Annotated in this window: 62 protein-coding genes and 1 pseudogene (1 of these 63 running past the window's edge); 20 read left to right on the top strand and 43 right to left on the bottom strand. The window is 69.7% G+C overall.

Features of this window, described 5'->3' with window-relative positions; all coding sequences use genetic code 11:
- Together KBY47_RS20740 and KBY47_RS20735 are read left to right on the top strand one after the other, a co-directional pair.
- A protein-coding gene (locus KBY47_RS20740; protein WP_210922779.1) for a helix-turn-helix transcriptional regulator crosses the window boundary here: on the top strand, positions 1-178 show its 3' end. Its footprint begins 674 nt before the window's first position; the window shows 178 of its 852 coding nt (coding positions 675-852); its start codon lies off the left edge, out of view; its stop codon occupies positions 176-178.
- Positions 179-188: 10 nt separating this feature from the next.
- Positions 189-410, top strand: coding sequence for a DUF397 domain-containing protein (locus KBY47_RS20735; protein WP_210922778.1), 222 nt, complete (start codon positions 189-191; stop codon positions 408-410).
- Here the strand turns inward: KBY47_RS20735 and glmS are convergent.
- The 3 genes from glmS to KBY47_RS20720 all read right to left on the bottom strand — a co-directional run bounded on the left by glmS (position 371) and on the right by KBY47_RS20720 (position 4137).
- Positions 371-2218 carry a glutamine--fructose-6-phosphate transaminase (isomerizing) gene (glmS, locus tag KBY47_RS20730; RefSeq protein ID WP_210922777.1) on the bottom strand — a complete coding sequence of 616 codons (1848 nt, stop codon included), beginning with the start codon at positions 2216-2218 and terminating at the stop codon, positions 371-373. The two genes, KBY47_RS20735 and glmS, sit on opposite strands and share 40 nt — an antisense overlap.
- A 96-nt stretch (positions 2219-2314) precedes the next feature.
- Positions 2315-3130 carry an ABC transporter permease gene (locus tag KBY47_RS20725; protein ID WP_210922774.1) on the bottom strand — a complete coding sequence of 272 codons (816 nt, stop codon included), beginning with the start codon at positions 3128-3130 and terminating at the stop codon, positions 2315-2317.
- Positions 3127-4137: an ATP-binding cassette domain-containing protein gene (locus KBY47_RS20720; protein ID WP_210922772.1), complete on the bottom strand. Its 1011-nt coding sequence runs from the start codon at positions 4135-4137 to the stop codon at positions 3127-3129. The genes KBY47_RS20725 and KBY47_RS20720 overlap by 4 nt, the downstream gene beginning before the upstream one ends.
- Before the next feature lie 182 nt (positions 4138-4319).
- Between KBY47_RS20720 and coaA the strand changes: the two genes are divergently transcribed.
- Both coaA and KBY47_RS20710 read left to right on the top strand, forming a co-directional pair.
- Entirely contained in the window at positions 4320-5288 is a 969-nt protein-coding gene (coaA, locus tag KBY47_RS20715; protein WP_210922770.1) for a type I pantothenate kinase, read from the top strand.
- A 16-nt stretch (positions 5289-5304) separates the two neighbouring features.
- Positions 5305-6244 (top strand): annotated as a pseudogene (locus KBY47_RS20710) (DUF389 domain-containing protein).
- A gap of 106 nt (positions 6245-6350) precedes the next feature.
- On the opposite strand, the gene glmM reads toward KBY47_RS20710, so the two are convergent.
- From glmM to rplM, 3 genes are all read right to left on the bottom strand, one after another.
- On the bottom strand, positions 6351-7709 hold the full coding sequence (glmM, locus tag KBY47_RS20705) for a phosphoglucosamine mutase (RefSeq protein ID WP_210922768.1): 1359 nt from the start codon (positions 7707-7709) through the stop codon (positions 6351-6353).
- Positions 7710-7933: 224 nt separating this feature from the next.
- The gene (gene rpsI / locus KBY47_RS20700) at positions 7934-8446 is read right to left on the bottom strand and encodes a 30S ribosomal protein S9 (RefSeq protein ID WP_210922766.1); all 513 of its coding nucleotides are present in this window, start codon (positions 8444-8446) and stop codon (positions 7934-7936) included.
- A 42-nt stretch (positions 8447-8488) separates the two neighbouring features.
- On the bottom strand, positions 8489-8932 hold the full coding sequence (rplM, locus tag KBY47_RS20695) for a 50S ribosomal protein L13 (RefSeq protein WP_210922764.1): 444 nt from the start codon (positions 8930-8932) through the stop codon (positions 8489-8491).
- 534 nt (positions 8933-9466) lie between these two features.
- Between rplM and KBY47_RS20690 the strand changes: the two genes are divergently transcribed.
- The 6 genes from KBY47_RS20690 to KBY47_RS20665 all read left to right on the top strand — a co-directional run bounded on the left by KBY47_RS20690 (position 9467) and on the right by KBY47_RS20665 (position 17856).
- The gene (locus KBY47_RS20690) at positions 9467-10348 is read left to right on the top strand and encodes a hypothetical protein (RefSeq protein WP_210922757.1); all 882 of its coding nucleotides are present in this window, start codon (positions 9467-9469) and stop codon (positions 10346-10348) included.
- A gap of 6 nt (positions 10349-10354) precedes the next feature.
- Positions 10355-11707, top strand: coding sequence for a glycosyl hydrolase (locus KBY47_RS20685; RefSeq protein WP_210922755.1), 1353 nt, complete (start codon positions 10355-10357; stop codon positions 11705-11707).
- Between the two features lie 250 nt (positions 11708-11957).
- On the top strand, positions 11958-13409 hold the full coding sequence (locus KBY47_RS20680) for a glycosyltransferase family 2 protein (protein ID WP_247694980.1): 1452 nt from the start codon (positions 11958-11960) through the stop codon (positions 13407-13409).
- Positions 13410-13465: 56 nt separating this feature from the next.
- Positions 13466-14668, top strand: coding sequence for a hypothetical protein (locus tag KBY47_RS20675; protein ID WP_308405216.1), 1203 nt, complete (start codon positions 13466-13468; stop codon positions 14666-14668).
- A 15-nt stretch (positions 14669-14683) separates the two neighbouring features.
- Entirely contained in the window at positions 14684-15784 is a 1101-nt protein-coding gene (locus KBY47_RS20670; RefSeq protein ID WP_210922753.1) for an NDP-sugar synthase, read from the top strand.
- 50 nt (positions 15785-15834) lie between these two features.
- On the top strand, positions 15835-17856 hold the full coding sequence (locus tag KBY47_RS20665) for an acyltransferase family protein (RefSeq protein WP_210922751.1): 2022 nt from the start codon (positions 15835-15837) through the stop codon (positions 17854-17856).
- A 46-nt stretch (positions 17857-17902) separates the two neighbouring features.
- On the opposite strand, the gene truA is transcribed toward KBY47_RS20665, so the two are convergent.
- The 31 genes from truA to rpsJ all read right to left on the bottom strand — a co-directional run bounded on the left by truA (position 17903) and on the right by rpsJ (position 35329).
- Positions 17903-18742, bottom strand: coding sequence for a tRNA pseudouridine(38-40) synthase TruA (gene truA / locus KBY47_RS20660; protein ID WP_210922749.1), 840 nt, complete (start codon positions 18740-18742; stop codon positions 17903-17905).
- 83 nt (positions 18743-18825) lie between these two features.
- Entirely contained in the window at positions 18826-19314 is a 489-nt protein-coding gene (rplQ, locus tag KBY47_RS20655) for a 50S ribosomal protein L17 (protein ID WP_210922747.1), read from the bottom strand.
- Positions 19315-19487: 173 nt separating this feature from the next.
- Positions 19488-20510 carry a DNA-directed RNA polymerase subunit alpha gene (locus KBY47_RS20650; RefSeq protein WP_003966937.1) on the bottom strand — a complete coding sequence of 341 codons (1023 nt, stop codon included), beginning with the start codon at positions 20508-20510 and terminating at the stop codon, positions 19488-19490.
- Between the two features lie 111 nt (positions 20511-20621).
- Complete coding sequence (gene rpsK, locus KBY47_RS20645; RefSeq protein ID WP_003956432.1) at positions 20622-21026, bottom strand: 30S ribosomal protein S11; 405 nt, start codon at positions 21024-21026, stop codon at positions 20622-20624.
- A 66-nt stretch (positions 21027-21092) separates the two neighbouring features.
- Positions 21093-21473, bottom strand: coding sequence for a 30S ribosomal protein S13 (gene rpsM / locus KBY47_RS20640; protein WP_037858429.1), 381 nt, complete (start codon positions 21471-21473; stop codon positions 21093-21095).
- 191 nt (positions 21474-21664) lie between these two features.
- Entirely contained in the window at positions 21665-21778 is a 114-nt protein-coding gene (gene rpmJ / locus KBY47_RS20635) for a 50S ribosomal protein L36 (protein WP_003998809.1), read from the bottom strand.
- 60 nt (positions 21779-21838) lie between these two features.
- Positions 21839-22060, bottom strand: a complete 222-nt coding sequence (gene infA / locus KBY47_RS20630; RefSeq protein ID WP_003948620.1) for a translation initiation factor IF-1 — start codon at positions 22058-22060, stop codon at positions 21839-21841.
- Positions 22061-22404: 344 nt separating this feature from the next.
- The gene (map, locus tag KBY47_RS20625; RefSeq protein ID WP_210922791.1) at positions 22405-23241 is read right to left on the bottom strand and encodes a type I methionyl aminopeptidase; all 837 of its coding nucleotides are present in this window, start codon (positions 23239-23241) and stop codon (positions 22405-22407) included.
- Positions 23242-23343: 102 nt separating this feature from the next.
- Positions 23344-24006 carry an adenylate kinase gene (locus KBY47_RS20620; protein ID WP_210922745.1) on the bottom strand — a complete coding sequence of 221 codons (663 nt, stop codon included), beginning with the start codon at positions 24004-24006 and terminating at the stop codon, positions 23344-23346.
- On the bottom strand, positions 24006-25319 hold the full coding sequence (gene secY / locus KBY47_RS20615; protein ID WP_210922743.1) for a preprotein translocase subunit SecY: 1314 nt from the start codon (positions 25317-25319) through the stop codon (positions 24006-24008). Before secY ends, KBY47_RS20620 begins: the two co-directional genes overlap by 1 nt.
- A 244-nt stretch (positions 25320-25563) precedes the next feature.
- Positions 25564-26019 (bottom strand): 50S ribosomal protein L15, encoded by a 456-nt coding sequence (rplO, locus tag KBY47_RS20610; RefSeq protein WP_014674382.1) that lies wholly within the window; start codon positions 26017-26019, stop codon positions 25564-25566.
- 2 nt (positions 26020-26021) lie between these two features.
- Positions 26022-26204: a 50S ribosomal protein L30 gene (rpmD, locus tag KBY47_RS20605; RefSeq protein ID WP_003974250.1), complete on the bottom strand. Its 183-nt coding sequence runs from the start codon at positions 26202-26204 to the stop codon at positions 26022-26024.
- A gap of 2 nt (positions 26205-26206) precedes the next feature.
- Positions 26207-26812: a 30S ribosomal protein S5 gene (gene rpsE / locus KBY47_RS20600; protein WP_004984517.1), complete on the bottom strand. Its 606-nt coding sequence runs from the start codon at positions 26810-26812 to the stop codon at positions 26207-26209.
- 39 nt (positions 26813-26851) lie between these two features.
- Positions 26852-27232, bottom strand: a complete 381-nt coding sequence (gene rplR / locus KBY47_RS20595; RefSeq protein ID WP_019753098.1) for a 50S ribosomal protein L18 — start codon at positions 27230-27232, stop codon at positions 26852-26854.
- Positions 27233-27235: 3 nt separating this feature from the next.
- Complete coding sequence (gene rplF / locus KBY47_RS20590; RefSeq protein WP_210922741.1) at positions 27236-27775, bottom strand: 50S ribosomal protein L6; 540 nt, start codon at positions 27773-27775, stop codon at positions 27236-27238.
- A 24-nt stretch (positions 27776-27799) separates the two neighbouring features.
- A complete protein-coding gene (gene rpsH / locus KBY47_RS20585) occupies positions 27800-28198 on the bottom strand; it encodes a 30S ribosomal protein S8 (RefSeq protein WP_030046382.1) in 399 nt (132 codons plus the stop codon).
- A gap of 211 nt (positions 28199-28409) precedes the next feature.
- On the bottom strand, positions 28410-28595 hold the full coding sequence (locus tag KBY47_RS20580) for a type Z 30S ribosomal protein S14 (protein ID WP_003956452.1): 186 nt from the start codon (positions 28593-28595) through the stop codon (positions 28410-28412).
- A 5-nt stretch (positions 28596-28600) separates the two neighbouring features.
- Positions 28601-29158, bottom strand: coding sequence for a 50S ribosomal protein L5 (gene rplE, locus KBY47_RS20575; protein ID WP_015658460.1), 558 nt, complete (start codon positions 29156-29158; stop codon positions 28601-28603).
- A complete protein-coding gene (gene rplX / locus KBY47_RS20570; RefSeq protein ID WP_129799271.1) occupies positions 29158-29481 on the bottom strand; it encodes a 50S ribosomal protein L24 in 324 nt (107 codons plus the stop codon). Before rplX ends, rplE begins: the two co-directional genes overlap by 1 nt.
- Before the next feature lie 2 nt (positions 29482-29483).
- Positions 29484-29852 carry a 50S ribosomal protein L14 gene (gene rplN, locus KBY47_RS20565; protein WP_003998823.1) on the bottom strand — a complete coding sequence of 123 codons (369 nt, stop codon included), beginning with the start codon at positions 29850-29852 and terminating at the stop codon, positions 29484-29486.
- Positions 29853-29953: 101 nt separating this feature from the next.
- Positions 29954-30238 carry a 30S ribosomal protein S17 gene (gene rpsQ / locus KBY47_RS20560; RefSeq protein WP_210922739.1) on the bottom strand — a complete coding sequence of 95 codons (285 nt, stop codon included), beginning with the start codon at positions 30236-30238 and terminating at the stop codon, positions 29954-29956.
- Positions 30235-30459, bottom strand: a complete 225-nt coding sequence (gene rpmC, locus KBY47_RS20555) for a 50S ribosomal protein L29 (RefSeq protein WP_007494763.1) — start codon at positions 30457-30459, stop codon at positions 30235-30237. The genes rpsQ and rpmC overlap by 4 nt, the downstream gene beginning before the upstream one ends.
- On the bottom strand, positions 30459-30878 hold the full coding sequence (gene rplP, locus KBY47_RS20550) for a 50S ribosomal protein L16 (RefSeq protein ID WP_210922737.1): 420 nt from the start codon (positions 30876-30878) through the stop codon (positions 30459-30461). The genes rpmC and rplP overlap by 1 nt, the downstream gene beginning before the upstream one ends.
- Before the next feature lie 4 nt (positions 30879-30882).
- Positions 30883-31713: a 30S ribosomal protein S3 gene (gene rpsC / locus KBY47_RS20545; protein ID WP_210922735.1), complete on the bottom strand. Its 831-nt coding sequence runs from the start codon at positions 31711-31713 to the stop codon at positions 30883-30885.
- Positions 31713-32060 carry a 50S ribosomal protein L22 gene (gene rplV / locus KBY47_RS20540; RefSeq protein WP_019329637.1) on the bottom strand — a complete coding sequence of 116 codons (348 nt, stop codon included), beginning with the start codon at positions 32058-32060 and terminating at the stop codon, positions 31713-31715. Before rplV ends, rpsC begins: the two co-directional genes overlap by 1 nt.
- A gap of 43 nt (positions 32061-32103) precedes the next feature.
- Positions 32104-32385 carry a 30S ribosomal protein S19 gene (gene rpsS / locus KBY47_RS20535; protein WP_019753092.1) on the bottom strand — a complete coding sequence of 94 codons (282 nt, stop codon included), beginning with the start codon at positions 32383-32385 and terminating at the stop codon, positions 32104-32106.
- 12 nt (positions 32386-32397) lie between these two features.
- Positions 32398-33234, bottom strand: coding sequence for a 50S ribosomal protein L2 (gene rplB, locus KBY47_RS20530; protein WP_210922733.1), 837 nt, complete (start codon positions 33232-33234; stop codon positions 32398-32400).
- A gap of 38 nt (positions 33235-33272) precedes the next feature.
- Positions 33273-33692, bottom strand: a complete 420-nt coding sequence (gene rplW, locus KBY47_RS20525) for a 50S ribosomal protein L23 (RefSeq protein ID WP_210922731.1) — start codon at positions 33690-33692, stop codon at positions 33273-33275.
- Positions 33692-34351, bottom strand: coding sequence for a 50S ribosomal protein L4 (gene rplD / locus KBY47_RS20520; RefSeq protein ID WP_210922729.1), 660 nt, complete (start codon positions 34349-34351; stop codon positions 33692-33694). Before rplD ends, rplW begins: the two co-directional genes overlap by 1 nt.
- An 8-nt stretch (positions 34352-34359) precedes the next feature.
- Positions 34360-35004 (bottom strand): 50S ribosomal protein L3, encoded by a 645-nt coding sequence (rplC, locus tag KBY47_RS20515; RefSeq protein WP_210922727.1) that lies wholly within the window; start codon positions 35002-35004, stop codon positions 34360-34362.
- 16 nt (positions 35005-35020) lie between these two features.
- Positions 35021-35329 carry a 30S ribosomal protein S10 gene (gene rpsJ, locus KBY47_RS20510; RefSeq protein WP_003948644.1) on the bottom strand — a complete coding sequence of 103 codons (309 nt, stop codon included), beginning with the start codon at positions 35327-35329 and terminating at the stop codon, positions 35021-35023.
- A 475-nt stretch (positions 35330-35804) separates the two neighbouring features.
- Here rpsJ and KBY47_RS20505 point away from each other — a divergent pair, with 475 nt between their 5' ends.
- The 5 genes from KBY47_RS20505 (at position 35805) to KBY47_RS20485 (ending at position 42986) form a co-directional block, all read left to right on the top strand.
- Entirely contained in the window at positions 35805-37535 is a 1731-nt protein-coding gene (locus KBY47_RS20505; protein ID WP_210922725.1) for an NlpC/P60 family protein, read from the top strand.
- 349 nt (positions 37536-37884) lie between these two features.
- Positions 37885-40563, top strand: a complete 2679-nt coding sequence (locus KBY47_RS20500) for a BTAD domain-containing putative transcriptional regulator (RefSeq protein WP_210922723.1) — start codon at positions 37885-37887, stop codon at positions 40561-40563.
- A gap of 43 nt (positions 40564-40606) precedes the next feature.
- Positions 40607-41932 (top strand): hypothetical protein, encoded by a 1326-nt coding sequence (locus KBY47_RS37240; RefSeq protein WP_210922721.1) that lies wholly within the window; start codon positions 40607-40609, stop codon positions 41930-41932.
- 101 nt (positions 41933-42033) lie between these two features.
- Positions 42034-42357: a MiAMP1 family antimicrobial peptide gene (locus tag KBY47_RS20490; RefSeq protein WP_210922719.1), complete on the top strand. Its 324-nt coding sequence runs from the start codon at positions 42034-42036 to the stop codon at positions 42355-42357.
- Between the two features lie 101 nt (positions 42358-42458).
- Positions 42459-42986: a hypothetical protein gene (locus tag KBY47_RS20485; protein WP_210922717.1), complete on the top strand. Its 528-nt coding sequence runs from the start codon at positions 42459-42461 to the stop codon at positions 42984-42986.
- A gap of 7 nt (positions 42987-42993) precedes the next feature.
- On the opposite strand, the gene KBY47_RS20480 is transcribed toward KBY47_RS20485, so the two are convergent.
- Complete coding sequence (locus KBY47_RS20480; RefSeq protein ID WP_210922789.1) at positions 42994-44115, bottom strand: endo-1,4-beta-xylanase; 1122 nt, start codon at positions 44113-44115, stop codon at positions 42994-42996.
- 215 nt (positions 44116-44330) lie between these two features.
- Here KBY47_RS20480 and KBY47_RS20475 point away from each other — a divergent pair, with 215 nt between their 5' ends.
- The gene (locus KBY47_RS20475; RefSeq protein ID WP_210922715.1) at positions 44331-45707 is read left to right on the top strand and encodes an FG-GAP and VCBS repeat-containing protein; all 1377 of its coding nucleotides are present in this window, start codon (positions 44331-44333) and stop codon (positions 45705-45707) included.
- Here KBY47_RS20475 and KBY47_RS20470 read toward each other — a convergent pair.
- Both KBY47_RS20470 and KBY47_RS20465 read right to left on the bottom strand, forming a co-directional pair.
- Positions 45680-45880 carry a DUF397 domain-containing protein gene (locus KBY47_RS20470; RefSeq protein WP_210922713.1) on the bottom strand — a complete coding sequence of 67 codons (201 nt, stop codon included), beginning with the start codon at positions 45878-45880 and terminating at the stop codon, positions 45680-45682. The two genes, KBY47_RS20475 and KBY47_RS20470, sit on opposite strands and share 28 nt — an antisense overlap.
- Positions 45877-46725: a helix-turn-helix transcriptional regulator gene (locus KBY47_RS20465; RefSeq protein ID WP_210922710.1), complete on the bottom strand. Its 849-nt coding sequence runs from the start codon at positions 46723-46725 to the stop codon at positions 45877-45879. Before KBY47_RS20465 ends, KBY47_RS20470 begins: the two co-directional genes overlap by 4 nt.
- 125 nt (positions 46726-46850) lie before the next feature.
- Here KBY47_RS20465 and KBY47_RS20460 point away from each other — a divergent pair, with 125 nt between their 5' ends.
- Together KBY47_RS20460 and KBY47_RS20455 are read left to right on the top strand one after the other, a co-directional pair.
- Positions 46851-47276 carry an ATP-binding protein gene (locus KBY47_RS20460; RefSeq protein WP_210922708.1) on the top strand — a complete coding sequence of 142 codons (426 nt, stop codon included), beginning with the start codon at positions 46851-46853 and terminating at the stop codon, positions 47274-47276.
- Positions 47277-47293: 17 nt separating this feature from the next.
- A complete protein-coding gene (locus KBY47_RS20455) occupies positions 47294-48154 on the top strand; it encodes a hypothetical protein (protein ID WP_210922707.1) in 861 nt (286 codons plus the stop codon).
- Here KBY47_RS20455 and KBY47_RS20450 read toward each other — a convergent pair.
- On the bottom strand, positions 48151-49323 hold the full coding sequence (locus KBY47_RS20450) for an acyltransferase (protein WP_308405215.1): 1173 nt from the start codon (positions 49321-49323) through the stop codon (positions 48151-48153). The genes KBY47_RS20455 and KBY47_RS20450 overlap by 4 nt on opposite strands.
- Positions 49324-49481: 158 nt before the next feature.
- Here KBY47_RS20450 and KBY47_RS20445 point away from each other — a divergent pair, with 158 nt between their 5' ends.
- A complete protein-coding gene (locus KBY47_RS20445; RefSeq protein ID WP_210922705.1) occupies positions 49482-50405 on the top strand; it encodes a LysR family transcriptional regulator in 924 nt (307 codons plus the stop codon).
- A 123-nt stretch (positions 50406-50528) separates the two neighbouring features.
- On the top strand, positions 50529-51884 hold the full coding sequence (locus KBY47_RS20440; protein WP_210922704.1) for an alpha-lytic protease prodomain-containing protein: 1356 nt from the start codon (positions 50529-50531) through the stop codon (positions 51882-51884).
- Positions 51885-51943: 59 nt separating this feature from the next.
- On the opposite strand, the gene KBY47_RS20435 is transcribed toward KBY47_RS20440, so the two are convergent.
- Both KBY47_RS20435 and tuf read right to left on the bottom strand, forming a co-directional pair.
- Positions 51944-53278, bottom strand: coding sequence for a hypothetical protein (locus tag KBY47_RS20435; protein WP_210922703.1), 1335 nt, complete (start codon positions 53276-53278; stop codon positions 51944-51946).
- Between the two features lie 133 nt (positions 53279-53411).
- Positions 53412-54605, bottom strand: coding sequence for an elongation factor Tu (gene tuf / locus KBY47_RS20430; RefSeq protein ID WP_210922702.1), 1194 nt, complete (start codon positions 54603-54605; stop codon positions 53412-53414).
- Positions 54606-54622: the final 17 nt, after the last annotated feature.

Genomic DNA, 54622 nt, shown 5'->3' with positions numbered 1-54622 from the left:
GGGAGGAACCGTGCCACGGCTCGACACCGCCCTCGGCGACGCACCTCACGGAACGGACTTCATCGACTCCGAAGCTCAACTCAACGTCCTTCGAACGCTCTTCCGTAGAGTTGAGGCGGTGTCACTCGACCCCGACCGATCCCGTGACTTCATCCACAACGTGGCCAAGGAATTGTGAGGAACTCTTCATGACCACACCCACCAATTGGCGGAAGTCGTCTTATTCCGGCGGCGGAGACGGCAACAACTGCGTCGAGATCGCCACCTCTTCCACCCGCATACGCATCCGCGACTCAAAGGCCCCAGCCAACGCCATACTCACCTTCCGGCCCGAAGCCTTCGCCACCTTCCTCAACACGGTGAAGCGGCGTCACTCCACCGTCACCGACTTCGCCAGATTCCGAGGCTGATCCACCTCGTTCCCCCGAGCCGTCGCCAGCTCGCAGGCGAAGACCTGCAACGGCACCGTCGCCACCAGCGGCTGGAGCAAGGTCGGCGTCACGGGCACCCGCACCAGGTGATCCGCGTAGGGCACGACCGCCTCGTCGCCCTCCTCCGCGATGACGATCGTCCGCGCACCCCGGGCCCGGATCTCCTGGATGTTGGAGACGATCTTGTCGTGGAGGACGGACCGCCCCCGGGGCGACGGCACGACCACGACGACGGGCAGGTCCTCCTCGATCAGGGCGATCGGCCCGTGCTTCAGCTCGCCCGCCGCGAACCCCTCGGCGTGCATGTAGGCAAGCTCCTTGAGCTTCAGCGCGCCTTCGAGGGCAACGGGATAGCCGACGTGCCGCCCCAGGAACAGCACGGTCCCCTTCGAGGCCAGCGACCGCGCAAGCTCCCGCACCGGCTCCATGGTGCCGAGCACCCGCTCGACGGCCCCCGGCATCTCCGACAGGTCGCAGACGACGTCGCGGATCTCGTCCCCGTACTTGGTCCCGCGCACCTGCCCTAGGTACAGCGCGACGAGATAGCAGGCCACCAGCTGCGTCAGGAACGCCTTGGTGGAGGCGACCGCCACCTCGGGCCCCGCATGGGTGTAGAGCACCGCGTCCGATTCCCGCGGGATGGTCGACCCGTTGGTGTTGCAGATGGCGAGGACCTTCGCGCCCTGCTCCCGGGCATGCCGCAAGGCCATCAGCGTGTCCATGGTCTCCCCGGACTGGGAGATGGCGATGACGAGGGTCTGCTGGTCGAGGATCGGATCCCGGTACCGGAACTCCGACGCCAGTTCCACCTCGCACGGAATCCGCGTCCAGTGCTCGATGGCGTACTTGGCGATGAGACCTGCGTGGAAGGCCGTACCGCACGCCACGATCACGACCTTGTCGACCTCGCGCAGCACACTCGCGGGAATCCGCACTTCGTCCAGCCGCAGCGACCCGGACCCGTCGATACGCCCCAGCAACGTGTCGGCGACCGCCTTCGGCTGCTCGGCGATCTCCTTGAGCATGAAGTAGTCGTAGCCGCCCTTCTCGGCGGCGGAGGCATCCCAGTCGACGTGGTACGAACGTACGTCCGCCGGACGCCCGTCGAACCCGGTGACGGTCACCCCGCCCCGCCGCAGCTCGACGACCTGATCCTGCCCCAGCTCGATGGCGTCCCGCGTATGGGCGATGAACGCGGCGACATCGGAGGCGAGGAAGTACTCGCCCTCCCCGACCCCCACCACCAGCGGCGAGTTCCGCCGCGCCCCGACGACCACGTCCGGCTGGTCGGCGTGTACGGCGACCAGCGTGAACGCGCCCTCCAGCCTGCGGCACACCAGCCGCATCGACTCCGCGAGGTCGGCGCAGGACGAGAACTCCTCGGCGAGCAGATGCGACACGACCTCGGTGTCGGTCTCGGAGGCCAGCTGATGGCCCCGCTCCTCCAGCTCGGCCCGCAGCGCGGCGAAGTTCTCGATGATCCCGTTGTGCACGACGGCGACGCGCCCGGCGTTGTCGAGGTGCGGATGGGCATTGGCATCGGTCGGCGCACCGTGGGTGGCCCACCGGGTGTGCCCGAGCCCTGTCGGCCCCGTCGGCAGGGGCCGCTCGGTCAGCTCCTTCTCCAAGGCGACGAGCTTCCCGGCCCGCTTGGCGGTGGCGAGCCCGCCGTCGGCGAGGACGGCGACGCCCGCCGAGTCGTACCCCCGGTACTCCAGCCGCTTCAGCCCGGCCATCACGACCTCAAGAGCCGACTGCGGCCCCACGTATCCCACGATTCCGCACATGTGCGGCACCCTACGTGCGAATGACCGTCCGAACCGGCCCCTGCCTGCCCGAATTCGGAAATTCCCACCACCGTACGAACGCCCCCAACACCCCGCTCACGTCTTCGCCCGATAGGCCCGCATAGCCAGCGGATAGAAGACGACGGCGATCCCAGCCGCCCACACCAGCGACCACAGCACCGGCTCCGCCACCGGCCCGCCCAGCAGCAGCCCGCGGAAGGCGTCGGACAGGTGGGTGACGGGATTGACGTCGCTCCATGCCTGGAGCCACCCCGGCATGGTGTCGACGCGGACGAACGCGCTGCTGGTGAAGGTGATGGGGAAGATCAAGGTGAAGGCGAACGCCTGCACCTTCTCCGCGTCCCCCGCGAGCATCCCGATGAGCACCGCACACCACGAGACCGCCGCCGCGAAGACCACGACCAGCACCAGCCCCAGCAGGAACCCGTCGAACCCGCCGGTGACCCGGAAGCCCAGCAGGAGCCCCAGCCCGAGCATCAGCAGCATCGCCCATATGTGCTTGGCGAGGTCGGCGGTGATGCGGCCGACGAGGGGGGCGGAGCGGGCGATCGGGAGGCTGCGCAGCCGGTCGAAGACGCCCTTGGTGAGGTCGGTGTTGAGTGCCATGGCCGTGTACATGGTCATGAACAGGGTGTTCTGGACGATGATCCCCGGCAGCGCGTACTTCAGGTACGCCTCGGGCGACCCGGCCATCTGCCCGCCCAGCACGTACGTGAACAGGAACACGAACATGATGGGCGTGATGCTGTAGTCCACCAGTTCCAGCGGGTTGTGCTTGACGGCGACGAGGCTCCGCCACGCCATGGTGAAGGTCTGCTGAAGCCCGGCGAGGGGCCGGACCCGTCCGGACTGGGTGATCGGGGCGTCGACGGCACCGGTGGCGGCGGTCATGGCCGCATCACCGCCTTCTGGAGTTCGTTGTCGTCCTCGTGCACGGCGGCCCCGCCATTGCCCTCGGCGTCGCCCGGCTCGGCGCGGTGCCCGGTCAGCGCGAGGAAGACCTCGTCCAGCGAGGACCGCCGCAGCGCCAGCTCGCCGACCGCGATCCCCTCGCGGTCGAGCGTGCGCACCACGGCGGGCATCAGCTGGGGGTCCTTCACCGGCGCGGTGACCAGCTCCCCCTCGATCTGGGTCTGCCGCCCGGCCTCACGCGTGACCAGCGCGTGCACCCTCTCCAGATCCCGGCCGAGCAGCGGCCGCAGTTGCAGCACCTGCCCGCCCACCTGCGACTTCAACTCATCCGGCGTGCCCTCGGCGATCACCCGGCCCTTGTCGATCACCACGATGTCGTCGGCGAGCACATCGGCCTCGTTCAGGTACTGCGTGGTCAGCAGGGCCGTCGCCCCGTCCGCCACCAGCCCCCGCAGCATGTCCCACAGCTCACCCCGGCTGTGCGGATCGAGCCCGGTGGTGGGCTCGTCGAGGAAGAGGATGCTGGGGCGGCCGACGAGGGAGGCGGCGAGGTCGAGCCGTCGCCGCATCCCACCGGAGAAGGTCTTCACAGCGCGCCCGGCGGCATCCGTCAGCTGGAACCGCTCCAGCAACTCCCCCGCCCGCGCCTTGGACTCCCGTCGGCTCATGCCGAGGAGCCGCCCGATGAGCAGCAGGTTCTCCGTGCCGGTCAGGTTCTCGTCGACCGCCGCGTACTGCCCGGTCAGCCCGACCAGGGCACGGACCACCCCGGCGTCCCGCACCACGTCATGGCCCGCCACCTGCGCCCGCCCGCCGTCCGGCTGGAGCAGCGTGGCGAAGATCCGCACAGCCGTCGTCTTGCCTGCCCCGTTAGGCCCCAGCAGCCCGAGAACCGTCCCTTTGTGTGCCCCCAGGTCCACCCCGGCCAGCGCCTCGGTCTCCTTGAACCGCTTGACCAGGCCTTCCGCCTCGATCGCGTACGTCATGGTCACCCCTCGGGGTCCGTGGACCCCGGCCTGGGCCCACCCTTCCCACAACTGTGACGCACGCCACTGACATTCCCCCGCTTGTCCCGGTTCGCCCGTGAATAAGACGCGCGTGATGTATGCCACCCCGCCGTCCCTTCGTACGCCCGTAACAATGGACTGTGATCTCTCCGGTCCCCGCGATGCCCCGGAGCGCCCACCGGCCCAGGCCGGAGGCGACTCCCTACGTCGATCTCACCCGAGCCGAGTGGAGCGCGCTGCGCGACAAGACGCCGTTGCCGCTCTCCGCCGAGGAGGTCGAGAAGCTGCGCGGCCTCGGCGACGTCATCGACCTCGACGAGGTGCGGGACATCTACCTCCCGCTGTCCCGGCTGCTGAATCTGTACGTCGGTGCCACGGACGGGCTCAGGGGCGCGCTGAACACCTTCCTCGGTGAGCAGGGGTCGCAGTCGGGCACGCCGTTCGTGATAGGCGTCGCGGGGTCGGTCGCGGTCGGCAAGTCCACCGTCGCCCGGCTGCTCCAGGCGCTGCTCTCCCGGTGGCCCGAGCATCCGCGGGTGGAGCTGGTGACGACGGACGGGTTCCTGTTGCCGACCCGGGAGCTCGAGGCCCGCGGGCTGATGTCGCGGAAAGGTTTCCCCGAGTCCTACGACCGCCGGGCGCTGACCCGCTTCGTCGCGGACATCAAGGCGGGGAAGTCCGAGGTCACCGCGCCCGTCTACTCGCACCTCATCTACGACATCGTGCCCGGAGAGAAGCTCGTGGTCCGGCGGCCGGACATCCTCATCGTCGAAGGGCTGAACGTCCTCCAGCCCGCCCTGCCCGGCAAGGACGGCCGCACCCGGGTCGGCCTCGCCGACTACTTCGACTTCAGCGTCTACGTCGACGCCCGCACCGAGGACATCGAGCGCTGGTACCTCAACCGGTTCCGCAAACTGCGCGCCACCGCCTTCCAGAACCCGTCCTCCTACTTCCGCAAGTACACCCAGGTGTCGGAGGAGGAGGCCCTCGACTACGCCCGTACGACCTGGCGGACGATCAACAAGCCGAACCTCGTCGAGAACGTCGCCCCGACCCGCGGCCGGGCCACCCTGGTCCTGCGCAAGGGGCCCGACCACAAGGTCCAACGCCTCAGCCTGCGCAAGCTGTGACGGCTACGCTGCCCGCATGCTGCATCTGCGTCTGATCGTCCCTCAGGAGAAGACCGACGACGTGGTGCGGCTGATCGACGACACCGTCGGCACCACCCATGTCGTCGTGGTGCCCGGTGTGGCCCGGGAGCCCGCCGGGGATGTCGTGAGCTGCGATGTCGCCCGGGAGGCCGGTGACGAACTCCTCAACGGTCTCCAGCGGCTCGGCATCGAGGAGTGCGGTTCCATCGCCGTGGAGAACATCGACCTGTCGCTGTCCAAGCGGGCGGTCCGGGCCGAGAAGGAGGCCCCGGGCGAGCCCGCGGACGCGGTGCTGTGGGAGCACCTGGTCGAGGAGACCCACGAGGAGTCGACGCTGTCGGTCACCTACCTCGCGTTCATGACGCTCGCCACGATGATCGCGGCCTGTGGTGTCGTCCTCGACAACGCGATCCTGATCGTGGGCGCGATGGCGGTCGGCCCGGAGTTCGGCCCGCTGACCGGCATCTCCACCTCGGTGGTGCAGCGCCAGCCACGCCTAGCGCTGCGCTCGCTGAACGCGCTGCTGGCGGGTTTCGCCCTGGCGATGGCGGTGACGGTGGTCTTCAGCCTGCTCATGGACGCCGGGGGCCTCTTCACCGAGGCGGGGCTCGAGGGCGACCGGCCGCAGACCGGGTTCGTGTACGCCCCCGACGCCTTCTCCTTCGTGGTGGCGCTGCTGGCCGGTGTCGCGGGCACGCTCTCCCTGACGTCCGCCAAGTCCGGCGCGCTGGTCGGCGTGGCCATCTCGGTGACCACGATCCCGGCCGCCGCCAACGCGGCCGTCGCCCTCAGCTACGGCGACATGGCCCAGACGGCGGGTTCCAGCAAGCAGCTGCTGCTCAACCTGGGCGCCATCACCCGGAACCGCCACGATGCTGCTCCAGAAGTGGCTGTGGGGCAGGCAGCGGGGCCGCCTGCACGCGCCGCGCGTTTGACGCCCCCGGAAGAGGCCAAGGGGTGCGGGGAACTGCGCGACCGGCCACAACGAACCCGCGGCCCGCGACGCACAGCAACCCAACCCCCACCGGCCGAGCCGCAGAACTACCCCAGCGCCGACTTCACCGCATCCGCCAGCCGCCCCGCCACCGACCGCGCCTGGTCGATGTCGGCCGCCTCGACCATCACCCGGACCAGCGGCTCGGTGCCGGAGGGCCGCAGCAGGACGCGCCCCGTGGAGCCCAGTTCCCGCTCCGCCTCGGTGATCGCGGCCGCGAGGTCGGCGGAGGTCCCGACCCGCCCCTTGTCCACGTCGGGCACGTTGACCAGCACCTGCGGCAGGCGTTCCATCACGGACGCCAGCTCCCGCAGCGAGCGGCCGGTCTCGGCGACGCGGGCGGCGAGGAGGAGGCCGGTGAGGGTGCCGTCGCCGGTGGTGGCGTGCTCGAGGACGATGACGTGGCCGGACTGCTCGCCGCCGAGGGCGTGGCCCTTGTCCTTCATCTCCTCCAGCACGTACCGGTCGCCAACGGCGGTCTGGACGAGCTGGATGCCCTCGCGTTCCATGGCGAGCTTGAAGCCCAGGTTGGACATCACGGTGGCCACGACGGTGCCGGAGCCCAGCGCGGCACGCTCCCGCATGGCCAGCGCGAGCACCGCGAGGATCTGGTCGCCGTCGACCTCGTCGCCGGTGTGGTCCACGGCGAGGCAGCGGTCGGCGTCGCCGTCGTGCGCGATGCCGAGGTCGGCGCCGTTGGCGAGGACGGCGGCCTTGAGCTGGTCGAGGTGGGTGGAGCCACAGCCGTCGTTGATGTTGAGGCCGTCGGGTTCGGCGCCGATGGTGATGACCTCGGCCCCGGCGCGCGCGAAGGCGTCCGGCGAGACCCGGGCGGCGGCGCCGTGCGCCTCGTCGAGGACGATCTTCAGGCCGTCGAGACGGTTGGGCAGGACGCCGAGGAGGTGCTGGACGTACTGGTCGGCGCCCGCCTCGTGGTCGCGCACCCGGCCGACCCCGGCACCGGTGGGCCGCTCCCAGGGCTCGCCGCGCCGGTGCTCCTCGTACACCCGCTCGATACGGTCCTCCAGCTCGTCGGCGAGCTTGTGACCGCCCCGGGCGAAGAACTTGATGCCGTTGTCCGGCATGGCGTTGTGGCTGGCGGAGAGCATCACACCGAGGTCGGCGCCGAGCGCGGCGGTCAGGTGCGCCACGGCCGGGGTCGGCAGCACGCCGACGCGGAGCACGTCCACGCCCGCACTGGCCAGGCCCGCCACCACGGCGGCTTCCAGGAACTCCCCGGACGCGCGCGGGTCCCGCCCGACCACCGCCGTCGGCCGGTGGCCCGCGAAGGTGCCCGCCTCGGCAAGTACGTGCGCCGCCGCGACGGAGAGACCGAGGGCCATCTCGGCCGTCAGATCCGCGTTGGCGACACCACGCACGCCGTCCGTGCCGAAGAGTCGTCCCACTTGTCCTCCTGAGGATGCATCAGTACCGGCAACCGCCGCCTGCTGCGGCCCGCACATGCGACTGCCGTGGCCGGGGCCACAAGGGTCCGGCCATCTCATCACACCAGCCCATCACACAAGCCTTTGAGCGTCTTGTGCCGTTATACGCCTGATGGCTGTGATACACGAACGCCCCGGCAGCACGATGGCGTGCCGCCGGGGCGTTCGGAGTACGCAGCCGCAGATTAGCGCTTGCTGTACTGCGGAGCCTTGCGGGCCTTCTTCAGACCGGCCTTCTTGCGCTCGACCGCACGGTCGTCGCGGCGCAGGAAGCCCGCCTTCTTCAGCGGACCGCGGTTGTTGTCGACGTCGGCCTCGTTCAGCGCGCGGGCCAGGCCGAGGCGGAGGGCACCCGCCTGACCGGAGACACCGCCACCGGCGATACGGGCGACGACGTCGTAGCGACCGTCCAGCTCGAGCACCTTGAGGGGCTCGTTGACTTCCTGCTGGTGCACCTTGTTGGGGAAGTAGTCCTCAAGGGTGCGGCCGTTGATCTTCCACTTGCCGGTGCCCGGGACGATCCGGACGCGGGCGATGGCGTTCTTGCGGCGGCCCAGGCCCGCGGCGGGCTGGGGCTCGCCGAAGCGGGAGGCCATGGACTCCGAGGTGTACTCGCCCTCGACGGGGACCTCGGACTCGGTGGTGTAGCTGTCGATGTCAAGCTCTTCGAGCGGCTGCTCGGCAGTGGTCTCGGCCACGATTCTCCTCAGATTCTCTTCAGTCTTAGGGGGTGGCCGGACTTACTGCGCGACCTGGGTGATCTCGTACGGCTGCGGCTGCTGCGCGCCGTGCGGGTGCTGGTCACCCTTGTAGACCTTCAGCTTCGAGAGCATCTGACGGCCCAGGGAGTTCTTGGGGAGCATGCCCTTGACGGCCTTCTCGATGGCCTTCTCGGGGTTCTTCTCCAGCAGTTCGTCGTAGCGGACGGAGCGCAGACCACCCGGGTAGCCGGAGTGGCGGTACGCCATCTTCTGGGTCCGCTTGTTGCCGGACAGGTGCACCTTGTCGGCGTTGATGATGATGACGAAGTCACCGGTGTCGACGTGGGGCGCGTAGATCGGCTTGTGCTTGCCCCGCAGAAGGGACGCGGCGGTGGAGGCGAGACGGCCCAGGACGATGTCCTGAGCGTCGATGACGTGCCACTGGCGCGTCACATCGCCGGGCTTGGGGCTGTACGTACGCACGGTTCGTAGCCTTCGCTTCGAGTGAATGGTCCTGACAAGGTCACCGAAACGATCACGACAGCCTGGGCCCACGGCGGCGACGCATACCGCGTGCGTGGGGTCGCTGGTCATCGGCCCGGTGGACCGGTGTAAGGGCCCGTCCCGTGAGAATGAGCAAGCCAATACACAACGAACCAGCAGGATACCGGGGCGGCGCGGAGGGGTCAAAACGCGCGATCGGAGAGGCCTCGGGACCGCGGCCAGAAGGCCGGGGCGCGCGAGCGAGAGAGCCCGGTATCGCGCGCCCCGAGAGGCCGGCACCCGCGCCCCGAGAAGCCAGGACCCCTGACCAGCAAAGCCAGGACCCGCGACCAGCAAAGCCAGGACCTACGCCCGGCAAAGCCAGCCCCCACATCCGAACGACCACCGACCGCTACCACCCCCACCCCCTCGACCACGGAGCGTGACAAGCCGGCCCCGCCGCCAGAACCCCGCCACCCCCAGGGCCCGTTGAGGCGGAACGGCCCGCCCCGCGCCCCGTCTAAGATGCGGCCCATGAGCTTTGGGCAGGGGGGACCTCCGTCGCAGTGGGATCCCTGGAAACCGCACTCGCAGCAGGAGCCGTGGAACAGCGGCGGCGGCAGCCAGACCCCGGACTGGGCGGCACTGGCCGAGGCGTCCGAGGCGCGCAACCGACGGCGCCGACTGCTGATGATCGGCGGGGGCGCGCTGGCCACCGTCGCGATCGGCGCCGCCGTCGCGGTGGCCGTCGTGTCGGCGGACGGCGGCGATCCGGCCGCCAAGCAGCCCTCGTCCCAGCTGCCCGCCACCGCCGGCCTGCCGAGCAGCCCGGCCGCGCCGTCGTTCGAGCCGACCTCGGCGCCGCCGCCGCTGGACCCGAAGGACTTCATCGCCAGCAAGAAGAAGGACAAGGCCCCGCTCAGCCCGCAGACGCTCTTCCCGGGCACCCAGCTGACCATGGGTGACACGGTGTACAAGAAGGGTCCGACGGCCGACACGACGAACTGCGCCTCGGCGGCGGAGCGCACCCTGCCGAAGATCCTCACCGACAACGACTGCACCCGGCTGATACGTGTCACGTACACCAAGGACGGCGTCGCGGTCACGGTCGGCGTGGCGGTCTTCGACACCGAGGCGCAGGCGACCAGGGCCAAGGAGCAGGCCGACCAGAAGAGCATCGTCCGGGCGCTGTCCGGCGGCGGTGTGAAGGCGTTCTGCTCCGGAGCCGTCTGCCGCTCCACCACCAACGCCTACGGCCGGTACGCCTACTTCACCCTCGCCGGTTTCACCAACGGCAAGGACGTGACCACGAAGGACACGGCCGTCTTCGCCACCGGCGACGACCTGGCCGAGTTCACCTTCCGGCAGATCCGCCGCCGCGGCGAGGCCCAGGCGTCGGCAGCGGCGAACGAGTAGCGCCGGGTGCGCAGCCGCGGCCGGCTCGGCCTGCTCGGCGCCGCCGCGGGCGCCGCGCTGCTGACCCCGCTGGGGGTCTGGAGCCGGCTGAAGACGGGCGGGGAGGATGCGCCGGGCCCGACCCTGGTCCCCACCGACCTCCGCGCCCGCGACCCCCGGGCCACCCCCGCCGCGCGCCGGGCGTACGCGCTGCTGGCGGGCCTGGAGAACGACGCCCGCCGGGGTCGTCCGAGCCGCACGCTGATCGGGCAGCACGTGGAGCTGCACAACGAGCGGTACAACGCGGTCTACGGCGACTACCGGGGCACCAAGCCGCCGGGCTACTACTACCGCAAGGCGCGGGACATCACCGGTCGGCTGCCCGCCTTCGTGGAGCTGGACCTGGGCCCCGGCTACGGACAGCCGGGCTGGGCGGTGGGCGAGGCGCGGTCCTACTCACGGGCCTGGCCGAGCTGCCGCCCGATGTGGGGGTACACCGACGACGCCGTGGACCTCGCGGTCGGCGTGTGGGCCGGGCTGCCCCGGGCGGCCGACGGCTCGTACCGTCCGTCCGGCGGGCACACCGACTGCTCCTCCGGCACCGAGGCGCGGCTGCCGGAGAACGGGGGCGAGCCCGGGGGCCTGGTCGGTTTCTCCTTCCACCAGCCGTATCCGGGCAGCCCGGTCAAGGGCTTCGCGCAGACCAAGCACCGGGCGTCGCCCGGGGCGCGGGACGACGGCTGGTTCGCCCGGGTGATCACCCCGGGCAGCTCCGAGAACCAGGCCCTGTTGTACGACCTGGCGTTCCTCGCGGACCATCTGGCCTACCTCGCCGACTGCGGCGTACCGGTGCTGCTGCGGCCGTACCACGAGATGAACACGGCACCGGGGAAGGGCTTCTGGTGGGCGGGCCAGGACCCGGCGGCGTTCCGCGCGCTGTGGCGGCTGACGTACGACTACCTGGTGCACCGGCGCGGCCTGCACAACCTGATCCTCGTGTGGTCGCCGAACTCATGGGACGGCGGCTACGGACACGACCCCAGCCCCTACTACCCGGGCGGCCGGTACGTCGATGTCGTGGGTGTCGACGACTACAGCGGTTCCCCGGCCGACCCGTTCGGCGGCGGAGCCTGGACGGAGCCGTGGTACCGCGGACTGGAGAGGTACCGCAGGCCCCGGATCGTCGCCGAGTCCTTCCATGTGCCGCTCAACGCGGCCCGGCCGGAGACCTTGTCCAGGACGCCGTGGGTGCTGTGGACCGTATGGGGTCAGGCGCTGACGTACGACAACGTCTCCACTCCACGCCAAAAGAACACCCCAGACGATGTCAAAAGGACGTATTACTCCCCTCACGTTGCCACAGGGCAACCTTTCACTTGATTAACTTTTGACCACATCTCCCTCACAGCCGTTCCCGCATTCACACCCGTGTGCGAGCATTGTGGATCTGTTCGGCCAACGGTTTGTCGCCCGGGGGGGCTTCTGACTGGCGCGTGGCCGACGTGACGCCAATGGAGGCGTCGGGGGGCAACACCAGGAGCACCGTGCCGTGAGCGCCATACCGCGCGCCCGGTCGGATTCTGCCGTGCCCCGACGCACCACCGATCTCATGGGGAGTGCCGCAGTCGTCATGGCTACGACAATGGTCGACGGGGGTATGCCGCATTCGCGGCACAATGCGAAGCTCGCGAAACGCACCGCGTCATGGAAGCCGGGCATCCTCCCCTTCCTGGTGCCGTTCGTCGCGCTGGTCGCTTTCGGGCTGTGGTCCTACAAGCCCAGTTCGTCACCGCTGAGCTGGATCCTGACCGTCGTCTGGTCACTGCCCGTGGTGGGCGTGCTGGTCGGCCTCCAGGGTGCGCTGCTGATCCGCCGCCGGGTCCGCCAGAGTGACCGGATGACCGCTCCGGCCCCGGCGCACGAGGACTTCCTGATCGTCCTGTGCCCGACCATCGGCCGCCACGACACCTACCCGGCCCTGGAACGCTCCGTCCTGTCCTACGTCGAGCACCTGCCGGAGTGGTTCCCGTACATGCGGGTCGACATCCTCACCGAGGAGGGCTGCGAGGCCGCGGCCGACATCGACCGGCTCGCCGCCTCGCACCCGCTGATGCGGGTGATCACCGTGCCCAAGGACTACGTCCCGGAGAACGGCACCCGCTTCAAGGCCCGCGCCAACCACTACGCCCACGAACTGCGCATCGCGGAGGGCGAGGCCCTCGACTACGTGTGGGTCCTGCACATGGACGACGACACCGGCGTGGGGCCCGACACCGCGTCCTCGCTCGCCCAGTTCATCAACCGGCAGCGCCGCGCCCATCCCGACGAGGCCAAGCACATGGCCCAGGGCATCCTCACGTACCCCCGTGAGAACGCGGTCAACATGTTCACCTGGCTCGCGGACGCCGTGCGCCCCGCCGACGACATCGCCCGCTTCCGCGCGCTGACCGGCATGGGCACCCCGGCCGCCGGTGTGCACGGCGAGCTGCTGGTGCTGCGCGCCTCCGTCGAGGCGGAGATCGGCTGGGACTTCGGCCCCAAGGAGATCGTCGAGGACGCCCGGCTCGCCCTCACCTTCTGCCGTATGTACCCGGGCCGCAGCGACTGGTTCAACGGCCGCTGCTACGGCGCCTCCCCGGCCAGCGCCGAGGACTTCGTCAAGCAGCGCGACCGCTGGGCGTGGGGCCTGGTGGCGCTGTGCTGCAACAAGGCGGTGCCCTGGCGCTACCGCTGGTTCCTGTCGATCTGCGTGGCCACCTGGATCCTCGGCCCGCTCCAGCACATCGCCGCCGTCCTGCTCATCGGCTGGCTGATGAACGACATGAACACCTCCCCGGCGACCCAGTCCGTGGTCATCCTGTGGGCCCTCAACTTCGCCTATGTCATCTGGACCTACTGGGAAGGGCTGCGGCTGAACGCGCTCGCGTCGCTCAGCGGCCGGCGCAAGTGGTGGGAACCGATCGTGGTGGTCGCGCTCATCCCCGTGTTCTCCGTGCTGGAGGGCCTCGGCGGCTTCAAGGGCTTCCTGAGGTTCGTCCGCCGCGAGGAGAACAAGTTCGTCGTGATCGCCAAGCCCGCCTGACCGCCCGGAAGACAACTGACATGCGTTCACGACTGCCTCTGCTTGCCATTTTTCCGGTGACCTTCCTCACCGTCGTCCTGGGCACCCCGTTCGTCATCGGCGACCACCCGGTGCGCTGGGAGTCGGGTTCGGCCCTGCCCAGGTTCGTGATGGGCGAGGCCGAGGAATCCGCCACGTCCTCCGACGACACCACCGACGACGGTGACCCGGGCACCCCCGCCCCGCCGTCCTCCGCCTCCTCCGGCGCCCTCCGGGTCGCCGAGCCGTGGAAGGAGGGCAGGGCGCAGTGGGGCGTACAGCTCTACTGGGAAGAGGAAGAGCAGAAACGTTCCGACTCCTTCATCGAGAAGCAGGCCGCCAAGCACGCCGAGTACCTGATCGGCCTCGGCGCCAACTCGGTCTCCCTCTCGTTCCCCTACTTCACCGAGGGCGTCACCTCCAACACCCTCTCCGCGGAGGCCAAGACCCCCTCCCCGGAGCGCGTGCAGCGCGTGCTGAAGGTGTTCAAGGAGGCGGGCTTCCGCACCACGCTCCGCCCGATCATGGACGAGGCCGCCCTGGACCCGCCGGAGGGCTGGCGCGGCAACATCGAACCCGCCTCCCGCTCCGCCTGGTTCACCTCCTACGGGGAGTTCCTCACCCCGTACCTCGAAGCCGCCGAGAGGACGAAGACCAACACCTTCGTCATCGGCACCGAGCTGAACTCCATGGAGGGCGACCCCGGCTGGACCGCCCTGGTCGGCTCCGCCGAGCAGACCTTCTCCGGTGAGGTCGCCTACGACGCCAACTGGGACAACTACGTCTCCGGCCGCATCAACATGCCGGTCAGCCACCTCGGCGTCGACGCCTACTTCCCCGTCCAGGTCGACGACGACGCCTCCGTCGACGCCCTCGTCGACGGCTGGCAGGGCTGGCTGGACAAGAAGGCCACCGGCCCGCTGCCGAACATCACCATCTCCGAGACCGGCATCGGCGCCATGGACGGCGCCTACCACGCACCCGGCGACTTCTACACCAAGAACGCCGTCAACCCCGAGGTGCAGGCCAACTGGTACGAGGCCGCCTGCCAGGTCGTCCAGGAACGGCGGATGCAGGGCGTCTACTGGTGGTCGATCTGGTTCGACGACGACCCCAACGACGCCCCGGACGACAAGGTCGCCTCCCGGCTCGACTTCGCCGGACGCCCCCTCACCGAGAAGGCCGTCAAGTCCTGCTTCACCTCTGACTACGCGGGTCCCGGCACCGACAACGCGAGCTGACCGAGCGAGGCCATCATGCAAGAAGCCATCATCCTGGTGGGCGGCAAGGGAACTCGCCTGCGCCCGCTGACCAACCACACCCCGAAGCCGCTGCTCGACGTCGCGGGGTCGTCCTTCATCCGGCACCAGATCGCCAAACTGATGGACGCCGGCGTCGAACACGTCGTCTTCGCCACCTCCTACCTGGCCAGCCTCTTCGAGGAGGAGTTCCAGGACTTCACCCAGGACCTGACGATCTCCTACGCCGTCGAGGAGGTGCCGCTGGGCACCGGCGGCGCCATCCGCAACGCCGCGCACCTGCTGCGCGGCACCTCGGCGGACGCGCCCGTCCTCATCCTCAACGGCGACATCCTCTCCGGCCTCGACCTGCGCGCCGTCCTGCGGCAGCACCGGGACCGGGACGCCGACGTCACCCTGCACCTCACCCGCGTCGCCGACCCGCGCGCCTTCGGCCTGGTGCCGACCGACGCGGACGACCGGGTGCTCTCCTTCCTGGAGAAGCCCAAGACGGCCGAGGAATGCGTCACCGACCAGATCAACGCGGGCTGCTACGTCTTCCGCCGCTCGGTCCTGGACTCCATCCCCACCGGCCGTGAGGTCTCCGTCGAACAGGAGACCTTCCCCCAACTCGTCGCCGCCGGACGACGCGTCTTCGGCCACACCACCGACGACTACTGGCGCGACCTCGGCACCCCGCTGGCGTTCGTCCACGGCTCCGCCGACCTGGTCACCGGCAAGGCCACCTCCCCGCTCGTGCCGGGTCCGGCCGAGGCGCTGATCCACCCCACGGCCACCGTCGACCCCACCGCCCACGTCACCGGCGGCTCCACGATCGGGCCGCACGCCGTCATCGGCGCCCGGACCGTCGTCGACCGCTCCATCGTCGGCGCGGGCGTCACGGTCGCGGAGGGCGCGCGGATCCACGACTCCGTGGTGGACCACGACTCCTCCATCGGCAGCGCCTCCGTCCTGCGGGAGGCGGTCGTGGGCTGTCACGCCCACGTCGGCGCGGAGAACGAACTCCCCGCCCAGCTGCGGCTGTCCTGCGGCATCCGCATCCCCGCCCAGGGAGTACGCATCAGCGGCACGGCCGCCGCCTGCGCGACGGTCCACTGACGTCGCCCACCCGCCCCACGGTCTGACCGACAGTCAGTTACTGGAGAAACATGTCCCGCCATCGCACAGGGGCCGAGACCGAGCGTCTTCGGAAGTACCGGCCCGACATCCAGGGCATGCGTGCCGTCGCCATCATGATGGTCGTCAGCATGCACTGCGGCATCCTCGACATCCACGGTGGCGTGGACGTGAGCTTCGTGCTGAGCGGCTTCCTCATCGGCGGCCAGCTCTTCGCGGAGATCGAGAAGACCGGCAAGGTGTCCCTGACCAAGTTCTGGGCTCGCCGCTTCCGTCGGCTGACGCCGCCCATGGCCGTCGTCATCGTCGGCACCGCCGCCCTCGCCTGGGTGTACGGCAGCCCCCTGAAGTTCCGCGACTTCATGGCCGACGGGCTCGCCGCCTCCCTCAGCTTCATGAACTGGCGCCTGGTCGAGACCGGCACCGACTACTTCGCCAACGACGGCTCCCAGTCCCCGTACCAGCACTTCTGGTCGCTGGCCATCGAGGAGCAGTTCTACGTCGTCGCCCCGCTGGTGCTGGTGGCGATGGTCTGGATCAGCCGGAAGATCTTCCGCAACCGCGCCCTGGTGGCCCTGTTCCTCATGGCCGTCATCGGCGGATCGTCCTACCTCGGCTGGGCCCAGACTGCCGAGAACCAGCCGCTGGCCTACTTCAGCACCCACACCCGGATCTGGGAGATCACCTGCGGCGTCCTGCTCGCCCTCGCCGCCCCCCTCGCCGCCCGGATGAACCGCGGGGTGGCCGCGGTCGTCTCCTGGCTCGGTCTCGGCACCGTGCTCGTCACCGCCATGCTCATCACCGAGCACACCCCGCTGCCGGGCTACGCGGTCGCCGGTCCGGTCATCGGCGCCGTCATGGTCATCGCCGGTGGCTGCGCCAACCCCCGCTTCGGCGCCGAGCGGCTCCTCGACAACCCCGTCCTCGACTTCGTCGGCAACGTCAGCTACGGCTGGTACCTGACCCACTGGCCGCTGCTGGTGCTCTGGCCGTCCATCACCGACCGGGAGTTCAGCTTCCAGGACCGGCTGCGGGTCGCCGTCCTGTCGTTCCTGGTGGCGGTCCTTCTGCACTATGTCGTCGAGCGCCGGTTCAAGAAGAACGTGCAGTGGGTGGCCCGCCCCTGGAAGGGCGTCTTCACCGGCGGGTTCACCACCGCGGGCACCGCCGGGGCGATGGTCCTGGCCACGATCATCCCGCTCAACCTGGCGACCTCCTCCGGCAGCACGCTCGGCGTCGGCTTCACCAGCCAGGCCTCGGTCGAGGAGGCCGTCCAGCGCACGAAGCTCTCCGCGACCGTGCAGGGCGCCCTCCAGGACGCCCCGAAGAGCCACTCGACGCACGGCTGCATCGACGACTTCGAGGTCACCACCTTCACCATGCGGGACGGCTGTGTCGCCGGTGACCCGGACGGCGCCAAGACCCTCGTCCTGATGGGCGACTCGCACGCCTGGCAGTGGAACGACGTCTACCACGAGATCGGCGAGGAACTCGGCGTACGGGTGGTGACCATCACCAAGGGCGGCTGCTCACCGCAGGTCTACCGGATCGTCAACCCCAACGTGAACCGCGCCTACACCGAGTGCGACACCTGGCGCGAGTCCGCCTTCGCCGAGCTGAAGAAGATCAAGCCGGATGTCCTCGTCATCGCCGACCGGGCCCGCCAGGAGGCCAACCGCACGGGCGCCAAGGCCGCGTTCGAGGTGTTCAAGGACACCGGCGCCCAGCTCGTCTACATGACGGACACCCCGCAGCCCGGCCGCAACGTCCCCGACTGCCTCGCCACGCACATGGACAACACCGCCCTGTGCAACCGCAAGCAGTGGCAGGCGCTCGAGTACACGGAGTTCCGCGCCATGGAGCGGGAGGTGGCCGAGGAGTACGGCGCCGAGATCATCGACACCACGCCCGCGTTCTGCGCGGTGGACGTCTGCCCGGCGGTCATCGGCGACCAGATCGTCTACTTCGACAACAGTCACATCACGTCGTCGTACTCCAAGACGCTGAAGCCGTTCCTCCAGCCCGCCCTGGAAGAGGTCCTGAACAAGGCATGACCGCGGCCGGGTCCGCCCCCTCGTCGGGAGGCGGACCCGGCCACGCTCACTGTCCCCGCACCCGCCGGGCCACCCGCTGCCGCTCCGCCAGCAGCTCGTCGGCCGGATACCCGACCTCCTCCAGACACAGCCCGTGCGGCCGGACCACGTGTACGGCGCTGTCCCGCACCCCCGCGTCCAGCACCTGCCGCGGCCACTCCACGCCCCGGTGCCCGTCGCCGACGAACAGCAGCGCGCCGACCATGGCACGCACCTGGTTGTGGCAGAAGGCGTCGGCACGCACCTCGATCTCGATGACACCGTCCGCGCCCCGGCGCACCCCGAAGTCGAGGATCTCCCGGATCGTGGTCGCGCCCTCCCGCTTCTTCGCGTACGCCGCGAAGTCGTGCTCCCCGATCAGGGACTTGGCCGCGGCGTCCATCACGGCGACGTCGAGCGGCCAGTCGTGCCACAGCACATGCCCCCGCAGCAGCGGATCGACGCCGCCCGGGTTGTCGGTGACCCGGTAGACATAGCGCCGCCAGACCGCCGCGAACCGCGCGTCGAAACCGCTCGGCGCCTCCCGCAGCGCCCACACGCGGACGTCCCTCGGCAGCCGCCCGGCGAGCCGCTTCAGCAGCTTCGCGCCCTGCTCCGCCCACACCTCGCGCGGCAGATCGACATGCGCCACCTGCCCCCGGGCGTGCACCCCGGCGTCCGTACGCCCGGCGACCGTCAGCTCGTACGTCGTCCCCCCGGACCGGGTCACGGTCCGCAACGCGTCCTCGACCTCCCCCTGCACGGTCCGCCGCCCCCCGGCCTGTTTGGCCCAGCCGGAGAAGTCGGTCCCGTCATAGGACAGGTCAAGACGGATACGAACATGATCGGCCTGTACTTCGTCACTCACAGGGGGAATCCTCTCAGGAACACGAGAGCGGGCCCGCTCCTCGAAAGGAACGGGCCCGCGAACGGCCTGGGCCGTCAGGACGCTCAGGCGTCCTTCGACTCCTCGGGAGTCTCGTCGGCCTTGGCCATGTCGACCTGGGCCTCGGAGGCCTCGGCGTCCTTGGCGGCACGCTTGGTGGCGGCCTCGGCCTCACCCGTGGCCTGCTGCGCGACCGTCAGCGCCTCGACCAGCTCGATGACGGCCATGGGCGCGTTGTCGCCACGGCGGTTACCGATCTTGGTGATACGGGTGTAGCCACCGGGGCGGTTCTCGTAGCGCGGGCCGATCTCGGTGAAGAGCGTGTGCACGATGCCCTTGTCCGTGATGACCTGGAGCACCTGGCGGCGGTTGTGAAGGTCACCCTTCTTCGCCTTGGTGATCAGACGCTCCGCGTACGGGCGCAGGCGGCGGGCCTTCGCCTCGGTGGTGGTGATCTTGCCGTGCTCGAAGAGCGACTTCGCGAGGTTCGCGAGCATCAGCTTCTCGTGCGCGGCGCTGCCGCCCAGACGGGCACCCTTGGTGGGCTTCGGCATGGTGTTTCTCCTAGGTGTCTGCCCCGGCCGTATCAGGTACCGGGGTCAGTATCTGAGCAGACGGTTGTCTGTCAGAGATCCGGGGTTTCTTCGAACCCCGGAAGGGACCGCGCCCCCAAAGGGGCGCGGAGAACTGCGCGACCAGCCACACGGGACCGGCACCCGAAAACCGATCAGTACTGCTCGGTCTCCACGAACCCGGCGTCCGCGTCGTCGTCCGCACCGAACGCGTCCGCCGCGGCGGTCGGGTCGAACCCGGGAGGCGAGTCCTTCAGCGCGAGGCCCATACCCGCGAGCTTCGCCTTGACCTCGTCGATGGACTTCGCACCGAAGTTGCGGATGTCCAGCAGGTCCGCCTCGGACCGCGCGACCAGCTCACCCACGGAGTGGATGCCCTCACGCTTGAGGCAGTTGTAGGAGCGGACGGTCAGCTCCAGCTCCTCGATCGGCAGCGCCAGGTCCGCGGCCAGGGCGGCGTCCGTCGGGGACGGACCCATGTCGATGCCCTCGGCGTCGATGTTCAGCTCACGGGCCAGACCGAACAGCTCGACCAGGGTCTTGCCGGCCGACGCCATGGCGTCACGGGGACGCATGGCCTGCTTGGTCTCGACGTCGACGATCAGCTTGTCGAAGTCGGTGCGCTGCTCGACACGCGTGGCCTCGACCTTGTACGTGACCTTGAGCACCGGCGAGTAGATCGAGTCGACCGGGATACGACCGATCTCCTGGCCGACCTGCTTGTTCTGCACGGCGGAGACATAGCCGCGACCGCGCTCGACGGTCAGCTCCATCTCCAGCTTGCCCTTGCCGTTGAGCGTGGCGAGGACGAGGTCGGGGTTGTGCACCTCGACACCGGCCGGGGGCGCGATGTCGGCGGCGGTGACCAGACCCGGGCCCTGCTTGCGCAGGTACATCACGACGGGCTCGTCGTGCTCCGAGGAGACGACCAGCTGCTTGATGTTGAGGATCAGGTCGGTGACGTCCTCCTTGACGCCCGGCACGGTGGTGAACTCGTGCAGGACGCCGTCGATGCGGATGCTGGTGACAGCAGCGCCGGGGATCGACGACAGGAGGGTACGGCGGAGGGAGTTGCCGAGGGTGTAGCCGAAGCCCGGCTCCAGCGGCTCGATCACGAACCGGGACCGGAACTCGTCGACGACCTCTTCGGTCAACGAGGGACGCTGAGCGATCAGCATGGTGCGTTCCTTCTGTCAGGGGCGCCCGCTATTTGACGCCCTGATGTGACAAGGGTACGGGCGGTACGCCCCGGAAGGCCGTACCGCCCGAATCCTCAAGACAACCGAGCCTCAGACGCGACGGCGCTTGGGCGGACGGCAGCCGTTGTGCGGGGTCGGGGTGACGTCCTGGATCGAGCCGACCTCGAGGCCGGTCGCCTGGAGCGAACGGATCGCGGTCTCACGACCGGAACCCGGACCCTTCACGAACACGTCGACCTTGCGCATGCCGTGCTCCTGGGCGCGGCGGGCAGCCGACTCGGCGGCCATCTGCGCGGCGAACGGCGTGGACTTCCGGGAGCCCTTGAAGCCGACGTGGCCGGCGGAGGCCCAGGAGATCACGTTGCCGGACGGGTCCGTGATGGAGACGATCGTGTTGTTGAACGTGCTCTTGATGTGCGCGTGGCCGTGAGCGACGTTCTTCTTTTCCTTGCGGCGCACCTTCTTGGCAGCGCCCTGACGACCCTTGGGGGGCATCTGTAACTCCTACGGGAGGTGGTCGGTCCTACAGCGAAGACCGCTGGACGGCGAAGTCGCTGTGGACTACTTCTTGCCCGGCTTCTTCTTACCGGCGATGGCGCGACGCGGGCCCTTGCGGGTGCGGGCGTTGGTGCTGGTGCGCTGACCGCGGACGGGCAGCCCGCGGCGGTGGCGGAGACCCTGGTAGCAGCCGATCTCGACCTTGCGGCGGATGTCGGCCTGGATCTCGCGACGGAGGTCACCCTCGGTCTTGATGTTGTTGTCGACGTACTCGCGGATCGCGACGAGCTGCTCCTCGGAGAGGTCGCGGACGCGGGTGTTCGGGTCGACGCCGGTGGCGGCCAGCGTCTGCTGCGAAAGGGTCCGGCCGATGCCGAACACATAGGTGAGGGCGACCTCCACGCGCTTTTCGCGCGGAATGTCAACACCGGAAACGCGTGCCATTCAATGGCTCCAGTTTTGTCTTTCGGAGGTCTTCCACAGAACCGTCTCCCGGCCCGCCGTACCAGGTACGAACCGGGTCCCCAGCCTCCGAACCGGGGGTGTCGAGCCAGTCGGCTCGGGTCCTGCGTATGAACATGTAACTCAGCTCGCGTCGCGCGAAACTCTGCGAAAGCAGAGGGAAGGTCCTGCGGTCAGCCCTGGCGCTGCTTGTGGCGCGGGTTCTCGCAGATGACCATGACCCGGCCGTGACGGCGGATCACCCTGCACTTGTCGCAGATCTTCTTGACGCTCGGCTTGACCTTCATGGGGTGAGGTTCTCCGGGTCAGTGCCATCACCCCGCTCTCAAGCGGGGCGCGGGCAAGATCTACTTGTACCGGTAGACGATCCGGCCACGCGTCAGGTCGTACGGAGACAGCTCCACCACGACCCGGTCGTCAGGGAGGATGCGGATGTAGTGCATACGCATCTTGCCGCTGATGTGTGCCAGGACCTGGTGGCCGTTCTGGAGCTCGACCTTGAACATGGCGTTCGGCAGAGACTCGACGACAGTGCCCTCGATCTCGATGGCACCTTGCTTCTTGGCCACGCTTCGCCCTTCGAATCGACTACCTTGATCGACTCTCTTCATCACCCCGAGAGGGGCGAGTGCGAGCGCATGCGGACATGCGGGTGCACAAGAGCCGACGAGTCAGTCTACGTCAGCGCACCCGGAAACACGAATCGAGCAATCCTGCCCCACGAGCGAGATCATCATGCAAGCGGGTCCGGCGCGGCCGTGATCCCGTACTCCGCGAGCTTCGCCTTGCCGCCGACCGATTCCCGACGCCGCTCTCGCGGGCGCTCGGCGCCGGGGGCGCCTCCCTGGCTTCGACCGGCTGCGCCGGCCTCCGACCGGCGGTCCTCCGTCCGGCGGTCACGCCTGCGCTGCCGTCAGGCCAACGGGTCCGGCGCCGCCGTGATCCCGTACTCCGCGAGCTTCGCCCTGCCGCCGTCGGGTGCCGTCAGCACCAGCGGTCCCTCCGGGGTCAGCGCGACGGAGTGCTCCCAGTGCGAGGACCATGTGCCGTCGGTGGTGATGACCGTCCAGTCGTCCGACAGGACCTCCGTCTTCGGGGTGCCCAGGGAGACCATCGGCTCGATGGCGAGGCAGATGCCGGGGACCAGCTTGGGGCCCTTGCCGCGCTTGCGCTCGACGTAGTTCAGCAGGTGCGGGTCCATGTGCATCTCGGAGCCGATGCCGTGGCCGCCGTAGTCCTCGACGATGCCGTACCGGCCGCCGCCGGGCTTCGGCTGACGGCGGATGTACGTCTCGATGGCGCGGGAGATGTCCACGAGCCGGTTGCCCTGCTTCATGGCCGCGATCCCGGCCCACATGGACTCCTCGGTCACCCGGGACAGCTCGATCAGCTCCGGGGAGTGACCGGAGCCGACGAAGGCGGTGTACGCCGCGTCCCCGTGCCAGCCGTCGATGATCGCCCCGGCGTCGACGGAGATCATGTCGCCGTCCTTGAGGACGACATCCTCGGAGGGGATGCCATGGACGACGACCTCGTTGACCGAGGTGCAGATCGTCGCCGGGAAGCCGCCGTAGCCGAGGAAGTTCGACTTGGCGCCGTGCTCGGCGAGGACCTTGCGGGCCACCTCGTCCAGGTCCTTCGTCGTGGCGCCGGGCACCGCCGCCTCACGGGTGGCCGCGTGGACGGCCGCGACGACCAGCCCCGCCGCACGCATCCTGGCGATCTGCTCGGGGGTCTTGATCTGCACCATGCGGGCCCTGCGCTCTCCGTCACTCACGTCAACCGGTTACGTACACAACAGTACGGCCGTGACGCCCCTCGGGGTGCCACGGCCGCTACCGCCTGACGACGGCTACTTGCCGTCGCCCTCACGCTTCAGAGCCTCCAGCGCCCGTCCCGTGACCTCGTCCACGGCTCCCACCGCGGAGATGGTGACGACCAGGCCCTGCGCCTTGTAGTAGTCGATGATCGGCTCGGTCTGCGTGTGGTAGACCTCCAGCCGCCTGCGGACCGTGTCCTCGGAGTCGTCGTCGCGCTGGTACAGCTCGCCGCCACAGGTGTCGCAGACGCCCTCCTGCTTCGGCGGGCTGTAGGTGACGTGGAAGACGTGGCTGGAGTCCTTGCGGCAGATCCGCCGCCCGGCGATCCGCTTGACGACCTCGCCCTCGGGGGCCTCCAGGTCCAGGACCGCGTCCAACTCCATGCCCTCGGCCGTCAGCAGTTCGTCCAGCGCCTCCGCCTGCGAGACGTTGCGCGGGAAACCGTCGAGCAGGAAGCCGTTCTCCGCGTCGGGCTGCTCCATCCGGTCCTTGGCCATCGCGATCGTGACCTCGTCCGGCACGAGGTTGCCCGCGTCCATGTAGGACTTGGCGAGCTTCCCCAGCTCCGTCTGCTGGCTGATGTTGGCGCGGAACAGGTCGCCCGTGGAGATGTGCGGGATCGACAGCTTCTCGGCAAGGCGTGTGGCTTGCGTACCCTTGCCCGCGCCCGGCGGCCCGACGAGGACGATTCGCATCAGCGGAGGAACCCTTCGTAATTGCGCTGCTGGAGCTGGCTCTCGATCTGCTTCACCGTCTCCAGACCCACACCCACGATGATCAGGATGCTGGTACCACCGAACGGGAAGTTCTGGTTTGCCCCGAAACCGACCAACGCCATTGTTGGAACGAGAGCGATCAGACCCAAGTACAGCGAACCCGGCCAGGTGATCCGGTTGAGTACGTAGCTCAGATACTCAGCGGTCGGTCGGCCAGCCCGGATGCCCGGGATGAAGCCACCATACTTCTTCATGTTGTCGGCGACTTCTTCGGGGTTGAAGGAGATCGCCACGTAGAAGAACGCGAAGAACACGATGAGCAAGAAGTACATACTGATGTAAATCGGGTGGTCCCCGGAGACCAGGTGTGACTCGATCCACGACTTCCAGCCCGAGTCACTGCTGGAGAACTGGGCGATCAGCGCCGGGATGTAGAGCAGCGACGAGGCGAAGATGACGGGAATCACACCCGCCTGGTTCACCTTGAGGGGGATGTACGTCGACGTACCGCCGTAGGAGCGACGGCCGATCATGCGCTTCGCGTACTGCACCGGGATGCGGCGCTGGGCCTGCTCGACGAAGACCACCAGGGCGACCATGACCAGGCCGACCGCGATGACGGTGCCGAACTCGATCCAGCCGTCGGCCAGCGAGCCCTGCTGCTTGATGGCCCACAGCGCGGACGGGAACGTCGCGGCGATCGAGATGAACATCAGGATCGACATGCCGTTGCCGATGCCGCGGTCGGTGATCAGCTCACCGAGCCACATGACGACGGCCGTACCGGCGGTCATCGTGATGACCATGGTGATGGTCACGAAGATCGAACGGTCCGGGACGATCTCCGACGCGACCGGGCACCCGCTGAACAGCGCACCGCTCCGCGCGGTGGCCACCAGGCCGGTGCCCTGGAGCACGGCGAGCGCCACCGTCAGGTAACGGGTGTACTGGGTGATCTTCGCCGTACCGGCCTGGCCCTCCTTCTTCAGGGCCTCGAGGCGCGGGATCACCACCGTCAGCAGCTGAAGGATGATGCTCGCGGTGATGTACGGCATGATGCCGAGCGCGAAGATCGTGATCTGGAGAAGCGCACCGCCGCTGAACATGTTGACCAGGCCGAAGAGACCCTGGTTGCCCTCGGCGACGTCGATACAGGTCTGGACGCTCCGGTAGTCGACACCAGGGATCGGGATATGCGTACCGATCCGGTACACGCCGATGATGCCGAGCGTGAAGAGCAGCTTCTTGCGCAGGTCGGGCGTCTTGAACGCCCGGGCGAACGCGGTGAGCACGGTGCCTCCTGCGACCCCCGCGCGTCTGCGTCAAGGGTGACGGTTTTGAAGGTCCAATGAAACAACGACTTAGGTAACGGCCAACCGCCGCCCAGAGTGCCCTTGTGAGGTACCCCGGTGAAAGTTGGCAGTGCAGGCCACCTTACCGGCGAGACTGCCACCCTTGGAACGACCAACCGGGGATACCCCATTTGTGGGGTATCCCCGGTCGGGATCGCTCAAGTCATCGAGACGCCCGTGGTGTTCAGACGAGCTCGGTGACGGTACCGCCGGCGGCGGTGATCTTCTCCTTGGCGGACCCGGAGACGGCGTCGACCGTCACCTGGAGCGCCACGGAGATCTCGCCCTGGCCGAGGACCTTGACGAGGCTGTTCTTGCGAACGGCACCCTTGGCCACCAGACCCTCGACGGTGACCTCGCCACCCTCGGGGTAGAGCGCGGCCAGCTTGTCGAGGTTCACGACCTGGTACTCGGTCTTGAACGGGTTCTTGAAGCCCTTCAGCTTCGGGAGGCGCATGTGGAGGGGCATCTGCCCACCCTCGAAGCGCTCCGGAACCTGGTAGCGGGCCTTGGTGCCCTTGGTACCACGACCGGCCGTCTTACCCTTCGACGCCTCACCACGACCGACACGGGTCTTGGCGGTCTTGGCGCCGGGGGCGGGACGGAGGTTGTGGATCTTCAGCGGGTTCTGCTCCGCCATGATCAGTCGACCTCCTCGACCGTCACGAGGTGGCGGACGGTGTGCACCATGCCGCGGAACTCGGGGCGGTCCTCCTTGACGACCTGCGTGTTGATGCCCTTGAGACCAAGGGAGCGCAGGGTGTCACGGTGGTTCTGCTTGCTGCCGATGTAGGACTTCACCTGCGTGATCTTGAGCTGCGCCATGATCACACACCCGCCCCGGCACGAGCACGGAGCAGAGCCGCGGGGGCCACGTCCTCCAGGGGCAGACCGCGGCGGGCCGCGATCTCCTCGGGACGCTGGAGGCCCTTCAGGGCCTCCACGGTCGCGTGCACGATGTTGATGGCGTTGTCGGAGCCGAGCGACTTCGACAGCACGTCGTGGATACCGGCGCACTCCAGCACGGCGCGCACCGGACCACCGGCGATAACGCCGGTACCGGGCGAGGCGGGCTTGAGCAGCACGACGCCGGCAGCCTTCTCACCCTGGATGGGGTGGGGGATGGTGCCCTGGATCCGGGGGACCTTGAAGAAGTGCTTCTTGGCCTCCTCAACGCCCTTGGCGATGGCGGCCGGCACCTCCTTGGCCTTGCCGTAACCGACACCCACGGTGCCGTCACCGTCGCCCACCACGACCAGCGCGGTGAAGCTGAAGCGACGACCACCCTTCACAACCTTGGCGACGCGGTTGATCGCGACGACGCGCTCAACGTACGCGGTCTTCTCGGCGGCAGCAGCGCCGCCGTCACGGCCCTTCCGGTCCCGCCGCTCGCCGCCACCGGCACCGCCACCGCGGCGCTGGGGTCCAGCCATTGGAATTACCTCTCTTCGTTTCCGCTAGCTACGGCAGGCTCAGAACTTGAGCCCGGCTTCGCGGGCGGCGTCCGCCAGGGCGGCGATGCGCCCGGCGTACTGGTTGCCACCACGGTCGAACACGACGGCCTCGACACCGGCGGCCTTGGCACGCTCGGCGACCAGGGCGCCGACCTTCTTGGCCTGCGAGGACTTGTCCTCGGCACCGCGGATCGACGCGTCCAGGGACGACGCCGACGCCAGGGTGTGACCCTTCAGGTCGTCGATCACCTGCGCCACGATGTGACGGTTGGAGCGGGTCACGACCAGACGGGGGCGCTCCGCCGTACCGTTGATCCGCTTGCGGATCCGGATGTGACGGCGCTTGATCGCGGCGCGCTTGTAGGCGTCGCCCTTGAGGATCTTCTGCCCGTATGCCATGGCTTACTTACCCGCCTTTCCGACCTTGCGGCGGATGACTTCGCCCTCGTACTTGACGCCCTTGGCCTTGTACGGGTCGGGCTTGCGCAGCTTGCGGATGTTGGCCGCGACCTCGCCGACCTTCTGCTTGTCGATGCCCTCGACCGAGAAACGGGTGGGGGCCTCGACCTTGAAGGTGATGCCCTCGGGGGCCTCGACCACGATCGGGTGGCTGTAGCCGAGGGAGAACTCCAGGTTCGAGCCCTTGGCGACAACGCGGTAACCGACACCGCTGATTTCGAGCTTCTTCACGTAACCCTGGGTCACGCCGGTGATCATGTTCGCCACCAGCGTGCGGGACAGGCCGTGCAGGGCCTTGTTCTGACGCTCGTCGTTGGGGCGGGTGACGTTCAGAACGCCGTCCTCACCCTTGGCGATCTCGATCGGCGCCGCGACGGTGTGGGTCAGCTGGCCCTTGGGGCCCTTGACCGAAACCGTCTGGCCGTCGATGGTGACGTCCACGCCGGCGGGAACCGCGATGGGGAGCTTGCCGATGCGCGACATAGCTGTTTCCTCCGTTCCCTTCCGCTACCAGACGTAGGCGAGGACTTCCCCACCCACGCCCTTCTTGCCGGCCTGCTTGTCGGTGAGGAGCCCGTGCGACGTGGAGATGATCGCCACGCCCAGGCCGCCGAGCACCTTCGGCAGGTTGGTGGACTTCGCGTACACCCGGAGACCGGGCTTGGAGATCCGCTTGATGCCCGCGATGGAGCGCTCACGGTTGGGGCCGAACTTCAGCTCCAGGACGAGGTTCTTGCCGACCTCCGCGTCCTCGACGCGCCAGCCCGTGATGAAGCCCTCCTGCTGCAGGATCTCCGCGATGTGAGACTTGATCTTGGACGCCGGCATCGTCACGGAGTCGTGGTACGCCGAGTTCGCGTTCCGCAGACGCGTCAGCATGTCTGCGATCGGATCAGTCATGGTCATGAATTGGCCTTCGGCCTCTCTCGCCGGGGTTTCCTGGTGCGCCATCCCTCTCCCCGATCCGAGACGGGACGGGTGCGGCGCGGTGGACCTACGGCGTAGTAAGTCGTACGGGCGGCGACAGACGCCCAACCCCACAAGCCTAAGGCATGCGAGGCGGGCGTCTGACCGCCCAGTTGCTTACCGAGAGCCTTGGGAATCCCGAACTACGGGACTACCAGGAGCTCTTGGTCACGCCCGGCAGCTCGCCACGGTGAGCCATCTCACGAAGGCACACGCGGCAAAGGCCGAACTTGCGGTACACGGAGTGCGGACGGCCGCAGCGCTGGCAGCGGGTGTACGCGCGCACACCGAACTTGGGCTTGCGAGCAGCCTTGGCAATCAGAGCCTTCTTCGCCATCTCGCTCACGCCTCCTTGAACGGGAAGCCGAGGTGACGAAGGAGCGCGCGGCCCTCAGCGTCGTTGGTCGCCGTGGTGACCACGGTGATGTCCATACCCCGGGTACGGTCGATCTTGTCCTGGTCGATCTCGTGGAACATGACCTGCTCGGTGAGACCGAAGGTGTAGTTGCCACGGCCGTCGAACTGCTTGGGGGACAGACCGCGGAAGTCGCGGATGCGCGGCAGCGCGAGCGACAGGGTGCGGTCCAGGAACTCCCACATGCGGTCGCCACGGAGCGTGACGTGGGCACCGATCGGCTGACCCTCACGCAGCTTGAACTGCGCGATGGACTTGCGGGCCTTGGTGACGGCCGGCTTCTGACCGGTGATCGTGGTGAGGTCGCGGATGGCGCCCTCGATCAGCTTGGAGTCGCGGGCGGCGTCGCCCACACCCATGTTGACCACGATCTTGACGAGGCCGGGAACCTGCATGACGTTCTCGTACTTGAACTCGTCACGCAGCTTGCCCGCGATCTCCTCGCGGTACTTCGTCTTCAGACGCGGAGTGGTGGTGGTAGCCATCAGATGTCCTCACCCGTCCGCTTGGCAACGCGGATCTTGTTGCCCTCTTCGTCGAAGCGGTAGCCGACACGCGTGACGACCTTCTTGCCGTCCTTCTCAACGACCAGCTGGACGTTGGAGACGTGGATCGGCGCCTCGGTCGTGACGATGCCGCCGGCCTGGGAACCGCGAGCGGTCGGACCGGCCTTGGTGTGCTTCTTGACCCGGTTGACACCCTCGACCAGGACGCGCTCGTCGCGCGGGTAAGCGGCAATGACCTTGCCCTGCTTGCCCTTGTCCTTGCCGGTGATGACCTGGACCAGGTCGCCCTTCTTGATCTTCATGCTTACAGCACCTCCGGCGCGAGCGAGATGATCTTCATGAACTTCTTCTCGCGCAGCTCACGGCCGACCGGGCCGAAGATACGGGTGCCGCGAGGGTCGCCGTCGTTCTTCAGAATGACGGCGGCGTTCTCGTCGAAGCGGATGTACGAGCCGTCCGGACGACGGCGCTCCTTGACGGTGCGAACGATGACCGCCTTGACGACGTCACCCTTCTTCACGTTGCCACCGGGGATCGCGTCCTTGACGGTGGCGACGATGACGTCACCGATGCCCGCGTAGCGGCGACCGGAGCCACCGAGCACACGGATGCAAAGGATCTCCTTCGCACCAGTGTTGTCGGCGACACGCAGTCGCGACTCCTGCTGGATCACGTCTATCTCCTGTTTGTCTGCCGGTTCCCCGGGCGGGTGTCACACGTGCGCACCCGCCCGGAGCCTGGCGGAACTGACCTGCGGGGTTTGCCCCGCAGGAATTACTTGGCCTTCTCGAGGATCTCGACGACGCGCCAGTGCTTGGAAGCGGACAGCTTGCGGGTCTCCATCAGGAGGACCCGGTCGCCGACGCCGGCAGCGTTCTGCTCGTCGTGCGCCTTGAGCTTGTTCGTACGGCGCAGGACCTTGCCGTACAGCGCGTGCTTCACGCGGTCCTCGACAGCGACGACGACGGTCTTGTCCATCTTGTCGCTGACGACGTAACCCTCACGGGTCTTGCGGGCGTTGCGCTCGGTCTTCGACTCAGTCACGTTGTTCTCGCTCATGCGTTCTCCACCGTTTCGATGCCCAGCTCGCGCTCGCGCATCAGGGTGTAGATCCGCGCGATGTCCTTACGGACGGCCTTCAGCCGGCCGTGGTTTTCGAGCTGACCCGTGGCCGCCTGGAAGCGGAGGTTGAACAGCTCTTCCTTGGCCTCGCGGAGCTTCGCCAGAAGCTCCTCGTTGCCCAGCTCGCGCAGCTCGGACGCCTTGGTACCGGCCGACATCACGCTTCACCTGCCTCGCGCTTGACGATCCGGCACTTCATCGGCAGCTTGTGGGCCGCACGCGTGAGCGCCTCACGGGCGATCTTCTCGTTGGGGTACGACAGCTCGAACATCACGCGTCCGGGCTTGACGTTGGCCACCCACCACTCCGGGGAACCCTTACCGGAACCCATGCGGGTCTCGGCGGGCTTCTTGGTGAGGGGGCGGTCCGGGTAGATGTTGATCCAGACCTTGCCGCCACGCTTGATGTGACGGGTCATGGCGATACGAGCCGCCTCGATCTGGCGGTTCGTGACGTACGCCGGGGTCAGCGCCTGGATGCCGTACTCGCCGAACGCAACCTGCGTACCACCCTTGGCAGCGCCGCTGCGCTTGGGGTGGTGCTGCTTGCGGTGCTTGACCCTACGGGGGATCAGCATGGGGTCAGCTCTCCTTTCCGGCAGCGCTCGGCTCGGCCGCGGCGGCGGCCGGGGCCTCCGCCTTGTTGGCCTCGGCAGCCGTGGCGGACTGCTGCGGCTTACGACCGCGCCGCTCGCCACCGCGGCCACCACGGGCCGGGCGGTCGGAGCCACCGCGGGCCGGGCGGTTACCCGCACGGGCAGCGGCGTTCTCGGCGCGGACCTCGGCGATGTTCTTGACGTCGCCCTTGTAGATCCAGACCTTCACACCGATGCGGCCGAAGGTCGTCTTGGCCTCGAAGAAGCCGTAGTCCACGTTCGCGCGGAGGGTGTGCAGGGGCACACGGCCCTCGCGGTAGAACTCCGAGCGGGACATCTCGGCGCCGCCGAGACGGCCACCGCACTGGATCTTGATGCCCTTGGCGCCCGCCTTCATCGCCGACTGCATGCTCTTGCGCATGGCGCGGCGGAAGGAGACGCGGGAGGACAGCTGCTCGGCGACGGCCTGGGCCACCAGCTGAGCGTCCGTCTCCGGGTTCTTGACCTCGAGGATGTTCAGCTGGACCTGCTTGCCGGTCAGCTTCTCCAGGTCACCGCGGATGCGGTCGGCCTCGGCGCCGCGGCGGCCGATGACGATGCCGGGACGCGCGGTGTGGATGTCGACGCGGACGCGGTCACGGGTGCGCTCGATCTCAACCTTCGAGATACCGGCGCGCTCCATGCCGGACGTCATCATCCGACGGATGGCGACGTCTTCCTTGACGTAGTCCTTGTACAGCTTGTCGGCGTACCAACGCGACTTGAAGTCGGTCGTGACACCGAGCCGGAACCCGTGCGGGTTTACCTTCTGGCCCATTACCGGGTTCCTTCCTTGCTGCTGACGACCACGGTGATGTGGCTGGTCCGCTTGCGGATCCGGTAGGCACGGCCCTGGGCGCGCGGCCGGAACCGCTTCAGGGTCGGGCCCTCGTCGACGTACGCCTCGGAGATGTAGAGGCTGTCGGCGTCGGTGTGGTCGTAGTTGTGCGCGGCGTTGGCGATGGCGCTGTCGAGCACCTTGCCGACGGGCACGGAGGCTGCCTGCGGAGCGAATCGCAGAACAGCCTGGGCCTCCGTGGCGTCCATGCCACGGATGAGGTCCACCACGCGGCGGGCCTTCATGGGCGTGACGCGGATGTACCGCGCCTGGGCCCTGGCTTCCATGGTTGTCCCTTCAGTTTCTTACGTGTCTGAATGCGATCCGCTGCTAGCGGCGCTTCGACTTCCGGTCGTCCTTGACGTGGCCCCGGAAGGTGCGCGTCGGCGAGAACTCGCCGAGCTTGTGGCCGACCATCGACTCGGTGACGAACACCGGGATGTGGGTCTTGCCGTTGTGCACCGCGAGCGTGTGGCCGAGCATGGCCGGCACGATCATGGAGCGACGGGACCAGGTCTTGATGACGTTCTTGGTGCCGGCTTCGTTCTGGGCTTCCACCTTCTTGATCAGGTGGTCGTCGACGAAGGGCCCCTTCTTGAGACTGCGCGGCATCTAAACCCGCTCCTAGCGCTTCTTGTTCGTCTTGCGGCGGCGGACGATGTACTTGTTCGACGCCTTCTTGGGCGAACGAGTACGGCCTTCCTTCTTGCCCCACGGGGACACGGGGTGGCGGCCACCGGAGGTCCGGCCCTCACCACCACCGTGCGGGTGGTCGACCGGGTTCATGACCACACCACGGACGGTCGGGCGAACGCCCAGCCACCGCTTGCGACCCGCCTTGCCCCAGTTGATGTTCGACTGCTCGGCGTTGCCGACCTCGCCGACCGTGGCGCGGCAGCGGACGTCGACCAGGCGGATCTCACCGGACGGCATGCGCAGGTGGGCCATGGAGCCCTCCTTCGCGAGCAGCTGCACCGAGGCGCCGGCGGAGCGGGCGAACTTGGCGCCGCCGCCCGGCCGCAGCTCGATGGCGTGCAGCGTGGTACCGACCGGGATGTTGCGCAGGGCGAGGTTGTTGCCCGGCTTGATGTCGGCCCCGGGACCGTTCTCGATGCGGTCGCCCTGCGACAGGCCGCGCGGCGCGAGGATGTAGCGCTTCTCGCCGTCGGCGTAGTGCAGCAGCGCGATGCGCGCGGTGCGGTTGGGGTCGTACTCGATGTGCGCGACCTTCGCCGGCACGCCGTCCTTGTCGTGACGACGGAAGTCGATCACGCGGTAGGCGCGCTTGTGGCCACCGCCCTGGTGGCGGACGGTCACACGACCGGAATTGTTACGGCCGCCCTTGCTGTGCAGGGGGCGAACCAGCGACTTCTCCGGCGTGGACCGCGTGACCTCGACGAAGTCGGCGACGCTGGCGCCACGACGGCCCGGCGTAGTCGGCTTGTACTTGCGGATTCCCATTTCTCAGTCCTCGTCCGATATCGGACGATCCGACCCGCTTACGCGGTCGGACCGCCGAAGATGTCGATACGGTCGCCCTCGGCGAGGGTCACGATCGCGCGCTTGGTGGCGGCACGCTGGCCGAAGCCCGTGCGGGTCCGCTTGCGCTTGCCCTGGCGGTTGATCGTGTTGACCCCGGTGACCTTGACCGAGAAGACCGCCTGCACGGCCTCCTTGATCTGGGTCTTGTTGGCCCGCGGGTCGACGATGAACGTGTACTTGTTGTCGTCGAGGAGCGCGTAGCTCTTCTCGGAGACGACCGGCTTCAGCAGCACGTCACGGGGGTCCGTGTACGACTTGCTCAGCGGGGTCTCGACGGTGTTCTTGCCCTCGGTGGCCTGGCGGCGTGCCTTGGCGACGCGCGCGGCCTTGGCGGCCTTGGCGGCCTTCGAGGCGATGGAGGGGTGACGGATGGCCATCAGACCTCGCTCCCTTCGGTGTCATTGGCGGCCTTCGGGCCGGACACGAAGGACTCGAAAGCGGCCTGGGTGAAGACCACGTCGTCCGAGACGAGAACGTCGTACGTGTTCAGCTGGCCCGGCTCCAGGATGTGGACCTGGGGCAGGTTGCGGGCGGACAGCCACGCGGCCTCGTCGGAGCGCTCGACGACCAGGAGCAGGTTCTTGCGCTCGCTGATCTTGCCGAACAGGCTCTTGGCGGCCTTCGTGGAGGGGGTCTCGCCCTCGATCACGCCGGAGACGACGTGAATGCGGTTGTGACGCGCCCGGTCGGTGAGGGCGTGCCGCAGGGCGGCGGCCTTCATCTTCTTCGGGGTGCGCTGCGAGTAGTCACGCGGCACGGGACCGTGCACGACGCCACCACCGGCGAACTGCGGCGCGCGGGTCGAGCCCTGACGGGCGCGGCCGGTGCCCTTCTGGCGGTACGGCTTCTTGCCACCGCCGCGGACCTCGCCACGCGTCTTCGTCTTGTGGGTGCCCTGGCGGGCGGCGGCCAGCTGCGCGACGACGACCTGGTGGATCAGCGGGACGCTGACCTTCTCGACGTCGAAGATCTCCGCGGGGAGCTCGACGGTACCGGCCTTGTCGCCCGCCGGCGAAAGGATGTCAACAGTGCTCATCGGTTACCTCAGGCCCCCTTGGCCGCGGTGCGGACCAGGACGAGGCCGCCGTTCGGACCGGGAACCGCGCCCTTGATGAGCAGCAGACCCTTCTCCGCGTCAACGGCGTGGACGGTCAGGTTCTGGGTGGTGACCCGCTCGTTGCCCATGCGACCCGCCATGCGGAGGCCCTTGAACACACGGCCCGGGGTGGCGCAGCCACCGATGGAGCCGGGAGAGCGGTGCTTGCGCTGGGTACCGTGTCCGGCGCCGAGACCACGGAAGTTGTGGCGCTTCATGACACCGGCGAAGCCCTTGCCCTTGCTCTTGCCGGTCACGTCGACCTTGACACCGGCCTCGAAGACCTCGGCGGTGACTTCCTGGCCGAGGGTGTACTCGGACGCGTCCGAGGTACGGATCTCGACGAGGTGACGGCGCGGGGTGACGTCGGCCTTGGCGAAGTGGCCCTTGAGGGGCTTGTTCACCTTGCGCGGGTCGATCTCGCCGAAGGCGAGCTGGACGGACTCGTAGCCGTCGACGTCGTTGGTACGGACCTGGGTGACGACATTGGGCCCGGCCTTGACGACGGTGACCGGAACAACGCGGTTGTTCTCGTCCCACACCTGCGTCATACCGAGCTTCTCGCCCAGGATGCCCTTGATCTGCTTAGCCATTCTCAGCCCACCAGCCTCAGAGCTTGATCTCGATGTCGACACCGGCCGGGAGGTCGAGTCGCATCAGAGAGTCAACGGTCTTGGGGGTCGGGTCGAGGATGTCGATCAGGCGCTTGTGCGTGCGCATCTCGAAGTGCTCGCGCGAGTCCTTGTACTTGTGCGGCGACTTGATGACGCAGTACACGTTCTTCTCAGTGGGCAGCGGCACCGGGCCCGCGACCGACGCACCAGTACGGGTCACCGTCTCGACGATCTTCTTCGCCGAGGAGTCGATGACCTCGTGGTCGTAGGCCTTGAGCCGGATGCGGATCTTCTGTCCCGCCATGGCTACTCAGTAGTCCTGTCTCTCGTAACGCTCTGGAACCCGGTTTCTCCGACCCACGCGGTCGGGCGTGTCGCGCTGCCGCTGACATGAATGTCCCTTGTTCGAACATCCCTGCTGGGGTAGCACGGCCCTTGACGAACCGCTGGACCGGGGGCAAAAGCCCACCGGGCGCCTGGCCGGTGCCGCGCCCACGCTTCCCGGAAGATTCCCGTACGTCCGCCCCATTGCTGCCTTACGGCAGTTGGAACGACGAGTACTGTGGGACTCGCTTCCGGTCCTCCCGGCGGGAGGCGCGCAGCATCAACACTCGACCGAGCAACTCGGACAGTCTGCCATACGGGGCAAGGGCGACGCCAATCGAGCCGGAGAGAATACCCCGGACGTGACGTGGATCAAACCGCGCCCGCCACCGCCGCCCCGGGGTCGCCCGTCCCGGGGCTACTCCCGCACGGCACCCGCCCGGGATCATGATCGTATGAAGCAGACCTCACGGCGCAGGGTACTCGCCGCTCTCGCGGCCTCCGCCGCCACCGCCCCGCTCACCCAGCTGGCCGCCACCCCGGCCCACGCCGCGCCGCCCACCGCGCCCGCCGTCGAACCGCTGCCCGGCCCGGCGGGGACGGCCGCGGGGCCCTCCTCGGTGACCATGCCCCCGCTGAACGCCGCCTACTTCAGCCGCGAGACCCTGGCGGCACAGCTCACGACCACCGTGCTGCCGGGCACCCCGGCCCGCACCGACGTCACCTCGGGCGGCCGGCGGATCGCGACCCTGACCCACGGGGCGCGCACCGTGCTGCTGACCGGCCCCCAGCGCGTGTTCACGGAGAACAAGAACCCCTTCGCCGACGACTTCCAGCGCACCCTCGCCGAAGGCTGGGGCAGCTCTCCCGGCGGCGGCAGCTGGTCGGCCCTGGGACCCGACGCCACCGACTACTCGGTGACACCGGGCACCGGGGTCCTCAGGCTCAGCACCGACTACGCCAGCCGCCACGTCACCCTCAGGGACGGCGAGATCACCGACGTCGACGTGCGGTCCGTGGCCCGGTTCGACAAGGTGCCCACCGGGCAGGCCGTGTCGTACGCGCTCTCCTTCGGCTACCAGGACACCCACAACAGCTACCGGGCCCGGCTGTCCTTCCTCACCACGGGTGCGGTCCAGCTCAGGGTGGAGAAGGAGGTCGCGGACGCGGTCACCCAGCTGACGTCGGCCCTGACCCTGGCGACGGACGTCCCCGCGGGCACCGACTGGACGATCCGGGTCCGCCGCGAGGGCACCCGCATCCGGGTCAAGGCGTGGCGGTCGGCGTCGGCCGAGCCGTCCGGCTGGCTCGTCGACGTCACCGACGCCGCCTTCGGCGCGGGCCGGGTGGGCCTGCGCGCCCTCGCCAACGACGGCTGCGCCAACCTGCCCGTCCGGCTGCTGGTCAGCCGCTTCCAGGTGGACGCCGGGCACTGGGCGGTCCCGCCGACCGTCACCCACGGCGAGTGGGTACGTCTCCTGGACGCCCCCTTCGACGGCACCTGGACGCCGGAACTGGAGGGGACGATACGGGCCTGGTCCGGCTCCACGGCCCCGGACGTGCTGGCGTACGCGGCGATGTTCCTGCCCGGCGCCCCGACGGTGACCGCGGGCTCGGGACCGGCCGCGGGCAGGCGGGTCCTGGGCGCGTCCGGGTACGGCTACCTCGACGCGCAGGGCTTCCGCGTCGAGGGCGCCGACTTCCACGAGTACATGGGCGTGGGCTGGACGTTCCCGGACGGCGCCTACACCGGCCCGTCCAGCAAGCAGGTCGGCAACCTGGACTGCTCGGGGTACGTGCGCATGGTCTACGGCTACCACCTGGGCGTACCGCTGGCGGCGGGCGCGGACACCTCGGGCACCCGGCTCCCCCGCCGGTCCCGGGACATGGCCGACCACTCGCCGGGCGTCCGCGTCGCCCGCACCGACGGCTCGAACCCGCCCGCCGCCACCCAGCTCCAGCCGGGCGACCTGGTCATGTTCAACGCCGACTCCGGGGACGACGGCGCCACGGCCACCGTGGACCACGTCGGCATCTATCTGGGGGCGGACACCGGGGGCAGGCGCCGCTTCCTCTCCAGCCGCAAGACGGTCCACGGACCCACGATGTCCGACCTGGGCGGCGCCTCCCACCTGGAGGGCACCGGCACCTACGCGAGGACCCTGCACACCGTGCACCGGATCTGAGCAGCCGGGGTGGCGCCGCACCGCGCATGACCAGGGAGCACACCGGGACGCGCGCACCCCCGGCCGCCCCTCACGCGCCGTAGTGCCGTGATCACCGAGCGTCCTAGTCTCGGCGGAATGGCACGGTACGACTTCGGCATCCTCGGCCCGCTGACGGTCACCCGCGACGGGGTGCGGGTGGGCGTCGGCGCGGCCCGGCTGCGCGGGCTGCTGGCGGCGCTGCTCGTCGACATCGGCCGGGTGGTGCCGGTGGACACGCTGGTGGAGCGGCTGTGGGGCGAGGAGCCGCCGCGGGGCGCGCGCAACGCCGTACAGAACTACGCGGCTGCGCCGGACGCTGGGGCCGGAGGTGCTGCGGACCGAGCAGGGCGGCTATGTGCTGGACGCGGGCGGCGAGGACGCGCTGGACGCACGCCGGTTCGCCGCGCTGGTGCGGGCGGGCCGGACCGCGCTCGCCGGGGACCGGCCGGAGCGGGCGGCGGCGCTGTACGGGGAGGCGCTCGCGCTCTGGCGCGGGGAGCCGCTGGCCGATCTGCCGCCGGAGCGGTTCGGGGACGTGGTCTCGGCACTGGGCGAACAGCGGCTCGCGGCACGGGAGGCGTGGATCGACGCGGTGATCCGGTGCCGCAGGCCCGCCGACGTCCTGCCGGAGCTGCGGACGCTGACCCGGCTGCATCCGCTGCGGGAGCGGTTCTGGGCGCAGCGGATGCTGGCGCTCTACCAGTGCGGGCGGCAGGGCGAGGCCGTCCAGTGCTTCCACGAGGTGAGCGCGCTGCTCGCCGAGGAACTGGGCATCGACCCCGGCAGCGAGCTGAAGACGCTGCACCAGCGGATGCTGACGGCGGCGCCGGATCTCGACCCGGTGCTGCCCCGGACGTCGGTGACCGGGCCGGGCGGGCGGGGGAACCTGCCCGCGGAGACGACCACGTTCGTCGGGCGGGAGCGGGAGCTGGCCGAGACACGGCGGCTGCTGGGCCTGTCCCGGCTGGTCACGCTGACCGGGGTGGGCGGGGTCGGCAAGACCCGGCTCGCGCTGCGCGCAGCCCGGCACTCGGCGCCCGCCTTCCCGGACGGGGTGTGGCTGGTGGACCTGGCCGCGGTCACCGACGCGGCGCTGGTGGCGCGGGCGGTCGCCGAGTCGCTGGGGCTGCGCGACCAGTCCACGCGGTCCGCGGCCGACGCGGTGGCCGAGCATCTGCGCGAGCGGCGTCCGCTGCTGCTGCTCGACAACTGCGAGCACCTGGTGGAGGCGGCGGCGGAGCTGGTGCTGCGGCTGCTGCGGGCCGTCCCGGAGCTGCGGGTGCTGGCCACCAGCCGGGAGCGGCTCGGGGTGCCGGGCGAGCATGTGATGCCGGTGCCGTGTCTGACGCTGCGGGACGGCCCGGACGGTACGCCGTGCGAGGCGGTGCGGCTGCTCGCGGACCGGGCGGCGGCGTGGGCGGTGACGGTCCGGGCGGGCCGGGGTGAGGGGGCGGTGGCGGCCGAGCTGTGCCGCCGTCTGGACGGGATTCCGCTGGCGATCGAGCTGGCAGCGGTCCGGCTGAGCACGCTGACCGTGGCGGAGGTGCTGGCCCGGCTGGAGGACCGGTTCCGGCTGCTGGCCGGTCCCCGCGCGGCGGCGCCGGGGCCCGCGTCCGCGCAGTACCGGCACACCCTGCGCGGGGTCATGGACTGGAGCCACAGCCTGTGCACGCCCGGGGAGCGGCTGCTGTGGGAGCGGCTGTCGGTGTTCATCGGCGACTTCGACCTCCCGGCGGCGGAGTCGGTCTGCGCGGGCGACGGGATCGCGCCGGGGGACGTCCTGGACCTGCTCGGTGGTCTCGTCCACAAGTCGCTGGTCATGGCGGAGTCGGTGCCGACGGCGGGCCGGTCCGGGAACACCACCCGCTACCGCCTCCTGGAGACCATCCGCCAGTACGGCGCCGAACGGTTGCGGGCGCGGGGCGACGCGACCGCGCTGCTGGTGCGGCACAGCGACTACTACCGGGCGCTGGTGGGACGGGCCGCAGCCGAGTGGTTCGGTCCGGCGGAGGTCGAATGGCTGGTGCGGCTCTGCCGGGAGCTGCCGAACCTGCGTTCCGCGCTGGACTTCTGCCGGGACCACCCGGGCCGGGCGGCGGTCGGCGCGGCCATCGCCGCCGATCTGACCCGGGCGCGTTCCTGGTTCGTCAGCGCCACGCTGGGCGAGGCCCGGGGCTGGCTGGAAGACCTGTCGGCGCTGCTCGACGGGGACGATCCGGCGCTGGCGGAGCTGACGGTGTCGATGGCGGCCCTGAAGGCCTTCGTCGCGGTCATCCAGGGGGACCACCCGGCGGCCCGCGCGGTCCTCGACGCGTGCCGGACCGGCCCCGGGGCGTCGAAGGCGCCGCCCGTGCTCTACGTCGAGGGGGTGTACGCGCTGCTGGCGCCCGGCGATCCGGACTGCGTCGGCCAACTCGCGCGGGCGGTGGCCGAGTTGCGGGCGGCGGGGCAGCCGGGCGACGCGCACATGGCGACGATGTTCTGGGCGATGGCCGCCGCCTTCCTCGGGGACCGCGAGGAGGCCCGCACCGCCTCCCGCGCCTATCTGGCCGAGGCGGAGACGTCGGGCGCGGAGTGGGCGCACACCTGGGCCCGCTGGTGCACGGCGCTGACCGAGCTGCTGCACGGGGAGCCGTCGCGCGGGCTGCTGCCGCTGTGCGACGCGCTGGTGCGGCAGCGCGCGATCGACGACAACTGGGGTCCGGCGTGGATGCTCGAGACCCTCGCCTGGACGCTCGGCGCGCTCGGTGAGCACCGGGGGGCGGCCGTGGTGCTGGGCGCGGCCCACCGCCACCGGCGGATCACGGGCGCCGAGATCGACCGGCTGCGCCCGTTCGCCGTGCTGCACACCCGCACCCGGACGGTCGTACGGGAGCGCCTGGGGGAGCGTGCGTACACCGAGGCGTGGCGCCGGGGCGAGGCGACGGAGGACGGGTACGCGCTGGCCCTCGGGATCGCGCGTGACCTGCACCGGCGGACGGCCGCGGGGCGTGTGACCGAGGTGTGACCAGGGCGTCAGCGCGGGCCGGGAGTGTGGTTCGGGACAGGCCGTGGGCACCGCCGCCGACGGCACCGTCCGAGCCGAGGAGCGCCCCGAGATGCCGCCCACCGCACCGGACTTCGGTCCCCATATCGACCCGTACGCCCCGTACGAGGGGCAGCAGGGCTGCGACCCCGCCGCGAAGCCGGGTGTCCTGGCCTTCCGTGACCTGGTGCTCGCCGCCTACCCGGGCACCCGGAGCCTGGGCATCGGCAGGGAGTGCGGCGCGCCGGGCGTCAGCGAGCATAAGGAGGGCCGGGCCTTCGACTGGGGCGTGGACGTCCACACCCAGGGCCACCTCGCCGACGACCTGCTGAACTGGCTGCTGGCCACCGACCGGCACGGCAACCCGCACGCCCTGGCCCGCCGTTTCGGGCTCATGTACGTCATCTGGAACCGGCGCATCTGGGAGGCGTACCGGGCGGACGCGGGCTGGACGCCGTACACCGGCCGCAGTCCGCACACCGACCACGTGCACTTCAGCTTCGGCTGGGCGGGGGCCCGCAAGGAGACCACCTGGTGGACGGAGCCGGGCCGGAGCACGCCCCGGGTGAGCGTCGCGGTGCCCTCGGTCGTGGACCACGGCGCCGGGATGGTGGTGTCCGGCGTGGAGGCGTCGGGCGTGGTGGCGCACCGCTGGCAGACCGAGCCGGGCGGGGCGTGGTCGGCGTGGACGCCGCTCGGCGGTCCGGCCGCCGGGGCGGTGGGCCGCCCGTGGGCGCTGGTGGGCCGGTACGGCAAGCTCGTGGTGTTCGTGCGGGGCGCGGACGGGGCGCTGTGGCACACCTGGCAGTCGGAGGCGGGCGAGTGGGCGCCGGACTGGGTGTCGCTGGGCGGCCGGGTGGCGAGCGACCCGGCGGTGGTCCTCAGCCCCAACGGGGCCCTGTCCGTCTTCGCCCGCGACCCTGACGGCCGTATCACCCACACCTGGCAGCGCGGCCCCGAACACGGCCACGCCTGGAACGACACCTGGGTCGACATGGGCGGCACCACCCAAGGCAGGCCCACCGTCCTCGTCGGCCGCGACGGCGGCATGGTCCTCTTCGCCCGCGGCACCGACAACGCCCTCCACCACCGCTGGCAGACCGGCACCGGCGGCCCCTGGTCCGACTGGAGCCCCCTGCACGGACAGCTCACGGACGACCCGGCCGTGGTGCTCAACCCCAGCGGCGACCTGTCGGCGTTCGGCCGCGATCCCGAGGGCCGGGTCACCCACACCTGGCAGCGGGGCCCCGCGCAGGGCCACGCCTGGAACGACGCCTGGGTGGACATGGGCGGCAGCCTCGCCCAGGACCCCGCGGCGGCGCCGACGGAGCCGGCGGTGAGCGGCCGGTGACCCCGACGGTATGCCGACCGCCGCGCCGGGGCCGGTCCCCACCGCCACCGTGCGGCACCGCACCCCACCCCCCACACACACGACGAACAGGAGATACACCCATGCGCAAGCGCCGTTCCCTCCGCACCGCCGTCGGCTCCCTGATGCTGTCCGGAGCCCTCGTCCTGGGCACCGGTACGTCCTTCGCGAGCAGCTTCCTCAGCTGGGAGGGCCCGCAGAACACCGGGCGGGCCAAGGAGGTCCACGCCTGCGGCTGCAACAACATCGACCCCAACTACCGGGCGGCGTACCGCTTCACGTACACCGGCCAGACGGCGGCGATGTACAACGAGCCCGACTGCCGGGGCCTGGTCCACCACACCTTCCGCGGCAGCCAGGAGAGCAAGGACGCCTTCGGCTGGCGGAGTGTCTTCTTCCACTGCTGAGCCGACGGTCCCGGGCGGGCGGTCGCACGGGGGCCGCCCGCCCCTCCCGTGCCGATCACGACGGAAACCCCTGCCGATCACGACAGAAAGGCGACGACGCCATGCCTCCGTGCCACGTCCCACCCGACCGCGACCTGGAGGTGACCAAGGCGGTGTACGCCGTCGGCCGCCGTCTCGGGGTCTCCGGCAAGGTCATGCTCGCCGGCTTCGAGGCGGGCTGGGTCGAGTCCCACATGAACAACCTGCCCTGCGGGGACCGCGACTCGCTGGGGGTCTTCCAGCAGCGCCCCAGCCAGGGCTGGGGGACGCCCGAGCAGATCCTGCACGTGCCGTACGCCGCCGAGCAGTTCTTCACCCGGGCGGTCAGGGTGGAGCAGCGGCTCCCCCACCTCACCGCGGGCCGGACCGCCCAGGAGGTCCAGCGTTCGGCGTTCCCCGACCGCTACGACCAGGCGGAGGCCAAGGCCCGTGCCCTGCTGGCGGAGGCGGGCGCGGCGACGGGCCCGCCTCCGGGGGCGGCCTCGCGGGTCAGCGTCGGGGTGCCGTCGGTGGTCGACCACGGCGCGGGCATGGTCGTCTTCGCGGTGATGCCGGTACCGCCGGTGATGCCGGTGCCGCCCGCGCCGTGACCGCCGGTCAGCGCTTCAGCGTCTTCAGCAGGGCGTAGAAGGCGGGCTTGCGGCGGAAGTCCTCCGTCATCACCGTCGCCGATCCCTCGCCCTGGAAGAACACCGGGACCCAGGAGTACTTGTCGGTGAAGCCCCAGATGGTGAAGGAGTTGCAGCCGTCGACGGCCAGGCACGCCGACAGCGTCCGCTGGTAGTAGTCCGCCTGCTGCCGCAGCTGCGCGGGGGTGGGCACACCGCTCTCCGGCAGGTCCATCCGTACGTCCAGCTCGGTGATGGCCGTCTCAAGGCCGAGCGCGTCGAAGCGCCGCAGGTTCTGCTCCAGGTCGCCCGGGAAGCCGTAGCGGGTGCTCAGGTGGGCCTGCGCGGAGAAGCCGTGCACGGGTACGCCCTGGGCGAGCAGGTCCTGGACGAGCGCGAGGTAGGCGTCGCTCTTGGCGCCCACGCTCTCCACGCCGTAGTCGTTGAAGAAGAGCTGTGCCTCGGGGTCGGCCTCGTGCGCCCAGCGGAAGGCGTCGGCGACGATGCCGGGACCGAGTTCCCGTATCCAGATGTTCTCCTGCGTGCGCAGGTTGCCCTCGCCGTCGAAGATCTCGTTGGCGACGTCCCACTGCTGGATGCGGCCCGCGTAGCGGCCGACGACGGTGGTGATGTGCTCGCGCAGGATGGCGCGCAGCTCGTCCTTGGTGAAGTCGCCCTCCTCCAGCCAGGCCGGGTTCTGGCTGTGCCACAGCAGGGTGTGCCCGCGCACGACCTGCCCGTGCCGGTCGGCGAAGTCGACGATGGCGTCGGCGGCGGCGAAGTCGTAGCGGTCCCGCTCGGGATGGATGAAGTCCCACTTCATCTGGTTCTCGGGGGAGACGGAGCTGAACTGCCGCCCGAGGATCTTCCGGTACTCCTTGTCGTACGTGAACGGGTCCGGATAGTCCTGCTCCAGATGGTGGCCGCCGCCCGCGACGGCGGTGCCGACGTAGAACCCGTCGGGCGCGGCGGCCCGTAGCCGGTCGTGCTTGGCGTGGGAGTGCGGGGCCTTCCGCTGGGCCGACGGCTCGGCCGTGGCGACCCCCGACAGCAGCGGCAGCGTCAGGGCGGCGGTGGCGAGGGCCACGGTGGTGAAGCGCAGGGAACGTATGGGGCGTGCGGGTCTCATACGGGGGGCCTCATTCCGTTTCTTCGAATGTTTCGAAGTGTCATCCGAAACTTTTGGAGACGGAGCGGAAGCTAGGGCCACGGCGAGGGCCGGGTCAATACCCGTGCACGAAAGGGACGCCAGGCGCGTACAACCATCCGGGCCCGCCACGGGTCTCTCCCGCAAGCCCAGCAACTGATCATCACCACAGGAGCCGCATGTCCAGACGCAGCAGCATCCGCCTGGCGGTCGCCACGGCCACCGCCGTCTCCCTCACCGGCGGACTGCTCACCCTCGCCACGGGCACCGCCGGCGCGGTCACCGTCCCCGCCAAGTACGCCGACGACTTCAACGGCGACGGCTACCGCGACTACGCCTACGGCAACCACAACGGCCAGGTCGTCGTGGTGTACGGCACGGCCACCGGCCCCGGCACCACCACCAAGGTCTTCTCCCAGGCCACCTCGGGCATCCCCGGCACGGCCGGAGACGCGGGCGGCTACGCCGACGGCTTCGGTGAGGACCTCGCCGCCGCCGACCTCAACCGCGACGGATACGCCGACCTCGCCGTCGCCGACTTCACCGAGAAGGTCGGTGACAAGGTCAGCTCTGGCGCGGTCACCATCCTGTGGGGCAGGGCGTCCGGCCTCTCCGGCTCCGACGCCACCCGCCTGCCGAAGAAGGCGAGCGCCCACCAGGGCTTCGGCAAGCAGATCGAGACCGGCGACTTCAACGGCGACGGCAAGGCCGACCTGGCGATCGCCAACGGCATCGACAGCGTCTACATCTACCGGGGCGGCTTCACCAAGTCCGGTACGACGGGCTCGATCACCCGGCACACGGCCGACAACGCCCCCGAGCCGACCGGCCTGGTCGCGGGCAGGGTCACCAACGACAAGGCGACCGACCTCTACCTCCTCGGCCAGGGGTACCACGACGGCAAGATGACCCAGGACGCCTGGTTCCTGCGCGGGGGCTCCACCGTCAAGCCCGGCAAGGTCACCGTCATCAACAACGCCCGCCCCGACTACAGCCCCACCGGCGTCGTCGCCGACTTCGACAAGGACGGCTACGGCGACCTCGCGGTCAGCGACCGCCGCTACAACCGCGACGCCGGATCGGTCGTCGTCTGGCGCGGCGGCAGCACCGCCCCGACGACGAAGTACCGCATCACCCAGGCCTCCTCCGGCGTGGCCACGGCCGCGACGTCCGGCGACTGGATGGGCCACGGCCTCTCCGCCGCCGACACCAACGGCGACGGCTACCCGGACCTGGCGGTCGGCGTCCCCGGCGAGACGGTCAGCACACGCACGGCCGCCGGCGGCGTCCACATCCTGCGCGGCAGCCGAGCGGGCCTGACCGGCACGAACTCCCAGTACTTCAGCCGCGCCACGTCCGGCGTCCCCGGCGCCCCGGCCGCGTACGAGTCCTTCGGCATCGACGTCCGCCTACGCGACACCGACCGCAACGGCCGCCCCGACCTGCTCGTGTCGAGCAACGGCTACGACACGTCCCTCCGCCTGCCCGGCACGACGTCCGGCATCACGGCGACGGGAGCGGCGACGGTCTACGTGGTCGCGTCGTTCCCGCAGTAACCAGCAAGAAACGCCCCCCAGGCCTCCGGCGCGAGTGCGAGCCGGGGGCTCTGGGCGGGGGTGTGCTTGGAGTCGCGGACGTGGATGGTGTGGGGGGCTATGGCTATCTCCAGGCAGGACTCGCCGTCGTTGCCGCTGCTGTAGCTGCTCTTGAACCAGGCCAACTCGCTCATGTTTCTCCCAGCACTTGCTCGATGAAGGCCAGCGACTCCCGGGGCGGGAGAGCTTGCGCCCGGATCGTGCCATACCGCAGCTCAAGGACGCGCAGGTGCTTGGCCTCCGTCGTGGGGCGGCCGTTGAAGGCCCCATTGGAACGGCCCACCGCCGTACCGTCCGCGAACTTCAGCAACTCGATTCCGCCGTCAAGGCCCGAGTGAGTCTCACAGTTGAGCGGCATCACCTGGAGCACGACGTTGTGCATCCGCCCCACCTCCAGCAGCCGTTCGAGCTGCCGTCGCCACACCATTGTGCCCCCGATGGGCCGCCGCAACGGCGCTTCCTCCAGGACATAGTGAATCGCCGGTGCCGGGTCGCGCTCGAACACCGACTGCCGGGCCAGACGCGCCGCCACCATACGTTCCACGTCGTCCGGCGTGTAGGGCGGCTGAGCAGCCTCGATCAGGGCACGAGCATGCTCGGGCGTCTGCAACAGGCCATGGATGCTGTTGCACTCGTACACCCCGATCTCCACGGCTGTGGCCTCCAGCTTGCCCAGTTCCCGAACCCTCTTCGGATACCGGACCTTCTTCACGTCCTCCCAGGTCGCGGCGATCAGCCCACCCGCTCCCAACACCTCGTCCGCCTGCTCCAGGTACTCCTGGCGAGGAATCCGCTTCCCGCCCTCGACCTTGTAGACGAGGTCCTCCCCGTACCCCACGGCCGCCCCGAACTCGGCGGCACGCATCCCCACGGCCTCCCTGCGGAGCTTCAACTGCCGCCCCACCGTGGCGATGACGGCGACCCCCCACTCATCGTCCGGATCGACTTCCCATCCAGGCTCATCCACGTCGACGCTCATCCCCCGTCCCTCCCCACTCACCCCGCCCCGACAGTCCGGACAGCACCGGACAACGAGCGGACAGTGACCGTACGTACCCACAGAGTCACTTTCCACAGTACGCACGGACCGCCACGCTGAGTGATGTGAACCAGAAAACCGCCGACCTCGTGACGCCCGTGCGCAACTTCCGCGTGCAGCTCTCCCCGACGCCCCGCGGCGCCCGCCTGGCCCGCCTGCTGGCGGTGGAGCAACTCCGGAGCTGGGGCCTGCCCCTGGACCCGGCCCGGCAGCTGATCGCGGAGCTGTCGGCGAACGCGGCGACGCACGGCCGGGCACAGGGACGCGACTTCCGGCTCACGCTCTACGTGATCGGAGACGTACTCCGCATCGAGGTCACCGACACCCGGGGCGACCGGCTCCCGCACCCCGAACAGCCGGCCCTTGACGCGGAATCTGGCCGCGGCCTCCTCCTCGTGGAGGCCCTGTCGGACCGCTGGGGAGTATCGGAGGACCGTTACCCCCGCAAAACGGTCTGGGCGGAACTGCGCCTCGTCACGGCCCGCCCCTGACCCCAGAACGGAAACCCATGGTCAGCCCGCCCCACGAGGCGATGCACCGCATCTTCCAGCACGACCCCGGCCTGTTCAGCCGCGTCTCACGCTTCCTCGGAGTCGATGTCCCCACCCCCTTACGGGCGACCGCGCTGCCGACCGACCTCACCGAGACCAGTCCGGTCGAGCGCCGAGTGGACACGCTTCTGCGGTTCGAGACGGCCGAGCAGGGGGCCTTCCTCCTGGCCGTCGAGTCCCAGGGGCAGAAGAAGCCGCACAAGCCCGCGAGCTGGGCGTACTACACCGCGTACCTGTGGACGAAGTACCGGCTGCCCACGTCCCTCCTGGTCGTCTGCCAGGACCACGCCACCGCCCGGTGGGCCGGGCAGCCGGTGAGCAGTGGGCCTCCCTCGCTGCCCACCCTCACCATCCAGCCTCTGGTCGCCGGACCACACAACATGCCCGTGATCACGGACCCGGAGGAAGCCCGCGCCGACCTGGTCCTGGCCAGCCTCGCCGCCATCACACACGCCGCCGAACCGGTCGTCGATGCGATACTGAAGGCCCTGTCCACAGCACTGCGGGACGCGCCCGAAGACATCGCGGACCCCATCGTCGAATTCACCGCACAGGGCCTGGGCAACCGCCCGGCCAAGCACCTCTGGAGGAACCTGGTGGCCGTGGACCTTTCCTTCTACAAGTCGTACATCTCCGAAGAAATCCGCGCCCAGAGCCGCGCAGAGGATGTCCTGCTCGTCCTGGAGCAACGGGGCCTGGCGGTCTCCGACGACGTCCGCCAGCGCATCACCGACTGCACCGATCCCGCCCTCCTCCGCGACTGGCTCACCCGCGCCGTCACCGCGCCGAAGGCCGAAGAGATCTTCGAGCGGCACTAGCCACCCCTCAAACCCCCCCGCCCCCGACCAAGGGCCGCCGCATCCAGCCCCCGCTTCACCACCCGCCCCACCGGCCGCTCCACCCATCGGTGCACGCCCCAGCTCAGCGCCAGGAACCCGGCGACCAGCGCCCCCACCAGCAACCGCGCGTCCATCACATCCCGCAGCCGGGCGATCAGCGACGTACCGGCGACGTAGTGCAGCAGGTACAGGGGATACGTCAGCGCCCCCGCCGTCACCAGCCACCGGCCCCGCACCCGGTCGGTGTACCCGAGCGCGACCGCCACCATGACCAGCAGGAACACGGAGTAGATCAGCACCGCTCCCCGCCAGCTGCTGACCTGCTCGTACGCCACCCGTTCGCCCAGCTCCAGCTGTCCCATGAGGAAGGACATGCCGAGGATCCCCCACAGCAGCAGGTCCTGGCCGAAGCGGTACATCAGGTACAGCGCCAGCCCGGCGATGAAGAACCACGCCCCGGTCGGATTGGCGACCAGCACGAGCAGCGGGAACCCGGAGACCGGCGCCAGCATCGCCGCCGCCCCCCACACGCAGCAGAACACCACCACCCGCCGGTACGTCAGCCCCATCGCCACGACCACCATGAACAGCAGGTAGAAGCGCAGCTCGGACCAGAGCGTCCAGTACACGACGTCGACATGGGGCACCCCCGACCCCTGTTGGAGCATCGTCAGGTTCAGCAGCACCTCCCGCACCGGGAGCCGTTCCCACACCCCGGGGAAGAGGGCCACCACCCCCGTCGTGAACAGCACCCCGAACCAGTACGCGGGATACAGCCGGATCACCCGCGACACGAAGAACTGCCGCGGCGTCCGCCCCCAGCACGACATACAGATCACGAAGCCGCTGACGACGAAGAAGATCTCCACGCCGATCCACCCGTATGACGCCACCCGGAACCAGGTCGGCATGATCTCCGACACCGGCCGGTCCCAGATCGCGTTGCCCGGCTCGTTCGCCCGTCTGGTGCCGACGTAGTGGTGCAGGACCACCATCAGCGCGGCGGCCAGCCGGATGCCGTCGATGAGGTAGAGGCGCGGACGGCCCCGCGCGGCGGGTACGGGCCGCGGCCGGAAGGAGGCGTGGGAGGCGGCGGGGCGGTCGGCCAGCGCGGCGCCCCCGGAGAGTACGGACGATCCACGAAACACCCACAGCACGCTAGGGGGTGCGCACCCCGCCCGCCGCTCGGGAACACGCGGATTCACACGGAGGTGGACGGTTCCCCCACAGGGCCGTCACCACCGCCGTCGCCCCTGGTCCGTACCAACCCCTTGCCTCACCCCCGCCCACCCCCCAAGCTCCCCTCATGGAGCTGGAGTTGCGGCATCTCAGAACCGTCCGCGCCATCGCCGAGGCGGGCAGCCTCACCCGCGCGGCGACGGCGCTCGGCCTCGCGCAGCCCGCGCTGAGCGCACAGCTCAAGCGCATCGAACGCACCCTCGGCGGCCCCCTCTTCGAACGCCACCGGCACGGCGTCCGCGCCACCGCCCTCGGCGAACTCGTCCTCGAACGGACCCGCGTCCTCCTCCCCGCCGTCACCGACCTCCAACAGGAGGCCACCCGCTTCGCCCGAACCCGGGCCCACGACCCCCAGCAGTGCCAGCGCCTCCGCCTCGGCGGCACCCACGGCCCCCTCCTCGGCGCCCTCGTCGACCGCCTCGCCCAGACCGCCCCCGGCACCGAGGTCACCACCCGCACCTCCTGGTCCGAACGTGAACTCGCCGACCTGCTCACCGACGGCCGCCTCGACTACGCCCTCACCGGCACCTGCGGCTCCGCTCCCCCACCCGGCCCCGACCAGCTCACCTGGCGGGAAATCGCCGTAGACCCGGTCTGTGTGATGCTCGCCGACAGCCACCCCCTGGCCACCGCCCCGCACATCGGCCTCGCCGACCTCGCCCTTGAGGAGTGGGCCTGCGTCCCCGGCGACAGCTGCTTCGGCGACTGCTTCACCACCGCCTGCGCCCGCACCGGATTCACCCCACGACGCCTGTACGAGACGGACACCGCGTCCTGCGTCCACCTCGCCCGGGTCGGCAGGGCGGTCGGCCTGTGCCGGGCCACCTTCCCGCCCACCCCCGGCATCACCGTCCGCCCCCTCGCCGGTACGCCGCTGACCTGGCGGCACCTGCTCGGCTGGCACCCGGCCGCCCAGCACCCCGACACCGCCGCCCACGTCCTCGCCCAGGCCCGCACCGCCCACCCAGAACTGGCCGCTTCCCGCCCATAACACCGGGCAGGGGGCCAACTGATTCCTTACGCGCCCGGACCCGCCCTCCCTACGGTTTCGGCACCTCCGTAGCTCCCGAAGCACCTCCCCACGGAGACCCCGAACCGAGGAGAGACCTTCCCCATGCTCCGACGTCACACCAGAGCCGCCTGCGCCGCCGCGGCGGCCACCGGCGCGCTGCTCCTGACCGGCCTCACCGGGTCCGCGAGCGCCGGTACGGCCCCCGACCCCGGCCCCTCCGCCGCCGAGACCCTCCGCACCGACCAGGCCCCGCCCGCCCTCCTCAAGGCCATGCAGCGCGACCTCGGCCTCACCGCCGGCCAGGCCGGGCACCGCCTCGCCAACGAGGCCGACGCGGGCGCCACCGCGGGCCGTCTGCGCGCCGCCCTCGGCGCCGACTTCGCGGGCGCCTGGGTCCAGGGCGCGGACTCCGGCACCCTCACCGTCGCCACCACCGACGCCGCCGACACCGCCGTCATCGAGGCGAGCGGCGCCCGCGCCGCCGTCGTACGCCACACCCTGACCGCCCTCGACGCCGCCAAGTCCCGCCTGGACCGGGCGGCCACCCGCCGCGACACCACCGACACCCCCGTCTGGTACGTCGACGTGCGCACCAACTCCGTCGTCGTCCAGGCGGTACGGTCCTCCGCCGCCCGCGACCTCCTGCGCGCCGCGGGCGTCGACGCCTCCCTCGCCCACGTCACCACGTCCGCCGAACGGCCCCGCCCGCTGTACGACCTGCGCGGCGGTGAGGCGTACTACATCAACAACAGCGGCCGCTGCTCCATCGGCTTCCCGGTCACCCGGGGCACCCAGCAGGGGTACGCCACCGCCGGTCACTGCGGCCGGGCCGGGGCCGCCACCAGCGGCCACAACCGCGTCGCGCAGGGCACCTTCCAGGCGTCCACCTTCCCCGGCCGCGACACGGCCTGGGTGGCCACCAACTCCAACTGGACCGCCACCCCGTACGTCAAGGGCGCGGGCGGACAGAACGTGCAGGTCACCGGCTCCGCCCAGGCCCCCGTCGGCGCCTCCGTGTGCCGCTCCGGCTCCACCACCGGCTGGCACTGCGGCACCATCCAGCAGCACAACACCAGCGTGACCTACCCGGAGGGCACCATCACCGGCGTCACCCGCACCTCGGTCTGCGCCGAGCCCGGCGACTCCGGCGGCTCGTACATCTCCGGCAGTCAGGCCCAGGGCGTCACCTCGGGCGGCTCCGGCAACTGCTCCACCGGCGGCACCACGTTCTACCAGCCGATCAACCCACTGCTCCAGGGCTACGGCCTCACGCTGAAGACCACCACGGACGGCCCCGGCGAGCCCGGCGAGCCGGGCGGCACCTGGGCGGCCGGAACCGTCTACCAGTCCGGCGCCACGGTGACCTACGGCGGCGCCACCTACCGCTGCCTCCAGACCCACCAGGCCCAGCCCGGCTGGGAGCCCCCGAACGTGCCCGCCCTCTGGCAGCGGGTGTAGCCACACACGAAACAGCACAGGGCCCGTACGACGGAGGTCGTGCGGGCCCTGCCCCGTGCTCAGACCGAAGTGACCTCGCCCTTCCTCCGCACCGCCCACGCCCGCGTCACCAGGTGCACCCCGACCGCCAGCGCCAGCGCCCCCAGGAACACCACCGTCGCCCCGACCACGTCCTCCATGACCTCGGGCGCCGTCAGCATCACCCCGGCCAGCGCCAGCATGACCGTGCCGCTGACCAGCTTCAGCAGCCGCCCGTGCTTCTCCTGGAGCTTCGCCGCCCGCATGGTCACCACGGCCACGCCGAACACCAGGAACTCGTCGATGAGGAACGGGATCATGTACAGCCCGTACAGCCCGGCCGCCTCCGCGAACGGCACGTCCCGCGCGGCCAGCATCCCCGTCCACATCACCGGGAAGCCCGCCGTGCACGGCGTCTCCAGCAGCGACACCGCCACGGCCAGCGCGGTCGTCGCCCCCAGCGCCGGGATCAGCGACCGGTGCATGGCGATCTCCCGCATCCTCTTGTACAGCCCCGGCTTGCGGCCCTCCGGGATCGACAGGGTCGCGCCCTTGCGGAACCAGAAGTAGTCCTTGACGCTCAGCACCCCGAAGACACCGGCCGCCACCGCGATGCCGACCTGGATGGCGTCCAGGAAGCCCACCACGGTCAGGGCGCTGTAGATGCCGGCCATGTAGACCGCGTACATCCCGGCGGTGACCAGCAGGAACACCGAGCCGACCGCGATCACGCGGCGCCGGCTGCCGGTGCGCAGCACGATCGCCAGCAGGATGGAGATCGCCCACAGCGAGCACGGGTTGATGCCGTCGACGAAGCCGATCACCAGGGTGGAGACGACCAGTGACTCGTCGGCGAGTTCCACCGTCCCGACGAGCGGTACGTCGACCTTGTTGCTCTCCTTGGCGACCTCGCACTTCTCGGTGATGTCGCACGTCGAGGAGGACCCGCCGGTGCCGTAGACGCCCCCGGGGACGGGCTCGCCGCGCAGCGCCCCCTCCAGGACCCGGCGCAGGTCGGCCTCGATGGCGTCGGTCCAGCCGACCCAGGCCCGCTCGCCCACGAAGGTCGCGGGGACCGCGGTGGCCTTGATGCCGTGCCGCTCGGCGTACTCCTCGAAGAGACCGCGGTTGCCGGTGTCGTTCCAGACCTCGTACTGGACGATCTCCAGCCGCGGGTGGTCCGCGCCGAAGTCCTCCAGGAAGGCGCGCTCGGCCTTGCACTTGGGGCAGGTCTCGCCCCAGAAGAGGGTGAGGGTGACGGGCTGCTCCTCGGCGGGGCTCGCGGCCGCCGGGGAGGCGGGCGGCGCCAGCAGGGCGAACAGGGCGAGCAGCAGGGGCAGCAGGACGAGCGCGGTCCGGCGTATCGGTGACTCCACGCCCTCACTCTCGAGGAGCGCGACCCCCCGGCGCCGGGGCCGAAGGTCCCCGCACCCATGGCGAAAGGGCCCGTACGACCGAAGTCGTACGGGCCCTTTCGAGCACTCAGGTCATCCGACCAAGCAAGCGGACTTACTTGACGATCTTGGTGACCTGGCCGGCGCCCACGGTCCGGCCACCCTCACGGATGGCGAACTTCAGGCCCTCCTCCATGGCGACGGGCTGGATCAGCTCGACGCGCATCTCGGTGTTGTCGCCCGGCATGACCATCTCGGTGCCCTCGGGGAGGTGCACGACACCGGTCACGTCAGTCGTACGGAAGTAGAACTGCGGGCGGTAGTTGTTGAAGAACGGGGTGTGGCGGCCACCCTCGTCCTTCGACAGGATGTAGGCCTGGGCCTCGAACTCGGTGTGCGGGGTGACAGAGCCCGGCTTGATGATGCACTGGCCGCGCTCGACGTCCTCGCGCTTGATGCCGCGGAGCAGCAGACCGACGTTCTCACCGGCCTGGCCCTCGTCGAGCAGCTTGCGGAACATCTCGATGCCGGTGACCGTGGTGGTGGTCTTCTCCGGCTTGATGCCGATGATGTCGACGGTCTCGTTGACCTTCAGGACACCACGCTCGATACGGCCGGTGACGACCGTACCGCGACCGGTGATCGTGAAGACGTCCTCGATGGGCATGAGGAACGGCTTGTCGACGTCACGCTCGGGCTGCGGGACGGACTCGTCGACAGCCTTCATCAGGTTGAGGACGGAGTCGACCCACTGCTGGTCGCCCTCGAGGGCCTTCAGCGCGGAGACACGGACGACCGGCAGGTCGTCGCCCGGGAACTCGTACTCCGAGAGCAGCTCACGGACCTCGAGCTCGACGAGCTCCATGATCTCCTCGTCGTCCACCATGTCGGCCTTGTTCAGGGCGACGACGATGTACGGAACGCCGACCTGGCGGGCCAGGAGCACGTGCTCCTTGGTCTGCGGCATCGGGCCGTCGGTGGCGGCGACCACGAGGATGGCGCCGTCCATCTGCGCCGCACCCGTGATCATGTTCTTGATGTAGTCCGCGTGACCCGGGCAGTCGACGTGGGCGTAGTGACGCGCCTCGGTCTGGTACTCGACGTGCGCGATGGAGATGGTGATACCGCGCTGGCGCTCCTCGGGAGCCTTGTCGATGTTGTCGAACGGGGTGGCCTCGTTCAGCTCCGGGTACGCGTCGTGCAGCACCTTGGTAATGGCGGCCGTGAGGGTCGTCTTACCGTGGTCGATGTGACCGATGGTGCCGATGTTGACGTGCGGCTTAGTCCGCTCGAACTTCGCCTTCGCCACTGGGGTCCTCCTGTGGA

The organism is Streptomyces sp. B93 (genome assembly GCF_018070565.1).
Lineage (GTDB): Bacteria > Actinomycetota > Actinomycetes > Streptomycetales > Streptomycetaceae > Streptomyces.
Note: the sequence above shows the minus strand (reverse complement) of the source record. Positions and strands in the feature narration are given on the sequence as shown.

What these genes read in the sequence shown, in the direction of transcription:
- rplP (WP_210922737.1), bottom strand. Translation starts at nt 30,878, where the DNA reads ATGCTGATCCCCCGTAGGGTCAAGCACCGCAAGCAGCACCACCCCAAG.
- KBY47_RS20680 (WP_247694980.1), top strand. Translation starts at nt 11,958, where the DNA reads ATGGCTACGACAATGGTCGACGGGGGTATGCCGCATTCGCGGCACAAT.
- KBY47_RS20475 (WP_210922715.1), top strand. Translation starts at nt 44,331, where the DNA reads ATGTCCAGACGCAGCAGCATCCGCCTGGCGGTCGCCACGGCCACCGCC.
- rplX (WP_129799271.1), bottom strand. Translation starts at nt 29,481, where the DNA reads ATGAAGATCAAGAAGGGCGACCTGGTCCAGGTCATCACCGGCAAGGAC.
- rpsS (WP_019753092.1), bottom strand. Translation starts at nt 32,385, where the DNA reads ATGCCGCGCAGTCTCAAGAAGGGGCCCTTCGTCGACGACCACCTGATC.
- KBY47_RS20690 (WP_210922757.1), top strand. Translation starts at nt 9,467, where the DNA reads ATGAGCTTTGGGCAGGGGGGACCTCCGTCGCAGTGGGATCCCTGGAAA.
- rpsK (WP_003956432.1), bottom strand. Translation starts at nt 21,026, where the DNA reads ATGCCCCCCAAGGGTCGTCAGGGCGCTGCCAAGAAGGTGCGCCGCAAG.
- rplQ (WP_210922747.1), bottom strand. Translation starts at nt 19,314, where the DNA reads ATGCCGAAGCCCACCAAGGGTGCCCGTCTGGGCGGCAGCGCCGCGCAC.
- rpmJ (WP_003998809.1), bottom strand. Translation starts at nt 21,778, where the DNA reads ATGAAGGTCAAGCCGAGCGTCAAGAAGATCTGCGACAAGTGCAGGGTG.
- glmS (WP_210922777.1), bottom strand. Translation starts at nt 2,218, where the DNA reads ATGTGCGGAATCGTGGGATACGTGGGGCCGCAGTCGGCTCTTGAGGTC.
- rpsC (WP_210922735.1), bottom strand. Translation starts at nt 31,713, where the DNA reads ATGGGCCAGAAGGTAAACCCGCACGGGTTCCGGCTCGGTGTCACGACC.
- coaA (WP_210922770.1), top strand. Translation starts at nt 4,320, where the DNA reads ATGCCCCGGAGCGCCCACCGGCCCAGGCCGGAGGCGACTCCCTACGTC.
- rpsE (WP_004984517.1), bottom strand. Translation starts at nt 26,812, where the DNA reads ATGGCTGGACCCCAGCGCCGCGGTGGCGGTGCCGGTGGCGGCGAGCGG.
- rplV (WP_019329637.1), bottom strand. Translation starts at nt 32,060, where the DNA reads ATGGAAGCCAGGGCCCAGGCGCGGTACATCCGCGTCACGCCCATGAAG.
- rplR (WP_019753098.1), bottom strand. Translation starts at nt 27,232, where the DNA reads ATGGCATACGGGCAGAAGATCCTCAAGGGCGACGCCTACAAGCGCGCC.
- KBY47_RS20505 (WP_210922725.1), top strand. Translation starts at nt 35,805, where the DNA reads ATGAAGCAGACCTCACGGCGCAGGGTACTCGCCGCTCTCGCGGCCTCC.
- KBY47_RS20725 (WP_210922774.1), bottom strand. Translation starts at nt 3,130, where the DNA reads ATGACCGCCGCCACCGGTGCCGTCGACGCCCCGATCACCCAGTCCGGA.
- rpsQ (WP_210922739.1), bottom strand. Translation starts at nt 30,238, where the DNA reads ATGAGCGAGAACAACGTGACTGAGTCGAAGACCGAGCGCAACGCCCGC.
- KBY47_RS20620 (WP_210922745.1), bottom strand. Translation starts at nt 24,006, where the DNA reads ATGCGAATCGTCCTCGTCGGGCCGCCGGGCGCGGGCAAGGGTACGCAA.
- KBY47_RS20650 (WP_003966937.1), bottom strand. Translation starts at nt 20,510, where the DNA reads ATGCTGATCGCTCAGCGTCCCTCGTTGACCGAAGAGGTCGTCGACGAG.
- rplW (WP_210922731.1), bottom strand. Translation starts at nt 33,692, where the DNA reads ATGGCCATCCGTCACCCCTCCATCGCCTCGAAGGCCGCCAAGGCCGCC.
- KBY47_RS20470 (WP_210922713.1), bottom strand. Translation starts at nt 45,880, where the DNA reads ATGAGCGAGTTGGCCTGGTTCAAGAGCAGCTACAGCAGCGGCAACGAC.
- rpmC (WP_007494763.1), bottom strand. Translation starts at nt 30,459, where the DNA reads ATGTCGGCCGGTACCAAGGCGTCCGAGCTGCGCGAGCTGGGCAACGAG.
- KBY47_RS20720 (WP_210922772.1), bottom strand. Translation starts at nt 4,137, where the DNA reads ATGACGTACGCGATCGAGGCGGAAGGCCTGGTCAAGCGGTTCAAGGAG.
- KBY47_RS20735 (WP_210922778.1), top strand. Translation starts at nt 189, where the DNA reads ATGACCACACCCACCAATTGGCGGAAGTCGTCTTATTCCGGCGGCGGA.
- KBY47_RS20490 (WP_210922719.1), top strand. Translation starts at nt 42,034, where the DNA reads ATGCGCAAGCGCCGTTCCCTCCGCACCGCCGTCGGCTCCCTGATGCTG.
- KBY47_RS20445 (WP_210922705.1), top strand. Translation starts at nt 49,482, where the DNA reads ATGGAGCTGGAGTTGCGGCATCTCAGAACCGTCCGCGCCATCGCCGAG.
- rplB (WP_210922733.1), bottom strand. Translation starts at nt 33,234, where the DNA reads ATGGGAATCCGCAAGTACAAGCCGACTACGCCGGGCCGTCGTGGCGCC.
- KBY47_RS20465 (WP_210922710.1), bottom strand. Translation starts at nt 46,725, where the DNA reads ATGAGCGTCGACGTGGATGAGCCTGGATGGGAAGTCGATCCGGACGAT.
- KBY47_RS20440 (WP_210922704.1), top strand. Translation starts at nt 50,529, where the DNA reads ATGCTCCGACGTCACACCAGAGCCGCCTGCGCCGCCGCGGCGGCCACC.
- map (WP_210922791.1), bottom strand. Translation starts at nt 23,241, where the DNA reads ATGGTGCAGATCAAGACCCCCGAGCAGATCGCCAGGATGCGTGCGGCG.
- rpsH (WP_030046382.1), bottom strand. Translation starts at nt 28,198, where the DNA reads ATGACCATGACTGATCCGATCGCAGACATGCTGACGCGTCTGCGGAAC.
- KBY47_RS20670 (WP_210922753.1), top strand. Translation starts at nt 14,684, where the DNA reads ATGCAAGAAGCCATCATCCTGGTGGGCGGCAAGGGAACTCGCCTGCGC.
- KBY47_RS20580 (WP_003956452.1), bottom strand. Translation starts at nt 28,595, where the DNA reads ATGGCGAAGAAGGCTCTGATTGCCAAGGCTGCTCGCAAGCCCAAGTTC.
- rplE (WP_015658460.1), bottom strand. Translation starts at nt 29,158, where the DNA reads ATGGCTACCACCACCACTCCGCGTCTGAAGACGAAGTACCGCGAGGAG.
- rplO (WP_014674382.1), bottom strand. Translation starts at nt 26,019, where the DNA reads ATGGCGGAGCAGAACCCGCTGAAGATCCACAACCTCCGTCCCGCCCCC.
- rpsM (WP_037858429.1), bottom strand. Translation starts at nt 21,473, where the DNA reads ATGGCACGCGTTTCCGGTGTTGACATTCCGCGCGAAAAGCGCGTGGAG.
- rpsJ (WP_003948644.1), bottom strand. Translation starts at nt 35,329, where the DNA reads ATGGCGGGACAGAAGATCCGCATCCGGCTCAAGGCCTACGACCACGAG.
- KBY47_RS20455 (WP_210922707.1), top strand. Translation starts at nt 47,294, where the DNA reads ATGGTCAGCCCGCCCCACGAGGCGATGCACCGCATCTTCCAGCACGAC.
- rplC (WP_210922727.1), bottom strand. Translation starts at nt 35,004, where the DNA reads ATGGCTAAGCAGATCAAGGGCATCCTGGGCGAGAAGCTCGGTATGACG.
- rplD (WP_210922729.1), bottom strand. Translation starts at nt 34,351, where the DNA reads ATGAGCACTGTTGACATCCTTTCGCCGGCGGGCGACAAGGCCGGTACC.
- rplF (WP_210922741.1), bottom strand. Translation starts at nt 27,775, where the DNA reads ATGTCGCGCATCGGCAAGCTCCCCATCGCGGTTCCCGCCGGCGTGGAC.
- KBY47_RS20485 (WP_210922717.1), top strand. Translation starts at nt 42,459, where the DNA reads ATGCCTCCGTGCCACGTCCCACCCGACCGCGACCTGGAGGTGACCAAG.
- rpmD (WP_003974250.1), bottom strand. Translation starts at nt 26,204, where the DNA reads ATGGCGCAGCTCAAGATCACGCAGGTGAAGTCCTACATCGGCAGCAAG.
- KBY47_RS20665 (WP_210922751.1), top strand. Translation starts at nt 15,835, where the DNA reads ATGTCCCGCCATCGCACAGGGGCCGAGACCGAGCGTCTTCGGAAGTAC.